The sequence below is a fragment of the Paraburkholderia suaedae genome (genome assembly GCF_040812055.1).
Lineage (GTDB): Bacteria > Pseudomonadota > Gammaproteobacteria > Burkholderiales > Burkholderiaceae > Paraburkholderia.
Window position 1 is genome coordinate 1 of record NZ_JBFOAH010000017.1, and the last position, 57021, is coordinate 57021.

Annotated in this window: 48 protein-coding genes (1 of these 48 only partly in view); 22 read left to right on the forward strand and 26 right to left on the reverse strand. The window is 64.8% G+C overall.

Going from position 1 to position 57021, the window contains the following annotated elements:
* Positions 1-436 precede the first annotated feature (436 nt).
* The 4 genes from ABQJ48_RS21875 to ABQJ48_RS21890 form a co-directional block, all read right to left on the reverse strand.
* Positions 437-1744, reverse strand: a complete 1308-nt coding sequence (locus ABQJ48_RS21875) for an MFS transporter (RefSeq protein WP_367840091.1) — start codon at positions 1742-1744, stop codon at positions 437-439.
* 582 nt (positions 1745-2326) lie between these two features.
* Positions 2327-2812, reverse strand: a complete 486-nt coding sequence (locus ABQJ48_RS21880; RefSeq protein ID WP_367840092.1) for a TonB family protein — start codon at positions 2810-2812, stop codon at positions 2327-2329.
* 366 nt (positions 2813-3178) lie between these two features.
* Positions 3179-4615, reverse strand: a complete 1437-nt coding sequence (gene argH / locus ABQJ48_RS21885) for an argininosuccinate lyase (RefSeq protein WP_367840093.1) — start codon at positions 4613-4615, stop codon at positions 3179-3181.
* 274 nt (positions 4616-4889) lie between these two features.
* Positions 4890-5702, reverse strand: coding sequence for a helix-turn-helix transcriptional regulator (locus ABQJ48_RS21890; RefSeq protein WP_367840094.1), 813 nt, complete (start codon positions 5700-5702; stop codon positions 4890-4892).
* A 165-nt stretch (positions 5703-5867) separates the two neighbouring features.
* Between ABQJ48_RS21890 and ABQJ48_RS21895 the strand changes: the two genes are divergently transcribed.
* Entirely contained in the window at positions 5868-6620 is a 753-nt protein-coding gene (locus ABQJ48_RS21895) for a class I SAM-dependent methyltransferase (RefSeq protein ID WP_367840095.1), read from the forward strand.
* A 144-nt stretch (positions 6621-6764) separates the two neighbouring features.
* Here ABQJ48_RS21895 and ppc read toward each other — a convergent pair whose 3' ends face one another.
* Positions 6765-9962 (reverse strand): phosphoenolpyruvate carboxylase, encoded by a 3198-nt coding sequence (gene ppc / locus ABQJ48_RS21900; RefSeq protein ID WP_367840096.1) that lies wholly within the window; start codon positions 9960-9962, stop codon positions 6765-6767.
* 412 nt (positions 9963-10374) lie between these two features.
* Between ppc and hemC the strand changes: the two genes are divergently transcribed.
* From hemC to ABQJ48_RS21915, 3 genes are read left to right on the forward strand one after another with little or no spacing between them, the layout of a single operon-like run.
* Positions 10375-11418 carry a hydroxymethylbilane synthase gene (gene hemC, locus ABQJ48_RS21905; protein ID WP_367840097.1) on the forward strand — a complete coding sequence of 348 codons (1044 nt, stop codon included), beginning with the start codon at positions 10375-10377 and terminating at the stop codon, positions 11416-11418.
* Entirely contained in the window at positions 11418-13436 is a 2019-nt protein-coding gene (gene hemDX / locus ABQJ48_RS21910) for a fused uroporphyrinogen-III synthase HemD/membrane protein HemX (RefSeq protein ID WP_367840098.1), read from the forward strand. The genes hemC and hemDX overlap by 1 nt, the downstream gene beginning before the upstream one ends.
* A gap of 2 nt (positions 13437-13438) precedes the next feature.
* On the forward strand, positions 13439-14629 hold the full coding sequence (locus ABQJ48_RS21915; protein WP_367840099.1) for a heme biosynthesis protein HemY: 1191 nt from the start codon (positions 13439-13441) through the stop codon (positions 14627-14629).
* Positions 14630-14745: 116 nt separating this feature from the next.
* Here ABQJ48_RS21915 and ABQJ48_RS21920 read toward each other — a convergent pair whose 3' ends face one another.
* The gene (locus tag ABQJ48_RS21920) at positions 14746-16062 is read right to left on the reverse strand and encodes a lipopolysaccharide biosynthesis protein (RefSeq protein ID WP_367840100.1); all 1317 of its coding nucleotides are present in this window, start codon (positions 16060-16062) and stop codon (positions 14746-14748) included.
* 703 nt (positions 16063-16765) lie between these two features.
* Between ABQJ48_RS21920 and ABQJ48_RS21925 the strand changes: the two genes are divergently transcribed.
* Entirely contained in the window at positions 16766-17773 is a 1008-nt protein-coding gene (locus ABQJ48_RS21925) for an FkbM family methyltransferase (protein WP_367840101.1), read from the forward strand.
* A gap of 200 nt (positions 17774-17973) precedes the next feature.
* Here the strand turns inward: ABQJ48_RS21925 and ABQJ48_RS21930 are convergent, their stop codons facing one another.
* From ABQJ48_RS21930 to ABQJ48_RS21940, 3 genes are all read right to left on the reverse strand, one after another.
* Positions 17974-19293, reverse strand: a complete 1320-nt coding sequence (locus ABQJ48_RS21930) for an MFS transporter (protein ID WP_367840102.1) — start codon at positions 19291-19293, stop codon at positions 17974-17976.
* A gap of 191 nt (positions 19294-19484) precedes the next feature.
* Entirely contained in the window at positions 19485-20243 is a 759-nt protein-coding gene (locus ABQJ48_RS21935) for an SDR family oxidoreductase (protein WP_367840103.1), read from the reverse strand.
* 63 nt (positions 20244-20306) lie between these two features.
* Complete coding sequence (locus ABQJ48_RS21940; protein WP_367840104.1) at positions 20307-21746, reverse strand: aldehyde dehydrogenase family protein; 1440 nt, start codon at positions 21744-21746, stop codon at positions 20307-20309.
* A 271-nt stretch (positions 21747-22017) separates the two neighbouring features.
* On the opposite strand from ABQJ48_RS21940, the gene ppa reads away from it, so the two are divergent.
* Positions 22018-22545, forward strand: a complete 528-nt coding sequence (ppa, locus tag ABQJ48_RS21945; RefSeq protein WP_367840105.1) for an inorganic diphosphatase — start codon at positions 22018-22020, stop codon at positions 22543-22545.
* 316 nt (positions 22546-22861) lie between these two features.
* Entirely contained in the window at positions 22862-24955 is a 2094-nt protein-coding gene (locus tag ABQJ48_RS21950) for an FUSC family protein (protein WP_367840106.1), read from the forward strand.
* 21 nt (positions 24956-24976) lie between these two features.
* Here the strand turns inward: ABQJ48_RS21950 and ABQJ48_RS21955 are convergent, their stop codons facing one another.
* Together ABQJ48_RS21955 and ABQJ48_RS21960 are read right to left on the reverse strand one after the other, a co-directional pair.
* On the reverse strand, positions 24977-25309 hold the full coding sequence (locus ABQJ48_RS21955; protein WP_367840107.1) for a GIY-YIG nuclease family protein: 333 nt from the start codon (positions 25307-25309) through the stop codon (positions 24977-24979).
* Positions 25310-25318: 9 nt separating this feature from the next.
* Complete coding sequence (locus tag ABQJ48_RS21960; RefSeq protein WP_367840108.1) at positions 25319-26488, reverse strand: GNAT family N-acetyltransferase; 1170 nt, start codon at positions 26486-26488, stop codon at positions 25319-25321.
* Between the two features lie 134 nt (positions 26489-26622).
* On the opposite strand from ABQJ48_RS21960, the gene ABQJ48_RS21965 reads away from it, so the two are divergent.
* Together ABQJ48_RS21965 and glnK are read left to right on the forward strand one after the other, a co-directional pair.
* Positions 26623-28311 carry an NAD+ synthase gene (locus ABQJ48_RS21965; RefSeq protein ID WP_367840109.1) on the forward strand — a complete coding sequence of 563 codons (1689 nt, stop codon included), beginning with the start codon at positions 26623-26625 and terminating at the stop codon, positions 28309-28311.
* 132 nt (positions 28312-28443) lie between these two features.
* Positions 28444-28782: a P-II family nitrogen regulator gene (gene glnK / locus ABQJ48_RS21970; protein WP_149671490.1), complete on the forward strand. Its 339-nt coding sequence runs from the start codon at positions 28444-28446 to the stop codon at positions 28780-28782.
* 250 nt (positions 28783-29032) lie between these two features.
* On the opposite strand, the gene ABQJ48_RS21975 is transcribed toward glnK, so the two are convergent.
* From ABQJ48_RS21975 to ABQJ48_RS21990, 4 genes are all read right to left on the reverse strand, one after another.
* Positions 29033-30184: a porin gene (locus ABQJ48_RS21975; protein ID WP_367840110.1), complete on the reverse strand. Its 1152-nt coding sequence runs from the start codon at positions 30182-30184 to the stop codon at positions 29033-29035.
* A 591-nt stretch (positions 30185-30775) separates the two neighbouring features.
* Positions 30776-31555 carry an ABC transporter ATP-binding protein gene (locus ABQJ48_RS21980; RefSeq protein ID WP_367840111.1) on the reverse strand — a complete coding sequence of 260 codons (780 nt, stop codon included), beginning with the start codon at positions 31553-31555 and terminating at the stop codon, positions 30776-30778.
* Positions 31556-31602: 47 nt separating this feature from the next.
* A complete protein-coding gene (locus ABQJ48_RS21985) occupies positions 31603-32316 on the reverse strand; it encodes an ABC transporter permease (protein ID WP_367840112.1) in 714 nt (237 codons plus the stop codon).
* Positions 32313-33002: an ABC transporter permease gene (locus ABQJ48_RS21990; RefSeq protein ID WP_367840113.1), complete on the reverse strand. Its 690-nt coding sequence runs from the start codon at positions 33000-33002 to the stop codon at positions 32313-32315. Before ABQJ48_RS21990 ends, ABQJ48_RS21985 begins: the two co-directional genes overlap by 4 nt.
* 884 nt (positions 33003-33886) lie before the next feature.
* On the opposite strand from ABQJ48_RS21990, the gene ABQJ48_RS21995 reads away from it, so the two are divergent.
* Complete coding sequence (locus ABQJ48_RS21995) at positions 33887-34597, forward strand: pirin family protein (RefSeq protein WP_367840114.1); 711 nt, start codon at positions 33887-33889, stop codon at positions 34595-34597.
* Between the two features lie 215 nt (positions 34598-34812).
* Here ABQJ48_RS21995 and ABQJ48_RS22000 read toward each other — a convergent pair whose 3' ends face one another.
* A complete protein-coding gene (locus tag ABQJ48_RS22000; protein ID WP_367840115.1) occupies positions 34813-35340 on the reverse strand; it encodes a Spy/CpxP family protein refolding chaperone in 528 nt (175 codons plus the stop codon).
* Between the two features lie 218 nt (positions 35341-35558).
* On the opposite strand from ABQJ48_RS22000, the gene ABQJ48_RS22005 reads away from it, so the two are divergent.
* Together ABQJ48_RS22005 and ABQJ48_RS22010 are read left to right on the forward strand one after the other, a co-directional pair.
* Positions 35559-36284, forward strand: coding sequence for a response regulator (locus ABQJ48_RS22005; protein WP_367840116.1), 726 nt, complete (start codon positions 35559-35561; stop codon positions 36282-36284).
* Positions 36268-37584 (forward strand): ATP-binding protein, encoded by a 1317-nt coding sequence (locus ABQJ48_RS22010; protein WP_367840117.1) that lies wholly within the window; start codon positions 36268-36270, stop codon positions 37582-37584. Before ABQJ48_RS22005 ends, ABQJ48_RS22010 begins: the two co-directional genes overlap by 17 nt.
* A gap of 68 nt (positions 37585-37652) precedes the next feature.
* On the opposite strand, the gene ABQJ48_RS22015 is transcribed toward ABQJ48_RS22010, so the two are convergent.
* Together ABQJ48_RS22015 and ABQJ48_RS22020 are read right to left on the reverse strand one after the other, a co-directional pair.
* Positions 37653-37919 carry a hypothetical protein gene (locus ABQJ48_RS22015; protein ID WP_367840118.1) on the reverse strand — a complete coding sequence of 89 codons (267 nt, stop codon included), beginning with the start codon at positions 37917-37919 and terminating at the stop codon, positions 37653-37655.
* Between the two features lie 194 nt (positions 37920-38113).
* On the reverse strand, positions 38114-39805 hold the full coding sequence (locus tag ABQJ48_RS22020; protein WP_367840119.1) for a sensor domain-containing diguanylate cyclase: 1692 nt from the start codon (positions 39803-39805) through the stop codon (positions 38114-38116).
* A gap of 723 nt (positions 39806-40528) precedes the next feature.
* Between ABQJ48_RS22020 and ABQJ48_RS22025 the strand changes: the two genes are divergently transcribed.
* The gene (locus ABQJ48_RS22025; RefSeq protein WP_367840120.1) at positions 40529-42280 is read left to right on the forward strand and encodes an ABC transporter permease; all 1752 of its coding nucleotides are present in this window, start codon (positions 40529-40531) and stop codon (positions 42278-42280) included.
* Positions 42281-42298: 18 nt separating this feature from the next.
* Positions 42299-43645: an ABC transporter ATP-binding protein gene (locus ABQJ48_RS22030; protein ID WP_367840121.1), complete on the forward strand. Its 1347-nt coding sequence runs from the start codon at positions 42299-42301 to the stop codon at positions 43643-43645.
* Positions 43646-43714: 69 nt separating this feature from the next.
* Here the strand turns inward: ABQJ48_RS22030 and ABQJ48_RS22035 are convergent, their stop codons facing one another.
* The 3 genes from ABQJ48_RS22035 to ABQJ48_RS22045 form a co-directional block, all read right to left on the reverse strand.
* On the reverse strand, positions 43715-44203 hold the full coding sequence (locus ABQJ48_RS22035) for a hypothetical protein (protein WP_367840249.1): 489 nt from the start codon (positions 44201-44203) through the stop codon (positions 43715-43717).
* A 77-nt stretch (positions 44204-44280) separates the two neighbouring features.
* Positions 44281-44853 carry a hypothetical protein gene (locus tag ABQJ48_RS22040; protein WP_367840250.1) on the reverse strand — a complete coding sequence of 191 codons (573 nt, stop codon included), beginning with the start codon at positions 44851-44853 and terminating at the stop codon, positions 44281-44283.
* A gap of 368 nt (positions 44854-45221) precedes the next feature.
* Entirely contained in the window at positions 45222-46280 is a 1059-nt protein-coding gene (locus tag ABQJ48_RS22045; RefSeq protein WP_367840122.1) for a sigma-54 interaction domain-containing protein, read from the reverse strand.
* Positions 46281-46636: 356 nt separating this feature from the next.
* Here ABQJ48_RS22045 and ABQJ48_RS22050 point away from each other — a divergent pair, with 356 nt between their 5' ends.
* From ABQJ48_RS22050 to otsA, 6 genes are all read left to right on the forward strand, one after another.
* The gene (locus ABQJ48_RS22050) at positions 46637-46954 is read left to right on the forward strand and encodes an ElaB/YgaM/YqjD family protein (RefSeq protein WP_367840123.1); all 318 of its coding nucleotides are present in this window, start codon (positions 46637-46639) and stop codon (positions 46952-46954) included.
* A 66-nt stretch (positions 46955-47020) separates the two neighbouring features.
* Positions 47021-47269 carry a hypothetical protein gene (locus ABQJ48_RS22055; RefSeq protein WP_367840124.1) on the forward strand — a complete coding sequence of 83 codons (249 nt, stop codon included), beginning with the start codon at positions 47021-47023 and terminating at the stop codon, positions 47267-47269.
* A 300-nt stretch (positions 47270-47569) separates the two neighbouring features.
* Positions 47570-48970, forward strand: coding sequence for a sigma-54-dependent transcriptional regulator (locus tag ABQJ48_RS22060; protein ID WP_367840125.1), 1401 nt, complete (start codon positions 47570-47572; stop codon positions 48968-48970).
* A 95-nt stretch (positions 48971-49065) separates the two neighbouring features.
* Positions 49066-49302: a hypothetical protein gene (locus ABQJ48_RS22065; protein WP_367840126.1), complete on the forward strand. Its 237-nt coding sequence runs from the start codon at positions 49066-49068 to the stop codon at positions 49300-49302.
* A 151-nt stretch (positions 49303-49453) separates the two neighbouring features.
* Positions 49454-49666, forward strand: a complete 213-nt coding sequence (locus ABQJ48_RS22070; protein ID WP_367840127.1) for a hypothetical protein — start codon at positions 49454-49456, stop codon at positions 49664-49666.
* Positions 49667-49926: 260 nt separating this feature from the next.
* Positions 49927-51360 (forward strand): alpha,alpha-trehalose-phosphate synthase (UDP-forming), encoded by a 1434-nt coding sequence (otsA, locus tag ABQJ48_RS22075; protein ID WP_367840128.1) that lies wholly within the window; start codon positions 49927-49929, stop codon positions 51358-51360.
* Positions 51361-51492: 132 nt separating this feature from the next.
* On the opposite strand, the gene ABQJ48_RS22080 is transcribed toward otsA, so the two are convergent.
* The 5 genes from ABQJ48_RS22080 to ABQJ48_RS22100 form a co-directional block, all read right to left on the reverse strand.
* Positions 51493-52938 carry an MFS transporter gene (locus ABQJ48_RS22080; RefSeq protein WP_367840129.1) on the reverse strand — a complete coding sequence of 482 codons (1446 nt, stop codon included), beginning with the start codon at positions 52936-52938 and terminating at the stop codon, positions 51493-51495.
* A gap of 183 nt (positions 52939-53121) precedes the next feature.
* The gene (locus ABQJ48_RS22085; RefSeq protein ID WP_367840130.1) at positions 53122-53625 is read right to left on the reverse strand and encodes a YbhB/YbcL family Raf kinase inhibitor-like protein; all 504 of its coding nucleotides are present in this window, start codon (positions 53623-53625) and stop codon (positions 53122-53124) included.
* A 170-nt stretch (positions 53626-53795) separates the two neighbouring features.
* Complete coding sequence (locus tag ABQJ48_RS22090) at positions 53796-54242, reverse strand: very short patch repair endonuclease (RefSeq protein WP_367840131.1); 447 nt, start codon at positions 54240-54242, stop codon at positions 53796-53798.
* A 59-nt stretch (positions 54243-54301) separates the two neighbouring features.
* Complete coding sequence (dcm, locus tag ABQJ48_RS22095; protein ID WP_367840132.1) at positions 54302-55591, reverse strand: DNA (cytosine-5-)-methyltransferase; 1290 nt, start codon at positions 55589-55591, stop codon at positions 54302-54304.
* A gap of 272 nt (positions 55592-55863) precedes the next feature.
* A complete protein-coding gene (locus ABQJ48_RS22100; protein ID WP_367840133.1) occupies positions 55864-56184 on the reverse strand; it encodes a hypothetical protein in 321 nt (106 codons plus the stop codon).
* 172 nt (positions 56185-56356) lie between these two features.
* On the opposite strand from ABQJ48_RS22100, the gene ABQJ48_RS22105 reads away from it, so the two are divergent.
* Positions 56357-56548 carry a CsbD family protein gene (locus ABQJ48_RS22105; protein ID WP_367840134.1) on the forward strand — a complete coding sequence of 64 codons (192 nt, stop codon included), beginning with the start codon at positions 56357-56359 and terminating at the stop codon, positions 56546-56548.
* A gap of 329 nt (positions 56549-56877) precedes the next feature.
* A protein-coding gene (locus tag ABQJ48_RS22110; protein ID WP_367840135.1) for a hypothetical protein crosses the window boundary here: on the forward strand, positions 56878-57021 show its 5' portion. Its footprint extends 78 nt past the window's final position; 144 of the gene's 222 nt are visible here — the first part of the coding sequence; the start codon lies at positions 56878-56880; its stop codon lies off the right edge, out of view.

Genomic DNA, 57021 nt, shown 5'->3' on the forward strand with positions numbered 1-57021 from the left:
CGCTCAGCACGAGTTCCCCTTTGGGCCGTCCACTCATCGTTGCCTCCGCGTTATCAAGTGCTACACAGAACACTTTAGTACGTGACGGGCATCGTTCAATGAATTTTTAACTCAGGACACTAGGGGATGAACGTAGGCATGCTGATTTCGCAGTATGTAGAGCGGTTTCCCGCTGAAGCAGCCACGGCACATAAACGGTGGCGCCGGGGCAGGGCGGCGCAAGCATGCGACGACGTTCAGCATCGGTCAGGGCAACGCTCAACCTCGAAGTTCGACCTCGATATTGCAACGTCGGGCTAGCCTCAGGGCTTAACGCCAGAGTTCAACCTCGCCGCTGAACGTCAGCTCTCGACGTAAGCCCAACCTCACCGATCGCCGCGCGCGTTCAACCCGCCGCCTGTTCGCGACATCATCGCGCCGCCGGCCCTCCCGTTCGTCACATCAAGCGCGCGTCACGCGTTTCGCGCATGCTCAGCACGCCGATCAGGCTCACCGCCGCAGCCACCGACACATACGCGCCGACCCACGGCAGCCCGCCATGCGCGGCGAGCACCTGGGCGATATACGGCGCCACCGATGCGCCGAGAATCCCGCCGAGGTTATACGACACGCCCGCGCCGGTATAGCGCACGTTGGTCGGGAACAGCTCCGGCAGCAGCGCGCCCATCGGTGCGAACGTCACGCCCATCAAAAACAGCTGGACCACGAGGAACAGCAGCACCAGCGGCGTTTCTCCGCTGCCGAGCAGCGGCGCCATCGTGAAGCCCGACAGGATCGCAGCGATGATGCCGACGACCAGCACCGGCTTGCGCCCGAAGCGGTCACTCGCGCGTGCCGACAGCGGCGTGGCGAGCGCCATGAACACCACCGCGATGCACAGCAGGCCGAGGAACGTCTGCCGCGGAATGTGCAGCACGGACACGCCGTATGACAGCGAGAACGTGGTTGCGTTGTAGAACAGCGTGTAGCAGACCACCATCGCGAGCGCGCCGAGCAGGGTGGGCAGCCAGTGTTGCGAGAACAGTGTGGCGATCGGCACCTTGACGCGTTCCTTGCGCTCGATCGCGGCCTGGAACGCCGGCGTTTCGGCGATTTTCAAACGCACGTACAACCCCAGCACGACCAGCACAGCGCTGACGATGAACGGCACGCGCCAGCCCCAGCTGCGGAACTGCTCGTCGCTCAACGACAGCGCCAGCGCGAAGAACAGCCCGTTGGACGCGAGAAACCCGATCGACGGCCCGAGTTGCGGGAACATGCCGAACCAGCCGCGCTTGCCGGCCGGCGCGTTTTCGGTGGCCAGCAGTGCCGCGCCGCCCCATTCGCCGCCCAGGCCGATGCCCTGGCCGAAGCGCAGCACGCACAGCAGGATCGGCGCGAGGCTGCCGATGGAGTCATAGCCCGGCACGAAGCCGATCAGTGTGGTCGACAGCCCCATCACCAGCAGCGACGCGACGAGCGTCGATTTGCGGCCGATCCGGTCGCCGAAGTGGCCGAACAGGAACGAGCCGATCGGCCGCGCGACGAACGCGATGCCGAACGTGACGAACGCCGACAAGGCCTGAGCCGTCGCCGAGCTATGCGGGAAAAACACCGGTCCGATGACGAGCGCCGCAGCGGTCGCATAGACGTAAAAATCGTAGAACTCGATCGCGGTGCCGATGAAGCTCGCGAAGATGATCCGCGCGCTGCTGTTTTGCCCGCTCTTATGGCGCTGAGCCGAGGAAATCGGCGATGTGGACATGCAGGGTCTCCATGTGTGGTAGGGCCGCCGTGCGTTGCAAGTCGATGACGCACGCCAAGGCAGCATTCTTGTTTACATTTCCGCTGCGCGCCATAGGCGGCCGATGAATCCACGCACAGCGCGGCGGTGTGAGAGCTTACAACGGAGCCGGCGGGGTTCGCGTGCGAACGCGGCCATGCCGGCGGATTGCCGAACGCGAATTGCCGGGCGAATCGCCCGGCGGGTTGCATGACGCATGTGGATCACGAGGGTGGCCGCAGTCGTGCGCCGCGCTGGCCGTTCCAGCGTGAGCCGTTGGGCGCGGCGCATCGCTTGTATCGCGCATCGAAGGGCGGCGCTCGCGGATGGCGCGATGGCGCTGCAATCGGCGTCGCGCCGTGCCGACGGGTAGACGGGCGGCGGGAGCCATGCCCGAAGCCTCCGGCAACGGAACCGGAAAATTATAGCGAGAGGGGCGCGCGCGGGTCTACCCGGCAGCAACGGCGAGGCAGCAACGGCGTAACGATGGCGGTGGCCGGTGAGTTCGTGACGAGGCCCTCGATTGCGGTCGCTGTGCAGTTATCCCCAGCAGGCGAGACGCCCTCAGTCGATCGTCTGCGCTTGCGGTGACGCGAGTTCGCGCAACTGGAATTTGCCGTCGTCGTTAAACAGCCAGTCTTCGAACAATTCGAGCTGGCCACGGCCATTGAGCAGTTTGCCAGGCGGCAGCGGCAGCGGCGCCGCGCGGTGCAGCGTGGCGAGCGCGGTGCTTTCGGCCTCGTCGTCGCCGTTGGTGCGATACACCGACGACTGCACTACATGCCCATTGCGATCCACCGTGAACGACACCACCACGAGTGAGCGCAGCATGGCCTGCGGTGTGCCGCGCAACACATACGACGGATTGCGTTCGACGATGCGCTTTGCGACCGCCTCGCGATACTGGTCGAGCGTCGCGCTGTTGACGGCGGCCGCCGGCGGGCTGACGACCGGCCCATGCGGCGGCAGTGTGATCGTGCAAGCGCTGAGCGCGACGGCCAATGCGGCGCTCAGCAGCGCGCGAGGCGTGCACGACGACGCTGCGGCCATGCGCGCAGCGAAGCGTCCGATGGGACGACGAAGGTGGCGCGTACGGGTGAGCATCGGGGGCGACAACCAGGGGAGAGCTTAACTTGATGGTAGTCAAAAAACGCCGCGATGCAATTGGCGTTCGCCCCGACTGCACTCGGGCGAGCGGCTGCAACAATGGCCGCAAACCTAGGCCGCGGGTAGGTCGCCGGCATGAACAGGCCTGTACTCGTATGGCCTCTTCCGGGAGGCATGTGGATGCGCCGTCTGCTCGCCGATAATCCTCAATAAAAAAAAGGCGGACCCGCTGACGAGTCCGCCTTCCTGCAGCTTTTGCAACGCACGGTGAGCGGCGCTCACCATGAGCCGCGCCGCGTGCTGCTGCTTCTACTGCTTTTGCTGCGCGTGAACTCCGCTTGCTGCGAGGTTCGCACGAGCCGCCTTCACCGCCGCGAGCACCTGCTGCGGCGCCGTGCCGCCCGCATGATTGCGGCTCGCCACCGAGCCTTCGAGCGTCAGATACGAGAACACGTCGTCGCCGATCAGATGGGCGACGTTCGGGAGCTCGTTGCGCATTTCTTCGAGCGTCAGGTCCGCCAGATCGCAGCCGCGATCCGAGCAGATGCGCACGGCCAGCGCGACCGCTTCGTGCGCGTCGCGAAACGGCAGCCCGCGCTTGACGAGGTAGTCGGCCAGATCGGTGGCCGTCGAGAAGCCTTGCAGCGCGGCTTCGCGCATCGCCTGCGGCTTGACCGAAATGCCGGCCACCATCTCAGCAAAGATGCGCAGCGTATCCGCCACCGTGTCGACCGTGTCGAACAGCGGTTCCTTGTCTTCCTGGTTGTCCTTGTTGTATGCGAGCGGCTGGCCCTTCATCAGCGTGAGCAGCGCGATCAGGTGGCCGTTCACGCGACCGGTCTTGCCGCGCGCGAGTTCGGGCACGTCCGGGTTCTTCTTCTGCGGCATGATCGACGAACCGGTGCAGAAGCGGTCGGCCAGATCGATGAAGCCGACGCGCGGGCTCATCCACAGCACGAGTTCTTCGGAGAAGCGCGAAACGTGCGTCATCACGAGCGCGGCAGCGGCCGTGAATTCAATCGCGAAATCACGGTCGGACACCGCATCGAGCGAGTTCGCGCAGATGCCTTCGAAGCCGAGCGTCTGCGCGACCGCCAGCCGGTCGATCGGATAGCTGGTGCCGGCGAGTGCCGCCGCGCCCAGCGGCAGACGGTTCACGCGCTTGCGGCAATCGACCATGCGCTCGGAGTCGCGCGAAAACATTTCGACGTAGGCGAGCAGGTGATGGCCGAACGTGACCGGCTGCGCGACTTGCAGATGCGTAAAGCCCGGCATGATGGTCGAGGCGTTCTTCTCCGCCATGTCCAGCAGCGCGGTGCGTAGCTCCGTCAGCAGGCCGCCGATCCGGTCGATCTCGCCGCGCAGCCACAAGCGAATGTCGGTCGCGACCTGGTCGTTGCGCGAGCGGCCGGTGTGCAGGCGCTTGCCGGCGTCGCCGATCAGCGCGGTCAGGCGCGCTTCGATGTTCAGGTGAACGTCCTCCAGATCGAGTTGCCACTCGAACTCGCCGCGCTCGATTTCACCCTTGATCTGCGCCATGCCGCGTTGGATCGCGGCGAGGTCGTCGGCAGCGATGATCTTCTGCGCGGCCAGCATCGACGCGTGCGCGAGCGACCCTTCGATATCCACGAGCGCCAGGCGCTTGTCGAAGAAAACCGACGACGTATAGCGTTTGACGAGCTCCGACATCGGCTCCGAGAAGCGAGCCGACCAGGCTTCGCCTTTTTTGTGCAGTTGGGACGTCATGGTGTTGGGGCAGTTGAACAAGCGGTGAAGAGGCTGACGGCGCGAATGCAAGTCACATGCAGTGCAAAGATGCCGCAGAAGCTAACAAAGACAGAGATTTTAACACTGGCGGCATCCGCTCAAGATGCCGCTCGTGAGGCGTCCTGGAGGCGAAAGGCGTACGGCGGTTGGCGTGCATGAGAACGAAGGGACGCTGTGTGTGTGCGAGGCGCACGGCCACGCGCCCTGACAGTTCGACCCGCGCGGCAGGATACGAGCGCCGCCGGCCCGTATGCTATTCGCGCACCAGCACGACCAGCTTCAGGTCCTCGCGATGCGCGGGCTTGAAGGTGATCTGATCGTAGACGACGCGGCCGTCGCGCGGATGATTGAACTCCCGCCGGCCGCCCTCACGGCCGCCGACGTCCTGCGAAGCCCAGAAGCGCGCAAACGCGTCGCTCGCGGCCATCAGCGAATCGATCAGCGCGCGGGTCGGCGCATCGCTCAGATGGCGGATCGAGTCGGCGCGAAATTCCGCGGCGAGGCGCCGCGCCCGCGTTTCCCAGTCGACGATCAGCGCGCGCGCCGCCGCTTCGGTGAACGTGTAGCGCAGCAGGTTGCGGTCGTGCGCGCCGTCCAGCCAGCCGACGAACAGATCGGCCGCGCACTCGTTCCACGCCAGCGCATTCCACTGCCGGTCGAGCACGTAGGCCGGCGCGCTCACGAGTTGCACGGTTGCCAGCAGCGTGGCGGGCGCGTCGGCCGCGGCCGGGTCCGGTTCGGCCGGGTCGCGCTGCGCGGCCAGCTCGAACAGATAGGCGCGCTCGGCGCGCGAGAGCTGCAGCGCGACCGCGATGCGCGCCAGCGCGTCGGCGGACGCGGAGACTGGCCGGCCCTGCTCGATCCACGTGTACCAGGTCGGGCTCACGCCGCACAGCTGCGCGACTTCCTCGCGCCGCAAGCCGGGCGTGCGGCGGCGCGGCCCCGGCGGCAAGCCGACCGCTTGCGGCGCGAGCCGTTCGCGGTGAGCGCGGATGAAATCGCCGAGCGCGCGGGCGGGGGTGGCGTCGAGCGGCGGCGGGTTATCGGCGGAAGACGGCGTGGTCATGCTGAGCGGGCGGCAGGCTGGTGGTGATTTGGGGTAGTAATAGCGATACCAGAATAATTGCTTAACTTGTACTGGTACACGGCGCGCCCTATTGTAGCGGCAGTAGCGGCCGGCACGTCACAAACGTTGCAGCGCTACCTCCTAACCCACAACCGGAGCCTTCCCATGAAGCATCACGATCAGGTCGCCGACGCCTTCGGCTCGACCGCCGCCGCGTATTTGACGAGTCCGACCCACGCAACCGGCGCCGATCTGCGGATGCTGGCGGAGTCGGTTGCGGCCACGCCGGACGCGACGGTGCTCGATCTGGGCTGCGGGGCGGGCCACGGGAGTTTCGCGGTTGCGCCGCATGCCAAAGAGGTGCTCGCCTACGACATCGCAGCGCCAATGCTTGCGACGGTCGACGGCGCCGCGCGCGAGCGCGGCCTCGCCAACATCCGCACGCAGCAGGGTGCGGCTGAAACGCTGCCGTTCGCCGACCATTCGTTCGACTGGGTGATCAGCCGGATGAGCGCGCACCACTGGCACGACGTGCCGCTCGCGCTGGCGCAGGTGCGGCGCGTGCTGAAGCCGGGTGGCAACGTGTTGTTCGTGGACATCGCGGGGAGCGACCATCCGTTGCTCGACACGCATATCCAGGCGGTCGAGTTGTTGCGCGATGGCTCGCACATCCGCGACTACCGCGCCGACGAATGGGTCGCGTTGTTCGCCGCGGCGGGCTTCAAAGCGTCGATTCGGGAACGCTGGCGCATCGACATCGAGTTCAGTTCGTGGATCGCGCGCATGCGCACACCCGAGCCGCGCGTGGTCGCGATCCGCTCGCTGTGGGACGAAGCGCCGGACGAAGTGCGGCAATATTTCTACGTGCAGGAAGACGGCTCGTTCAAGCTCGATGCGCTGATGATCGACGCGCACTGAGCACCCCGCAAATGCAACGGCGGGATGCCGAAACCGACATCCCGCCGCATCCACTCGCGTTGGCTGTCACTCTGAGCTCGACTTCGCGCGGCGCGCGATGAAGCGCGCCGTTTCACGCCGCAGCCCGCGCACTTAGCCCATCACTCAACCTGTATTGCGCAGCCCCGCCGCAATCCCGTTGATGCTCAAATGAATCCCGCGCCGCACGCGCGCGTTGCTGTCTCCCGCGCGATGACGCTTGAGCAGTTCCACCTGCAGGTGATTCAACGGATCGAGATACGGGAAGCGGTTCTTGATCGAGCGCGCGAGCAGCGGATTCTCCGCGAGCCGTTCGCTCTTGCCGGTGATTTCCGACAACACCTTCGAGGTGCGCTCCCACTCCGCGACGATCCGCTCGAACACGTGCTTGCGCAGCTTCTTGTCCGTCACCAGCGCGGCGTAGCGCGAGGCGACCGCGAGATCGGTCTTGGCCAGCACCATGTCCATGTTCGACAGCAGGTTCGCGAAGAACGGCCAGGTCTTGTGCATTTTCTTGAGCAGCGCGAGACGGCGCGCGCGTTCGGCGCCGCTCGGCGCGCTGTCGAGATGCGCGGCCACCGCACTGCCGAACCCATACCAGCCGGTCAGCAGCAAACGGCATTGGCCCCACGAAAAGCCCCACGGAATCGCGCGTAGATCTTCGATCTTGCGCTGCTTCGGGTCCTGCATTTTGCGCGAGGCCGGGCGGCTGCCGATGTTGAGTTCGGCGATCTCCGAGATTGGCGTCGACTCGAAGAAGTACTCCTTGAAGCCCGGCGTTTCGTAGACCAATGCCCGATACGAGGCCATCGCCGCGTCGGACAACTGTTGCATGGTCTCTTCGAACACCGGCAGTTGATCGGGCGCATTGCCGTGGGGCAGCAGCGACGCTTCGAGCGTCGCGGCCACCACCGTCTCGAGATTGCGCCGGCCAATGTCCGGATTGCCGAACTTGCTGGCGATCACTTCGCCTTGCTCGGTCAAACGGATCTGGCCTTCGACGGTGCCCGGCGGCTGCGACAGAATCGCCTGATAGGTCGGGCCGCCGCCGCGGCCGACCGTGCCCCCGCGGCCATGAAAGAGCCGCAGCGTCACGCCGTGTTCGTTGAACAGCGACACGAGCGCGAGTTCGGCGCGATACAGCTCCCAGTTGGACGTGAGGAAGCCGCCGTCCTTGTTGCTGTCCGAGTAGCCGAGCATCACTTCCTGCTCGTTGCCCTGATGTTCGATCAGCGTATCGACGCCCGGCAGCGCGATCAGATCGCGCATGATGTTCGACGCGTTGCGCAAGTCCGGGATCGTCTCGAACAGCGGGATCACCATCAGGCTCGCGCGGGCCGGGTCGTCGGCATCGCCCAGGCACCCGCGCAACAGGCCGGTTTCCTTCTGCAGCAGCATCACTTCGACCAGATCGCTGACGGTCTCGGTGTGCGAAATGATGTAGTTGCGCACCGCGCGCGCGCCGAACTGCTCGCGCGTGACCCGCGCCTCTTCGAGCACGCCGAGTTCGCTCTTGACAAGCTCGGAGTACTCGGCGTACGGCAGACGCAACATGCGCGGCTGCGACAGTTCCGCGAGCAGCACCTCGAGCTTCTCCGCCTCGGAAAGCGCCGCGTAGTCCTGCTCGACGCCCGCGCGTTTGAGCAGTTCGGCGACCACCGCTTCGTGGATGTCCGAGCTTTGGCGCAGATCGATGCTCGCCAGATGGAAGCCGAACACTTCGGCGGCCCGCGCAAGCGGCGACAGACGCGGTGCCGCGAGCGGCGCGCCGTGATGCTCGGCGAGCGAATCGATCAGCACGTGCAGGTCGCGCACGAATTCAGACGCGTCGTCGTAGGGCTTCGCGCGCACCGGCGCCGCGCCGCGGCCCGCGCTGCGCAGCGGTACGCTGCCTTCGCCCAGACGCACGCGCGCGCTCGCGGCGAGCCGCGTGTACATGCCGATCAGCGCGCGCCGGTAAGGCTCGTCGGTGCGATGCGGCGACTGGTCGGGCGAGGCGGCCGCGAGTTCCTTGAGCGCGTCGCTGGCGCCGGCCAGCAGATTGGATACCGACAACTCGGCGCCGAGCTTGTGCACCTGCTCCAGGTAGTGTTCGAAGATCACCGCGGCCTGGCGCGTAATCGCGTTTTCGAGCGTCTCGGCGGTGACGTTCGGATTGCCGTCGCGGTCGCCGCCGATCCAGCTGCCCATCTGGAAGAAGGCCGGCAGCCGCGCTTCGAGACCGTGCTCCTTCAGCGCCTCTTCGATATCGGCGTAGAGCGCCGGGATCTCTTCGAGGAAGGTGGTGCGGTAGTACGACAACGCGTTTTCGATTTCATCGGCCACGGACAGACGCGAGTCGCGCAGCATCCGCGTTTGCCACAGCGACGTGACGCGGGCGCGCAGCATCGTTTCGTTATGCGCGCGTTCGCGGTTGGTCAGTTGCTGGTCGCGCTCGGCGAGTAGCCGCGCGATGTCATGCTGTGCGTCGAGAATGCTTTTGCGCTGCACTTCGGTCGGGTGCGCGGTCAGCACCGGCACGATCAGCGCGTCGTTGAAGAACTGCTGCAACGTCGGCGTGGCCGCCGCGCCAGCTTCGACGAGCCGCTCCAGTGCATGCGCGATGGTGCCCGGTTGCGAAGTCGAGCCGGCCAGCGCGTGGATCCGGTGACGGCGGTTGCGGTGCCGGTCTTCGGCGATATTCGCCAGGTGGGAGAAGTAGCTGAACGCGCGCACCACGCTGACGGTCTGCTGCGGGCTCAGCGAGCGCAGCTTCTTGTCGAGCGTCTGCGCGGCCGCGTCGTCGTCTTCGCGGCGAAAGCGCACGGCGCTCTGACGGATTGTCTCGACGACGTCGAATACCGCGTCGCCTTCCTGCTCGCGCAGGACGTCGCCGAGCAGGCGGCCGAGGTAGCGGATGTCCAGGAAGAGCGGATGGTCCTTGTCCTCGCGCGTGCGGCCATTGGTCTTGGCCGCGGGCATGGGCGCATCGTCTACTCCAGCCTGCACATTGAGCGCCGTGACCGCCTGCGTCGCGGCAGCGCCGGTCGCCATCACCTCGATCTTCGCGGAGCCGGCCTTGGCCTGCTTATCGGCCTTTGGGGTCTTTGCTGTTTGCTCCGCCTTGACGGGCGCGGAGGTCTTCGCGGCTTTGGGGGCCTTGGCGGCCAGCGCCGTTTTGCCGGCGCGTTTGCCTGCTGTCGATGCGGCCTGGGCTGCTATGCCGGTGTTGGCGTCGGCAGGAGCGTCGGCGATGGTAGCCGAGGGCGTAGCGGCATGGGCCGCGCGAGCGTTGGGCGATGCAGTGTTGCGGCGGGCAGGGCGCGCCGATCCGGAAGACGTCACGATGGGTTTCCTCGGGCAAGCCAGGGTCTGTTAAGTGATGAACTGCTACTGCGGAACTGCACTATGAACTGCAACATGAACTGTACGAAACGATCTCGACCGCTGGCGTTACGCTGGAGATATGACCGCGTGCCCGCGCGACGCTTGCGAACCGGACGCGCGGCGACGCGACCCTGCGCATGCACGCGACGCACGGTGCGCCGCACTGCATCATCGCGCAAGCCGACGCGCGGTGCGCGAACGACCGTGCATGAACAGGCGGGACGGGGCGCGCGCGGGTTGTGCGCGGGTTGCGCAAAGCATGTCTCCTCCATCGATACCGCGCCGGCACGGCGCTCCGCTGCGGCTTGGGACCCAGGGGCGCGTGCTAACATTCATCGTTATTCCATCCCGTCAGTCGATCAGCAAGCTAATGAACTCCGAGACGTACTCCGCCCCACCCCACACGCTTGTGATCGCGTCGCGAGAAAGCCGCCTGGCCATGTGGCAAGCGGAGCATGTGCGATGTGCGCTGCACAAATTATATCCATCTTGTGACGTGAAAATCCTCGGAATGACGACCCGCGGTGATCAAATTCTCGATCGTACGTTATCGAAGGTGGGCGGCAAGGGCCTCTTCGTAAAAGAACTCGAAGCCGCGCTGGCCGATGGCCGCGCCGACCTCGCGGTGCACTCGCTCAAAGACGTGCCGATGGAATTGCCCGCCGGCTTTGCGCTTGCCACCGTGATGGAGCGCGAAGATCCGCGCGACGCGCTGGTGTCCAACCAGTACGACTCGCTCGCCGGGTTGCCGGCCGGGGCAGTAGTGGGCACCTCGAGCCTGCGCCGCGAAGCGATGCTGCGCATGCGTTATCCGCATCTCGACGTGCGGCCGTTGCGCGGCAATCTGGACACGCGTCTGTCGAAACTCGATCGCGGCGATTACGCGGCCATCATTCTCGCCGCCGCTGGTCTCAAGCGTTTGGGTCTGGGCGAGCGCATTCGCGCGCTGCTCGATCCGGAAGACAGCTTGCCCGCCGCCGGGCAAGGCGCGCTGGGCATCGAGATCCGCGCCGAGCGCGCGGACCTTGCCGCCTGGCTTGCGCCGCTGCATCACGAAGCTACGGCCGCCGCCGTCGAAGCGGAGCGCATGGTGTCGCGCGCGCTCGGCGGCAGTTGCGAAGTGCCGCTCGCCGCTTACGCGAACTGGCGTGATGGCGCGCTGCATCTGCGCGGCATCGTCGCCACACCCGACGGTCAGCGCGTGCTGAGCGCGCAAGCGTGCGCGCCCGCGCCCACCGTCGAACGCGCGCTCGCGCTCGGCCGGCAAGTGGCGAGCGCGCTGGAACAGCAAGGCGCGCTCGAGATCGTGCGCGCGCTCAGCACCGCGAGCGGTCGCGCCGCGGCACCGCACACAGATAACGCGGCAGACAGCGCGGCAGACAGCGCGGCAGACAGCGCGGCGACCGGCGACTGATGGCGGCCGATATCCGAGGCAACGCCGCTTCCTCCGCCGCCAAAGCGGCGTTCACCGTGGTGATTACGCGACCGGCCGGTCAGTCGAGCGAACTGATCCGGCAACTTCAAACCGCCGGCATCGCCCCACTCGAGTTCCCGCTGATCGACATCGCGCCCGTTGCCGACGACGCGCCGTTGCGCGCGGCGCTCGCTGCGCTCGAACGCTACGCGCTGGTCGTGTTCGTCTCGCCGAACGCGGTCGACCACGCATTCGCGCGCCACGACGGCATCTGGCCGCATGCGTTGCCGATCGGCGTGGTGGGGCCCGGCAGCGTGCAGGCGCTGGCGCGCCACGGCGTCGCGGCGCCGGCGCATCGCGTGATCAGCCCGACGTCCGGCACCGACCGCGAGGCCGCAAGCTTCGACTCCGAAAGCTTGTTCGCGGCGATCGACGCGTCGCTCGGCGCGGCGAGTCTCGAGGGCAAGCGCGTGCTGATCGTGCGCGGCGACGGCGGCCGCGAATGGCTCGCCGAGCGTCTGCGCGAAGTCGGCGCCGAAGTGGAAGTGCTCGCCGCCTATCGGCGCATCGTGCCCGAGCCGTCGATCGGCGGCTGGGCGCGCGTGCACGCGTTGCTCGCCGGCCTGCCCCACGCGTGGCTGCTGACCAGTTCCGAAGGCGTGCGTAATCTGCACGAGCTCGCACAGGAGCATCTGACCGCCGACGAAATCGTGCAGCTCAAGCACGCGCAGCTTGTCGCACCGCACCCGAGAATCGCGCAGACTGCGCGGGCATTGGGTTTTGATAGGATTACGGTGTCCGGCGCGGGCGACGAGCGCATAGTCCGCGCGCTGCTTGCCGCCATCCCGACCGTAGACCAACCGGTACCGTCCAACCCGGCTCATTCACCGGCTAAACCACGCATGACAGAAACGAACGCATCCACGAACGCTTCACCCCAGCCGGCCGCGGCCACCGTGTTGCCGCCGAATCCCCCCTTTACGCCGTACGAAGCGCAAAAGCGCGGCGGCGCGAGCGGACCGCTGCTGTGGTTGGTGGTCCTGATCATTGCCTGTGCGGCGGGCGTCGGCGGGTTTGCGCTCAATCGCAAAGTGGATCGCACCCAGCAGCAGCTCGTGCAGCGCCAGCAGGCCAACGACACCCAGACCAACGAACTGCGCATCAAGACCGAGCAGGCGCTGGCCACCGTGCATCAGGCGGATGCGCAGGTCGCGCAGCTGGAAGGCAAGCTTGCCGATGCGCAAGCCGCGCAGCAGGCGCTGCAACAGCAATACGCGGATCTCGCGCGCAATCGCGATGACTGGACCTTCGCCGAAGTGGCGCAGATGCTGTCGGCGGCGAGCCAGCAGTTGCAGCTCACCGGCAACACGCAGCTCGCGCTGTTCGCGCTGCAAAGCGCGGACACGCGCCTTGCAGCGTCGGACAGCCCGCAGGCGGTCGCGGTGCGCAAGGCCATCGCGCAGGACATCGACAAGCTGAAGGCCGCGCCTTCCACCGACCTCACCGGTCTCGCGATCAAGCTCGACGACGCGATCGATCATGTGGACAGCCTGCCGCTTGCCGGCGAGGCGCCAGTCCCGCACGCTACCCCGCACGCGGCCACGTGGGCGGACACGGCGAAGGTGGCCGCGGCCACCGGCAAGCCGCGCTGGGAAGTGTGGCTGCATCAAATGACCGCCGGCATCGCCGAGCAGTTGACGAGCCTCGTGCAGGTGCGTCGGATCGACAACGCCGACGCGATGCTGATCACGCCGGATCAAGGCTACTTCGTGCGTCAGAACCTCAAGCTGCGTCTGTTGTCCGCGCGCATCGCGCTGCTCTCGCGCAACCAGACTACGCTCAAGTCCGACCTCACCGCAGCGCAGTCCGCGCTCACGCGCTATTTCGACGACTCGTCCAGGCAGACCCAGACCGTGATCGATCTGCTCAAGCAGGTGTCCGCGGGTTCGGCCGCGGTCGAGCTGCCGAATCTCGACACCAGCCTGCAAGCCGTCAATCAATACCGGAGCCGAGGTTAATCATGGCGATCCGGGGACTCTTTTGGCTTGCGTTGCTGTTCGCCATCGCGGTGGTGCTGGCGGTGGTCGGGCGCTTCGACACGGGGCAGGTGCTGCTGATCTATCCGCCGTACCGCGTCGATGTCTCGTTGAATCTGTTCGTCGTTGCGATGGTGGTGCTCTTCATCGCGCTATATGCGCTGCTGCGCATCGTCCGCAATATCTGGCGCATGCCGCAGCGCGTGGCCGCTTACCGCGCGCGCGCGCGCGTCGCCAAGGCGCACGCCGCACTGCGTGAGGCGATCGGCAATCTGTATGCGGGGCGCTTCTCGCGCGCGGAAAAAGCCGCGAGGGATGCGCTTGCGAACGGCGACAACAAGGGCGCGGCCGGCCTGATCGCCGCCACCGCCGCGCATCGCATGCATGAATATGCGCGGCGCGATGAATGGCTCGCACAGATCGACGAAAACGACTGGCAGGACGCGCGTCTGATGGCCACCGCGGACATGCGCGCCGACGGCCGCGACGCCGACGGGGCGCTCACCGCGCTCACCGAAATGCAAGCACAGGGCGCGCGGCGCATTCACGCGCAGCAGATCATGTTGCGCGCGCAGCAGCAATTGAAGAACTGGGCGGAAGTGCTCAAGCTCGTCAAGACGCTGGAAAAGCGCGAGGCGATTCATCCGGCGGTGGCGGTGCGTCTGCGTCAGCTGGCGGCGGAGAACCTGTTGCGCGACCGGCGTCATAACGCCGATGCGCTGCTGGAACTGTGGAGTTCGCTGTCGGCGACCGAGCGTCATTCGCCGCGCCTGGCCGACCTCGCCGCGGAACTGCTGGTCGCGCTGAATCGGCCGCAGGAAGCGCGCAAGATCGTCGAGGAAGCGCTCGCGCACAACTGGGACGCGCGCTTGCTGCGCCGCTATCCGGACACGGCCGCGGGCGACGCGCTGCCGCTGATCCAGAAGGCGGAAGCGTGGCAGAAGGATCGTCCGGAAGACGCGGACCTGCTGTTCGCGCTGGGCCGCCTGTGCCTGCATCAGCAGCTGTGGGGCAAAGCGCAATCGTTCCTTGAACGCGCGCTCAAGCTTGCCGACAACGAGACGCTGCGGATTCGCTCGCATCGTGCGCTGGCCCGTTTGCACGAGCAACTGGGCGACGCGGAGAAGGCGAGCGAGCATTATCGCGAGAGCGCGTTGGCCATGAACGTGGTGTGAGGGTCGCGCTGCGTGGCTTCGACGCTGTTGTCGGTGTGAGCCACGTGGGCGGCGCTGCCTGGCGCAATGCCGTTCGCTTCCCACATAGCCCTGCATGCCCCCGTTGGGAAGCTAATTCACTCGTCCTTCGTAACATCCGGCTGCGATCGGGAACGGCATGCAGCCCGGACCATGGTCAGGGTACGCTCACCTCCCGGTATCAGGCTCACCATCTCCAGACGAATCACGAGCCCGATCAGCATGACCGACATGATCGTTTCGCCGATCACCCGGGCAACTGCGAGTCCAACGGCGCCGTACCGGGGAGCAAGGATCAGCGCCACCACCACATTGAACAAGCCCGAGCCGATGCCCACAGCGGCGAGCAGCCGATCCTTCTTGCGCGGCAAGAAGATGTAGCCGGCAACGAACTCGTTGAACGCGGCGAACGGAAACATCCACGCGAAAATCTGCAATATGTGAGCGCTGTGTTCGAACGAAGCGCCCAGAATCAAGGGCAGCACGAAAGGCGATAGCGTGAGAGCGCCGCAGAAAATCAGCAATCCATATCCCATCAGCAACGCAGCGCTGCGCCGGGTCGTTTCGTGCGCGCCGTCCATGTCGCCCTGCGCGAGCTGCCGGGTTATGGTGGGAATGAATACCTGCGCTGCCGGTCCCATGAGCCCGAGACCGAGCGTCGCGAAGCGTTCGGCCGCGCCGAAGTAGCCGACCTGATCGGGCGTAGACAACAACGTCAAAAGATACGTCGACGATGCGGTGAAAACCATCGACGCGGACGAGTAGAGGAACAGCATCGTTGAACTTCGCATGAGCGGAGCGATGCCTGTCCACAGGAGCCGCGGCCAGCCTAGCTGATGGATTGCAAGACCATATGAAATGGCCGAGGACGCTATGCCCGAGATCAGAAGGCTCGCAATGACCCAGACTGCGTCGTTGGGGCCTTTTACGATGCTCAACACCAGCACGAGGCTCAACGCAAAGCCGAACACCTCGATGACGATGGGGGTGCGAAATTGATGACGGCCCTGAAACAGCCACCCGAGGTTCATTCCGGAAACGATGCCCAGCAGCGTCGCCAGCACGCCAATCAAAGGCGTTTGCGACAGGACAGGCGAACACATCGTGGCGACCACGCCAATAGCTCCGCCCACGAGGCCATGCGCGATGCGGGCGCTCACGTGCAACGAGAAAATGTCGTTACATTCCGTCGTCGATTCGGCTTTTGATATGTCGCGCATGCCCACAGCGCTAAAGCCGTAGTTCACGAGCATCCATATCACGCTCATGAGCGACATCGACGCCAGTACCCGGCCGTACCCTTCCACACCGAGCACCCTGGCGTAAAACGGCACCACGATGATGAGGTACAGGTACCTCATCACGTAGCCGCCGTACACGAAGGCGACAGCCCGTATGCTCTTTCGTCTATCCATTCGGTTCTCCGCACCTGCGCTTTCGGCGTGTCACAGACCAGCGGCGGCAGCCGCGTTTGCCTTAAAGTTCACCACATCGGAAAGCCATAAGTCAGCTTAGCGAAAGATCTTTATTCGACACAGTGGGCCGCCGCCTCGCCGCGAATGCCTCGCAACGCTGCTTGCCTTCGGCGTCATGACGTCCTCCGGACAGGTTAGCACCGCAGGGCCGCAGCAGTTCTTTGGCGCGGTCGCCGGACATGTGGTACGACGCGAACGGCGTCGCAAAAGAATGTCTCGTGAACCCATTCGCAGATAGACCGGGCATCGGTGCGATGGTGCCGTTGTGCGGTGGAGCATAGCGCCTGAGTCGTCGGATCAGGTAGTCGACGGCCCAAATCGATACGTTAGTGGCCGTTACAGCCTGGAAAATTGCGGCGCTCGCCCGCCGGGTCGGGAACAGCTGCTGCGCCACCCCTAGTCCCGCGGGGGCTAGTTCTGATGAATATCGTCAAACGTTCGACGTTATCTGCCAACGCCTCCGCTAGAACGGCCAAAACTTTTAACGCCGGAAAATGAGGGACTAGCATCATCCTCATACCTTTGTGGCGCCGGGTTGAGTGAGACTTTCCCCAGCGCGCGCGCATGTGGCTGGAAAGCGATGAGCTCGCCCGAATTGGTGGAGCGAACCGTCATGCGCGAACCGTCTTGTCAAGGACCTCTCATGAAGAGCCTCATTTTTGCAGCGGCAGGCGTCGTGACTTCTGCGCTTCCACTGCGAGTCAGGCATGTTCTGGCGAAGTCGCTGCTCAATAATCCATCGCTCGTGAGCGAGCACGGATATGCCTACCTCTGCGGACTTGCGCGCCAGCTCAACATCGCGCAGATTTCCGCAACGGGGCAATACGGAACGATGATCAGTTGTTCTAACGACATGAGTATCCTTAAAGCCTATGCGCAGACCGGTCGTTGGGCGCCGGAACTGCTTGAACGCGTGAAGCTGTTCTTCCCGGATTCGGGCGGGACCTATCTGGACATCGGTGCGAACATCGGAATGACGGTCGTGCCCATTCTCGAGCACAACAGTGCGGTGAAGTGTTATGCCTTCGAGCCCGAACCGGCTAACTATCGGAACCTGCTGCTCAACATTTACGCGAACTGCCCGTCATCCGACGTGCACGTCTACCCGTTGGCTCTGCACGAGCGGGAAGGGATGCTGCCGTTCCAGATCGCCGACGGCAATCTGGGCGCTCATCGCCTGCATGTCGAAACGGACCTCCCCACCACACGCGAAGAGGGAAGCAGGAGAGTCGTGGAGGTGCGCTGCGTAAGACTGGACGATCTCGCGCTCGAGTTGCGCCCACCCGTGTTCGTCAAGATCGACACGGAGGGAGCCGAGCCATTTGTGGTTGCAGGCGGCATGCAAACACTTGCAAGAGCCGATGCCATCACTCTGGAGTGGTCGCCCTACAATATGGCCCGACTCGGTGCCGATCCTACCGTCGTGCTGAACTTTCTCGAAAGGCATTTCGAATATGGCCAGATCGAGCAGACGGATGCAAAGGCTGGCCAACCGGGCGAGAGCGGACTGATGAGAGACATCACGGCGCGCCTCGCCGACACAATCACGGAATGGCGAAACCGGCCGTTCTACGTGGACGTGGTAGCAACACGAAAGCAACACGCCGCTGCGGACGATCGCGGGGTCAAGGCGGCGCGCGTCGCTGCGTGAGCGGGCGTTGCTGATGACCTCGCGCGCGAAGCCAGGCGCGCCGACCAGAGCCGATCGGGTTCACCAGCGATCCGCGCTCGAACGCCGCGGCAGCGCTCGACCTCGCGCCATTCGGCGCAGCATTCAACGCGAACTCAGCCCGCACCAACGCGAAGCCCCAGCGACAGAGCACCGAAGGACTGCGCGTCGGCAAAACTACTTCACTTGTTGACCATGGTCGCCGGCACGCTGATCGCGAGCAAACCGCCCAGCACCATGAACGCCGCGAGCATGTACATCCCGGAATCGTTCGCTGCGGTCGCCTGCTTGAGCCAGCCCACCGCATAAGGGCTCAGAAAGCCTGCCAGATTGCCGATCGAATTGATCATCGCGATCCCGGCCGCCGCCCCCGTGCCGGCGAGAATCGCCGTCGGCAGACTCCAGAAGAGCGGCAGGGTGGTCAGGATGCCCATGGTCGCGAGCGTGAGCGACGCCATTGCCAGCACCGTGTTGTGCGCCCAGACGACCGACAGCACGAGCCCCACCGCCCCCGCGAAGGCCGGCAACGCGATATGCCAGCGGCGCTCGCGCTGACGGTCCGCGCTGCGGGCGACGAACACCATCGCCAGAACGGCCGCCGCGAACGGAATCGCGGACAGCAAGCCGATCATGAACGCATCGGTGACGCCGGTCGCCTTGATGATGGTCGGCAGCCAGAAGCTCACGCCATAGAGGCCCATCACGAACGAAAAGTACGTGAGGCTTAGCATCAGCACGCGGCCGCTCGTCAGCACCTGGCGGATCGGCATATCGTGCTTGGTCGCTTCTTCGGCGGACACCTGGCGCTCGAGCAACTGCTGCTCCTCCTTTGTCAGCCATTTGGCCTTCGAGATACGGTCGTCCAGCATCACGAACACGAGCACCCCGACGAGCACCGACGGAATCCCTTCCAGCAAAAACAGCCACTGCCAGCCATGCCAGCCGTTCACACCGTTGAAGCTCCTCAGGATATAGCCCGACACCGGCCCGCCGATCACGCCCGACAGCGCGATCGCCGTCATGAACCAGGTGGTCATGCGGCCGCGCCTGTGCGCCGGATACCAATAGGTGAGATACAGGATGATGCCCGGGAAGAAGCCCGCTTCCGCGAGACCGAGCAGAAAGCGCATCACGTAGAACATCGTCGGCGTGGTGACCAGCATGGTCAGCATCGAGATCACGCCCCACGACACCATGATCCGCGCGATCCACACGCGCGCGCCGACCTTGTGCAGAATCACGTTGCTGGGAATTTCGAAGATGAAATAGCCGAGGAAGAAAATGCCTGCGCCGAAGCCGTACACCGCATCGCTCAGGCCGAGGTCGCCGCTCATCTGCAGCTTCGCGAAACCGACGTTCACGCGGTCCAGATACGCGACCACGTAGCACAGCATCAGCAGTGGCGCGAGCCGCCAGCTGACTTTGTGGTAGGTGGCCTCTTCAAAGGTGGAAGGCGGCGCACCCGCGCCGGGATGGTGGAGCGGATCTGCGGGACTTGCCATGGTGTCTCCTCTTTTGTTGTGGAATCCGACCTGCTGCCGTCGACCGATTCTAGCCGTGCCGGCTTGTTTGCACGACGAATGAATACCGGGGGAAAACACTGACTGCGGCGCGCCGCGCCCGCGGGCCATGCTGACGGCCCCCCGTGAGCGGCCCCGACATGCGAGGGTCGCCGCGTCAGATCGATGCGCCGTTACACGCAGCGCCCGCCATCCACTTCCAGGCACACGCCGGTGATGAACTCCGCTTCGTCCGAGGCCAGATAGAGCGCGGCGTTGGCGATGTCCTGCGGAGTCGAGAAGCGCCCGAGCGGAATGCCGGCCAGAAAGCGCTGGCGGTTTTGCGGCGTGTCTTCCACGCCCATGAACTCGGAAAGCAGCGCCGTTTCGCCGATCACCGGATTCACGCAGTTCACGCGAATGCGGTCCGGGCCGAGTTCGACAGCAAGCGACTTGCTCGCGATAATCACCGCGCCTTTGCTGCCGTTGTACCAGACGAGCCCCGGACGCGGCCGCACGCCGGCCGTCGACGCGATGTTGACGAACGAGCCGCCGCCTTGCTCGCGGAAATACGGCACGAACTCCTGCACGCTCCAGTAGATGCTTTTGACGTTGACCGCATACACGCGGTCGAACTCCGCTTCGGTCACTTCCAGCACGGGCTTGTTGCGATGCGTGGTGCCCGCATTGTTGACGACGATCTGCACGCTGCCGAAGTCTTCCAGCGCGGCTTCGCGCAGCCTGCGCCAGTCCTCGCGCTGCGCGACGTTGCCGGCCACCGCGATCGCCTTGCCGCCGGCCAGCGCGATTTCGCTCGCGACGCGCTCGGCGGCCGCGCCGTTCAGATCGTTGACCACGACGTTTGCGCCTTCGCGCGCGTACGTTTTCGCGATGCCCTCACCAAAACCCGAGCCGCCGCCCGTGACGATGGCCGTTTTGCCTGTCAACCGCATGATGTGTGCGCTCCGTTGCTTGTAGTGGAATGTGCTGCATGACTGCATTTACCGTGGTGCCCGCTAGCCGTGCCGGATGGCGACGGTCTTGAGCACGGTGAAGCCATACAGCGCCTCGAAACCTTTTTCGCGCCCATGCCCCGAATGCTTGACGCCACCGAACGGCAATTCGACGCCGCCGCCCGCGCCGTAATTGTTGATGAATACCTGGCCGGAGCGCAGCCGCCGCGCGAGCCGCATCTGCCGCGCGCCGTCGCGCGTCCAGATGCCGGCCACGAGGCCGTACAGCGTGCCGTTGGCGAGCGCGAGCGCTTCATCTTCGTCGCCGAAGGGCATGGCGGCGAGCACCGGGCCGAACACTTCGTCGCGCGCGAGCCGGTGGCTCGCGGGCACATCGCGCAACAGCGTGGGCGCCTGATAGAAGCCGCTTTCCGGCGCGTCGGGAATGACTTCGCCGTGCGCGGCCATGGCGATGCCGTCGTGCTGCGCGTCCGAAAGAAAGTCCCACACGCGCTGCTGCTGCTTCGCGTTGATCAGCGGTCCGCAGTCGAGGTCCGCGTGGGAGGGGCCCACGCGCAGCGCATTGAACGCGCCGCTCAGCCGGTCGAGCAGGGGTTCGTAAATGGCCCGCTCGATCAGCACGCGGCTGCCCGCAGAGCAGGTTTGCCCGGCGTTCTGCACGATCGCCGAGACCAGCACCGGCAATGCCGCGTCGAGGTCTGCGTCGGCGAAGACGATTTGCGGCGACTTGCCGCCCAGCTCCAGGGTGACCGGCACATGGTTTTCTGCGGCCATCTGCGTGACCAGCTTGCCGGTCTCCGGCGACCCGGTAAACGAAATGTGGTCGATGCCGGGATGCCGCGCGAGCGCCGCGCCCGCTTCATGTCCGTAACCGGTGACGACGTTCAGCGCGCCAGGCGGCAAGCCCGCCTCGGCGGCCAGTTCGGCCACGCGCAGCACGGACAGGCACGCATCTTCGGCGGGCTTGACCACGCACGCATTGCCGGTCGCGAGGGCCGCGCCCACGCTGCGCCCGAAAATCTGCATCGGATAGTTCCACGGCACGATGTGGCCGGTCACGCCGTGCGGCTCGCGGATCGTGAGCACCGTGTAGCCGCTCTGATAAGGCAGCGTTTCCCCGTGCAGCTTGTCGGCCGCGCCGGCGTAGAACTCGAAGTAGCGCACAAGCGCGGCGGCGTCGGCGCGGGCCTGCTTGAGCGGCTTGCCGGTGTCACGCGCTTCGAGCCGCGCCAGTTCTTCCTGGCGCGCGGCGACCAGCATCGACAGCCGATACAGCACGCGGCCGCGCTCGGCCGCGCTCGCCGCGCCCCATGCGCCTTCGAATGCGCGGCGCGCGGCGTGCACGGCGGCTTCGATATCGGCCTCGGTGCCGCGCGCGAGGCGGGTGAACGGCTGGCCGTCCGATGGATCGAGCACGGCGATCGTGTCGCCGCCGGATGCAGCGGACCATTCGCCGCCAATGAAGTGTCGGGCTTCTTCCATGCATGCTCCTTGACGTTGCACGCCGCCGGGTCCGGCGACGCGGTGTTCACAAACGAGACGCACCATCGTGAGACGTCCGACGATTATCGCGCCGATAGCGCCGCGGACGCCATCGGCCGATTGGCTATAATGGCGCATTGCGCAACGTCCGGCCGCCAAGCCGCTCGAGGCAATCGCAAGGCAAGCTCGGGGCGACCGCGACGATGCATGCCGCCCGAGCTTGCGTGCCGCACGCCGTGCCCCGACTTCCCATCCTGACCAGAGAGCGCTCATGAGCTTCAATCACGTCCCCGCAGGCAAAGACCTTCCGCAAGATTTCAACGTCATCATCGAAATCCCGGCGCAAAGCGATCCGGTGAAGTACGAAGCCGACAAGGACCTGGGCCTGCTCGTCGTCGACCGGTTCATCAGCACCGGCATGCGCTACCCGGCCAACTACGGCTTCATTCCCCAAACCCTGTCGGGCGACGGCGACCCGGTCGACGTGCTGGTGATCACGCCGTTCCCGCTGCTGGCAGGCTCGGTGGTCCGCGCGCGCGCGCTCGGCATGCTGCAGATGACCGACGAGTCGGGCGTGGACGCGAAACTGATCGCCGTCGCGCACGACAAGGTCTGCCCGATGACCGCCGACCTCAAGTCGATCGACGACGTCCCGGCGTATCTGAAAGACCAGATCAAGCACTTCTTCGAGCAATACAAGGCGCTGGAAAAGGGCAAGTGGGTGAAGGTCGACGGTTGGGCGGGCCTCGAAGCCGCGCACAAGGAAATCACCGAAGGCGTCGCGAACTACAAGAAGTAAGGTAAGCGTGCGTCACGTCGCTGCCTGAAAAGCCGCCTGTTTGAACCGAACCGCGCGCGCCCGCAAGGGCCGCGCGGTTTTTCATTGGCGTTTCAATGAGCCACGCAGCGTCGCGCCGAAGGGGCCAGCCTGCGGAGTTGCGTGCGGATAGCCGCCGTGCATGACGCGGATGGCGTGAAGGCATTTTTAATATTACGCGTAAACCCTTATGATTTGCTGCCTGACGCGCCCGCCCTAGCGCGAGCTCAACCTGAGCGCGGACCTCGCGCCTCCATGCGCGTTTAATGCGCGCGTTTCCAGGAGCACCCCTGTCCCGATGCTGAGCCGCAAATCCCACCCCTCGTCATTGCGCTGGTCCAGCCGCTTCAATGCGGTCACCACTGCCATCTATCGCAAGCGGCCGGTCTGGATGGTGTCGTTCTCGGCGAGCGAGGCCAGCCTGTCGGAAGGCTTGCGGGCGGCGTGCGCATCCACGGCGATGCTGGCGGTGGGCAACCTGCTGCACGATCCGGTGTTCGCCTGGGCCGCAATCGGCGCGTTCTGGACCTGCCTCGCCGACGCCGCCGGCTCCAACCGCGCGCGCTTCGCATCGATGATGGGCTTCGCGTTGCTCTCGACGCTATTTGGCGGTCTCACCGCGTTGGCGTCCGGCGCGGGCACAGGCTTCGCGGCGCTGGCGCTGTTTGCGTTCACGACGCTCGGCGGCTTCGGCCGCATCTGGGGGGCGGCCACCGCGCAAGTGACGATTCTCGCGGCCACCGCGTGCGTGGTAATGGTCGACCGGCCGATGCACGATGCGCGCGCCGGCTTGGCGTTTCTCGGCGTCTACCTGAGCGGTTGCCTGTTCGCGGTCGCGCTGAGTCTCACCGTGTGGCGCATTCATCCGTTCGGGGCGAGCCGCGCGACCTTGCGCGCCGTCTATCTGCGGCTTGCCGACCTTGCGCTGGACAGCGCCCGTCTGCTCGAACAGCGCGCCGGCTCGCGCGATTGGGCCACGCACGCCGCACAATTTCGCGCGGATGCGCGCGCCGCGCTGGAGCGCTCGCGCGAGGCGGTGGCACGCGTGAGCGCATCGTGGACCGGCGGCCGCGAGACCTACGACACGCTGCTCGGCTTGCTGGCCGACGGCGAGGCGCTGTTCGCGTATCTGATCGCCGTGTCCGGCGCGAGCGAAAAAACACCGGGTGACGCACGGCGCGCGCAGCGCGCGGCGCGCCTGCTCCACGCGATCGGCGCGGTGCTGCGCGGCACCGGCGCTGCCGCTGGCGACGCGCGCTGGGAGCGCCTCGCGAATTTCCAGTCGCGCTTGCGGCGCCTCGCAGGGCGGCTCGAAAGCGCGTTGACGGAACCCGTGAAGCTCAAGTGCGACTTCGAACTGGTCGATTTCGCGCCTCGCTTTGCGCGGCCCGCGCCGTGGACCGACAGCGCGGCGCGTCGGGCGGCGCGCACCTGGGCGACCTTCAAGGCGAACCTGTCGACGCAATCGGTCGGCTTGCGCCACGCGGCGCGCGTCGGCGCGACGACCACGGCGGGCTTTCTGGTGATCCGCGCGCTGGGGCTGCCGTTCGGCTACTGGGCGACCATGGCGACGCTGCTCATCCTGCAGCCGTCGATTGCCGCGACGTGGCCGAGGAGTATCGAGCGAGCGGCGGGCAGCATCGTGGGGGGCGTACTGGCGGCGGCGATCGGCTACGCGATTCATACGCCGCTCGGCATTTCGCTCGCGGTCTTTCCGCTGGTGCTGGCGACCATGGCGCTGCGGCCCGTCAGCTACAGCCTTTTCGTACTGTTCCTGACGCCGACCTTCGTGCTGGTCGCCGACTTCGCGACGCCCGGCGCCAACGAATTCGCGTTCGCGCTCGCGCGGCTCGGCAACAACGTGCTCGGCTGTGTGCTCGCGCTGCTCGCTACCTTCTACCTATGGCCGACGCGCGAAAAGATCGACTACCGTGCCTATCTGAGCGACGCGGTGCGCGCGAACGTCGCGTATCTGCGCGCGTCGTTGGAGTCGCCGCGTCGCAGCCAGCGGGACATGGAGCGCTTGCGCCGCGCCGCCGGTCTTTCCAGCAATAACGCCGAGGAGGTGATCGGCCGGATACGCCTCGAAAAACTGGAGGACTCGATGGCCGATACCGTGACGCTCACTGTGCTCAGCCTGTTGCGCAGAATGGCGGGCACCGCGACGCAACTGCGCCTGAGCTCGCAGCGTCGCGAGAAGCACGACGAACTGGGCGCATGGGTGGAAACGATGAGCGCCGATATCGACGCGGCGTTGAATCGCAACCTGCGGCGGGTTCGGCACGAGCTCCCCGCGCGCGAGGGGCTGACGTCGCTCGAAGCCGACGCCGTGGGCGAGCTCGCGCGGACGCAGCGCTTCTTGAGCGAGACGATGCGCGAGGCGAGGGGATAGCGCGCGCGGGTGGCGGATTCGTTACGATGCCAGTCCGGAAGGCCCGTTCTCTTCTTGAGGCTGGTCGACCGCAAGCGGCTGCGCGACCGGCAACACCGAGTCGAGTGCGCGCAGTCCCGCCGCGAGCGCCCGCTTGTCGACCGCCGGCAAACGCTTGACCCAATACTCGGCACGCGACGCGCTGGCGCGGTCCGCCAGCTCGAATGACGCCAGTATCCGCACCGGTTTGCGCGAGCGCGTATAACGTGCGCCCGCGCCGCTCGCGTGTTTGTCGAAGCGCGCCTGCACGTCGACGGCGATGCCGGTATAGACGCTGCCGTCGGAGCATTCGAGCAGATAAAGAAACCACGCCATGACTGCGCTTTACCCTTTGAATGGATTATGGTCGCGCAGCTCGTCCACGTACGCGTGGATGCTGTTCTTTTCGTCGTCGAGAAAATGACCGACCGCATCGGCGAAGGCGGGGTGTGCGAGCCAATGCGCGGAACGCGTCACCGTGGGCAGGAAGCCGCGCGCCATCTTGTGCTCGCCCTGCGCGCCGCCTTCAAAGGCACCGAGCTTCTCCTCGATACAGAACTCGAGCGGCTGGTAGTACGCGGTTTCGAAGTGCAGACACGGCACGTGTTCCAATGCGCCCCAGTAGCGTCCGTACAAGGTGCCGCCGGTGTTCGCGTCGCGCTGATACACCACTAGCGAACTCGCGATCGGCCGGCCTTCGTATTCGGCGATCACGAGCAGCAGATTCTCCGGCATCGACGCACCGATCATCCTGAAGAAATCGAGGTTCAGATACGGACTCGAAAAGTGCTCGCGATAGGTTTGCCGATAGCACTTGCTGAAGAAGCGCCAGTCGGCGTCCCGGATGTCCTCGCCGCGGATTCTGCGCATCGTCACCCCGGCCTCGCGGACCTTGCGGCGTTCGGCGCGGATGTTCTTGCGTTTTTTCTGTTCGAGCGTGGAGAGGAAGTCGTCGAAGTCGCGATAGCCGTCGTTCAGCCAGTGAAACTGCACGCCTTCGCGCTGCATCATGCCCATCTCAGTCAGCGTGTCCGCTTCCGTTTCGGTGGGAAACAGCACGTGCAGCGACGACACGTCGGCCTGCTCGGCAAACGCCATCAGCGTGGCCGCGAGATGCCGCAACGCGTGTGCGTCCGCCGACAGCAAACGGTTGCCCTGCACCGGAGTAAAGGGCACGGCGCACAGCAGTTTTGGGTAGTACGGCAAGCCGTTGCGCTTGTAGGCATCGGCCCATGCCCAGTCGAATACATACTCGCCGTACGAGTGCCCCTTCAGATACACCGGCGCGGCCGCCACGAGCTTGCCCGTGCGCGGATCGGCCAGCGTGACGAATTGCGGCGCCCAGCCGGTAGCGGCGACCGCGCAACCGGTCGCATGCAGCGCGCTCAGAAACTCGTGCCGCAGAAACGGCGTGGGTTGGCTCTGCTGCGCGAGAAGCGCATTCCATTCGACGGCGTCCACCTCCGAGGGCGATGCCGGAATGCCCGTGCGATAATCGAAGCGTTCCTGTTTCAATCTGTGTGACCGTTACCCATGAGCGACGCGGCGCAGTGAGCGCCGCGTCGTTTGTTTGTCCGATCCGTCCGTTTCCGTCGAGCTATCCAGCCGCGGTACCCGCAAGCCGCTTCGGCTTGCCTGTCGATCCTGCCATGAAGACACGAATCGCTCTTGCTCAAATCAACGTCACTGTCGGCGACTTCGCCGGCAACGTCGCGAAGATCGTCGCGGCCGCCAGGACTGCGCACAACGACGGTGCGAAGCTGCTGATCGCACCCGAACTCGCGTTATCCGGCTATCCGCCCGAAGACCTGCTGCTGCGTCCCGCGTTCTATGCGGCGAGCGCGGCGGCGCTGGCCGACCTCGCCGCGCAACTGAAGCCGTTCACCGGCTTGCATGTGATCGTCGGCCATCCGCTACGCGACGCGGTGCACGGCCATGGTAATGCAAACGCGCCGATCGGGCGCGGCGTGCCGCCGGTCGATACGTTCAACGCGGCGTCGCTGCTCGTCGACGGTGCGGTGGCCGGCACCTATCGCAAGCAGGATCTGCCCAACACCGAAGTGTTCGACGAGAAGCGCTACTTCGCGGCCGACGCCCAGCCGTTCGTCTTCGAACTCGACGGCGTGAAGTACGGCGTCATGATCTGCGAGGACGCGTGGCATGCGTCGTCTGCGCAGATGGCGAAGGCGGCGGGCGCGCAAGTGCTGCTGGTTCCGAACGGATCGCCGTATCACCTGAACAAGGAAGCGATGCGCTTCGACATTCTGCGCGCGCGGATTCGCGAAACTGGTCTGCCGATGGTCTACGTGAACATGGTCGGCGCGCAGGACGAACTGGTGTTCGACGGCGGCTCGTTCGTACTCGACGCGCAAGGCCAACTGGTCGCGAAGATGGCCCAGTTCGAGGAAGCCACCGCGATCGTCCAGTTCGACGACGGCAAGCCGCTGCGTGGCGAGATCGCGCCGGAGCTGTCGCTGGAAGCGCAGGTGTACGCGGCGCTCGTGATGGGCGTGCGCGACTACATCGGCAAGAACGGTTTTCCCGGCGCGCTGATCGGCCTGTCCGGCGGCGTGGACTCGGCGCTCGTGCTGGCGGTGGCATGCGACGCGCTCGGCGCGGAGCGGGTGCGCGCGGTGATGATGCCGTCGCGCTACACCGCCGACATCTCCACCACCGACGCCGCCGAGATGGCGCGCCGCGTCGGTGTGCGCTACGACGAGATCGCGATCGCGCCGATGTTCGACGCGTTCCGCGGCGCGCTTGCGCAGGAGTTCGAAGGCCGCGCCGAAGACGCGACGGAAGAGAACATTCAGGCGCGCATTCGCGGCACGTTGCTGATGGCGCTGTCCAACAAGTTCGGCTCGATCGTGCTGACGACCGGCAACAAGAGCGAGATGGCGGTCGGCTATTGCACGCTTTACGGCGACATGGCCGGCGGCTTCGCGGTCATCAAGGACATTGCCAAGACGCTGGTCTACCGGCTGTGCCGCTACCGCAATCAGGCCACCACGTTCAGCAAGCAGGACGTGATTCCCGAGCGCATTCTGACGCGCGCGCCGTCGGCGGAGCTGCGCGAGAACCAGACCGACCAGGACAGCCTGCCGGAGTACGAAGTACTCGACGCGATCATGCGCATGTACATGGAAGAGGATCGTTCGCTCGCCGAAATCGTCGCCGCGGGCTATGGGGTCGACGACGTCAAGCGCGTCACGCGCCTCATCAAGATCAACGAGTACAAGCGCCGCCAGGCGCCGATCGGCATTCGCGTGACGCATCGCGCATTCGGCCGCGACTGGCGCTATCCGATTACGTCGCGCTACACCGAGCCAGTGGAGTGAAAGGCGGTTCCGCGGCTTCGTCGCAAGCTAGCGTGGAGCACGCGCCGGAATGCCGCAAGGAATCCCGCGCGGCGTAGAATAAAAATCATCTAATTTCCCTTTCACTCTTCCCATCACGAGACGAGGTTCGCCATGAAGCGCATCACCGCAGTCATCAAACCGTTCAAACTCGACGAAGTGCGCGAGGCGCTCGCTGAAGTCGGCCTCACCGGGCTGACCGTTACCGAGGTCAAGGGCTTCGGCCGGCAGAAAGGCCATACCGAGCTCTATCGTGGTGCAGAGTACGTGGTCGATTTTCTGCCGAAGGTGAAGATCGAAGTGGTGATCGCGGACAACCAGTGTGATCAGGTGATCGACGCGATCATCGGCGCGGCGCGCACGGGCAAGATTGGCGACGGCAAGATCTTTGTCGCCGACGTGGAGCGTGTGATCCGTATTCGCACCGGCGAAGAAAACGAAGCAGCGGTGTAACGCGCGCGAGCTGGCAACGTCGGGCGCGAGGGGTTGGCATTATTCCACCATCGCGCGTTGTCCGTGAATCGATCACGCACCGGTACGGTGCGCCGTGGCGAGACCCGTACCGCACTCAAAATAAAAAATGGTGCAATACCCTTGCGGGCATTGCACCGATACGCGCCTCTCGCAGCAGCGTGAAAAAGATTCTCTTGAAGAAAACTCGCGATGAGCCCCGAAGGAAGTCCCCCCGGGGCACCCCGTTCGCTTAGAACGAGTGTTGAATACCTGCGTACACGCCGGTTTGTGCGCGACCCGGAAGCGGGTTGTCCGTCGAAGCGGCCAAGCCCGGGTTGTTCGCGTTCAGTCCGAAGTTCGCATTCCGGCTGTTGCGCACCGACGCAACCTGGAGGTCGAACAGCGTGCGCTTGGAGATGTTGTACGAACCGCCGACCGTGTAGATCGTCGCATTACCCGCACCGTTGTTGCCGTTCACGTGGTAGACCGCTGCAATCAGCGCTGCAGCCGGCGTTGCTTGCCACGTCACACCGCCCCATTCGTGATCGAGGGTAGTCGGCTGACCCGGCAGCACGCCCGTAGCACCTGCCGACCGGACCGCCTGGTAAGCGCCCTGGATCTTGAACTGGCCGAGGAACACGTTGAACATGGCCGAGTATTCACGCGATGCCGAGAATACGCCGCCACCCGCATTGGCCGTATTGATGGTGCCGACTTGCGGGCCGTACAGTCCACCGTTAGCCGGGTTGCGGATTTCGTCGTACATGCCGCGGATCTGGAACAGGGAGGTCGTGTACGTGATCTGTGCGCCGGCTTCGCGACCTTGCGGGGTCGTGCCGTTGCCGTTCCAGCTCGTTGCGTTCGACAGCGCGTATTGACCGTAGAAGTCAAAGCCCGCGATCTTCGGCGACTGGTACGCGAAGTTGTTGCTCGACTGCGGCCAGTTGCGGCCACGCACCAGCGATGCCGACGACCAGTTCGACTGACCGAACGGGTCGAAGTCCCACACGCCGTTCGAGATGAAGAGCATGCGGCCCATCGTGAACGTACCGTACTGGTCGTTCGCGAGGCCGACCGTTGCCCAGCGATTGAAGAGACCGCCGCCGCCAGGGCCTGCACCCGTCATCGTGTTGAACGAGCCTTCCAACTGGAACAGGACCTTGTTGCCGCCACCGATGTCCTCGACGCCCTTCATCCCCCACAGGCTAGTGCCCCAGTCGCCGCTTTCGGCCCTGAAGCGGTTGTTGCTGGTGGTGGCCGCGCCGTTGACGTTCGCACCGCTCGGAACGCCCGACATGTATTCAAGACCCGCATCCAGGCGGCCGTACAGCGTGACGCTGCTTTGAGCGTGAGCGACAACCCCGGCCGACATCAACGCAGCGGCGAGCAAAGCTTTCTTCATCTTCTCCTCCATACCCTGTCAAAAAGTGAAACCCAGTACTGCGAATGGTGTTCGGACACAAGACATGCCGAACAGAAAGCGGTACCAGGGAGATTAGCGGGTGGATTGGGTCTCCTGCCGTGACGCGTAGCCTACGGGCTCTCTACTCGTCATGCCGATCCCTCGCCGACCGGTTCTCCTCTGTGCTTTGAAGTAAAACTACTTTTAATGAACTTTGTTTTGCTACTTTGGTTACTAATTTATCAAAAATACCATTCAAAGGTAGAAGAAATTAAGTCGTGCATAAGGGGGTGTCTCCAAATTGCAATAACAACGTGCGCAAGGGCCCGTCGCCGACCCTCGATAAAGCCCGCAAACCCTTGCCCAGAAAGGGAATCGCGGCGCGAAGCGGGCTCTCTCAAGGATTCCCACTATTGACGATTTTAAAGTGGCGAGGTAGGCCTGCCGCAAACCACGGAGCCCCGCCTGGAGCGGCTTTGGCGGACGCGAGCGCCGCTCTGCGCGAATGACAAGAACAAAAAAGGCGCCCGTAAGCGCCTTGTAATGTCAATTCGAATGAAGCCCAAATATTAGGTTTTCGGGCCGTGATTATTATTTGAGACTTCCGGAAAGAAACTGCTTCAGACGTTCGCTTTTCGGGTTCCGGAATACCTCGTCGGGATGGCCTTCTTCTTCGACGCGTCCCTGATGCAGGAACATCAGGTGGTTCGAAACGTTTCGCGCGAACGCCATCTCGTGCGTGACGACGATCATCGTGCGGCCCTCCTCTGCGAGGGTCTGCATCACCTTCAGCACTTCGCCGACCAGCTCGGGATCGAGCGCGGAGGTCGGTTCGTCGAACAGCATCACGTCGGGATGCATCGCCAGCGCGCGGGCAATGGCCACCCGCTGCTGCTGGCCACCCGACAGATGCGATGGATACTGCTTCTCGAGGCGCGGCGCGAGGCCGACCTTCTCCAGATATTCGCGCGCCCGCTCTTCGGCTTCCTTGCGCTTCAGACCGAGCACGTTGACCGGCGCCTCGATGATGTTCTCGAGCACGTTCATGTGCGACCAGAGGTTGAAGTGCTGGAACACCATCGACAGCCTGGTGCGCACGCGCTGCAACTGCTTCGGGTCCGACACGCGCAGCGCGCCGTTCTTGCCGCTGTGCGTGCGCACTTGCTCGCCGTCGACGAAGATGCGCCCGGCGTTCGGCTGTTCGAGGAAGTTGATGCAGCGGAGCATCGTGCTCTTGCCCGAGCCGGACGAGCCGATCACGCTGATCACGTCGCCGGCGTCGGCCTTCAGCGACACGCCTTTGAGCACTTCGTTGTCGCCGTACTGTTTGTGAAGCTCGTCGACGAAGAGCTTTTGCTTCTTGGTGGTCATCAGGGTCCTTGACGAGCTTGCTTGCCCACGGGCGCGACTGCGCCCCATTACTTGCCTTGCGGCCGCAGGTAAGCGAGCCAGCGGCGCTCGGCGCGGCGGAACAGCCACACCAGCGCGAAAGAAATGCACAGGTAGAGCAGCGCCGCGATACCGAACGCATTGAACGACTGATACGTCGCGGAGTTCACGTCGCGGGCGATCTTGAGGATGTCCGGCACGGTCGCGGTGAAGGCAACCGTGGTGGCGTGCAGCATCAGGATCACTTCGTTGCTGTAATAAGGCAGTGCGCGGCGCAGCGCCGAGGGCAAAATCACGCGCCGGTACAGCGTGAACGACGACATCCCGTACGCACGAGCCGCCTCGATCTCACCGTACGCGGTCGCCTTGATCGCGCCGGCGAATATCTCGGTGGTGTACGCGCAGGTGTTCAACGTGAATGCGAGCAACGTGCAATGCATGCCGTCGCGGAAGAACGCATTGGTCAGTTCGTTGTTGCGGATGATGTCGAGGCTGTACAGGCCGGTGTAGCAGAGCAGCAGCTGCACATAAAGCGGCGTGCCGCGGAAGATATAGGTGTACAGCCACACCGATCTGGCGAGCCACTTTTTCTTCGACACTCGCGCTACCGCGAGCGGAATCGACAGGCAGAAGCCGAGCCCGATCGATACCACCAGCAGCCACAGCGTGATCACGAGACCGGTGAAGCGGTAGCCGTCGGTGAACAGATAGTTGCGCCAGTATTCCTGGATGATCGCGATCATAGATCCGCCTTTCGTACGCCGGTCGAGTAGCGCTTTTCGAGGTACATCAGCACGAAGTTGGACACTGTGGTGATGACGAGATAGATCGCCCCTGCGAGCAGGGTGAAGAAGAAGAACCGCAAGGTGCCCTTGCCCGCATCCTGCGAAGCCTTGACGACATCCGCGAGGCCGATGATCGACACCAGCGCGGTGGCCTTGACCATCACCTGCCAGTTGTTGCCGATGCCCGGCAGCGCGAAGCGCATCATCTGCGGGAACATCACGCGTGAGAACACCTGCCAGCCCGTCATGCCGTAGGCCGCGCCCGCCTCGAGCTGGCCGCGCGGCACCGCGAGAAACGCGCCGCGAAAAGTCTCGGTGAAGTACGCGCCGTAAATGAAGCCGAGCACCGCCACGCCTGCCACGAACGGATCGATGTCGATCTGTTCCCAGCCGAGCATATCGGTCAGGTTGTTCAGCCAGATCTGGATGCTATAGAAGAGCAGCAGCATCAGCACCAGGTCGGGCACGCCGCGCACGAGCGTGGTGTACACCGTACCGATGCCGTACGAGATACGGTTCTTCGATAGTTTCGCCGCCGCGCCGAGCAGACCCAGCACGAAAGCGAACACCAGCGACAACACCGCAAGTTTGACGGTTTGCCAGGTGCCGTTGAGAAGCAGCGGGCCGTAGCCTTGAAGGAACATAGGGGGTCCTTGACGATGCGTCTGCGACGCACCGCGAAAGACGCGGCCAGCTCTGCACCGCGTTTGCCGCGAGCCGGGGCTCGCCGTGACCAGCGGCGCACAGCGCACCGCTGTGCAAATCATGACTGCATGGACGTTGCCGCCCTTGCAGCGCGCTTTTTGGGACTCTCGTCTCGAGACGGTGGTGACTCCACTGCGTCGAATATTGCCGACTGTATTACGAAGCCCCGGCAAAGCCCATGCGGGCGAGCCCCGAGCAGGCCACGCACAGTGCGAGTTTCTCCATGTTTCTCCCGGATCGGACTGATCGTCGCGGTTCGACCGGACGAGCGCCGGCTCATCGCCGAAGGTCGCTATTCTAGGCGGTCAAAATTGTCGCGCCGGGCCAGCTGCGCTGCGTCGGCCGGCCGATGGCCGGATCGACGCAGCGAACGAGCCTGACGCGAGACCGAGGTTTCAGCTTTGGGCGATACCGCTGCGATACCGCTATGCCGACGTCAGGCGGCCGGCGCGTCTGGCGCCCACGCGTGGTCAAAAAGCGCGGTATTTTACCCGAACCCTGCCACCACGCCAGTGCGCCGCCCTTGCCGACGATGAACCGGATGGCGCGGGCGTTGTGTGTGCGCGACGCCGGGGCGCGCTTTTCCTGGCTGGGTTCGAGCGCGCCGGTTGCCCGATCGCTGACTCGCTAACGGCGTTTCGCGGGCTTTTCCTCGCTTCGTTCCGGCTACAGGAGCGAGCGCAAAGCGCGCTTCACTGACGCGAGCGCCCGCTGCGACATTGCACGTGTTTATGGAACGATCCGGTGCGCCCATGCCGATTGTCTCGCGACCGCGCTGACCATACATTAGCTACATCGCTATCCATTCATCGGGAGTACCTTCATGATCGAGATTCGCCGTTCCGAAGAACGCGGCCACGCCAACCACGGCTGGCTCGACTCGTATCACAGCTTCTCGTTTGCCGACTACCGCGATCCGCAACACGTGCATTTCGGCCCGCTGCGCGTCATCAACGAAGACCGCATCGCCGGCGGCCAGGGCTTCGGCACACACGGCCATCGCGACATGGAGATCGTCACCTATATGCTCGAAGGCGCGCTGGCTCACCGCGACAGCATGGGCAACGGTTCGACCATCCGCCCCGGCGACGTGCAGCGCATGAGCGCGGGCACCGGCGTGCAGCATAGCGAGTTCAATGCGTCGCAGGACGAACCCGCGCATTTGCTGCAGATCTGGGTGATTCCGCAGCGGGCAGGCGAGCCGCCCAGCTATGAGGAAAAACGCTTCGATGCCGCCGAGAAGCGCGGCCGTCTGCGCGTGGTGGCCTCGCCGGACGGTCGCGACGGCTCGGTGACGATTCACGCGGACACGTCCATCTACGCGGGTTTGATCGACGGCGCGCAAAAGCTCACGTTTGCGTTGCCGAAGGGGCGGCTCGCATACGTGCACCTGGCGCGCGGCGCGCTGAGCGTGAACGGCGAGGCGCTCAAGGCGGGCGACGCCGCCAAATTGAGCGACACCGATACGGTGACGCTGGACCACGGTGAGAACGCCGAAGTGCTGCTGTTCGACCTCGGGCCACTGAACGCCTGATGGCCGGGATGTTCCGCCACGGCGATCGCAGTCGACAGTAATGGATGAGCGCACAACGGACAGATCGCGCTGATCCCGCGTCGCGTGGCCACCGCAACTCACTGCGCAGTCGATGCAAAAGCACAGAAACGCGAAAACGCCACGGAAAACCTCCCGTGGCGTTTTCACATCGACGAGGCGGCGCGCGCGGCCGCCTCAATGTCACCTCGTGCCGCTTACTGATCAACGGCCGGCGCCGACGCCGCGCCCTGATGATGTTCCCAGCGCTCGCGCATCTTCTCGTGACGCGATTCCATCTTCGCGAAGCGCTGCTTCAGCGCCGTGCTGACGGTGGTCTTCTGCTGATCGTTCAGGCCGTTGTAGAACTTCAGCCATGCGTCGGTGGTTTGCTGGCGCAACTGCGCGTCTTTCTGTTCGATTTGCTGATGCGCCGCGGCCATCGCGTTCAGATCCAGAATCGGCTGTTGCTGCGCGGCCTTGAACTGGTTCTTCATCTGCTCGTGATTGGCGCGCATTGCGTCGTGGCCTTGCTTCATCGTGTCGAGCGCGGCTTGCCACTGCTTTTCCTGGTCCGCGTTCAACTTCAACTCGTCGTGCAGTTGCGTCAGTTGCTTCATGAACTGGCCGTGCCAGCCGCCGGCACCGCCGTGCAGGGGAGGCTGGGCTGCATAAGCGGCGCCCGCGCCGATGGCGAGAGCGGAGGCGGCAACGGCGAGAACGCGTGACATTTTTTTGGTGGACATGTAAGACTCCTTGTAATGGAATAGCCGACGATGCAACCGGTCATCTGGACCGCCTGCGTCGGTAAGACACAGCGTAGAGAAGCCGCCCGGTTGCTGTGTTACGCGTCTGGACGCCGCCATTACTGCGCATTACGCGCGGCTTTCACGGTAACACCCGGTAACCCTTGAGGGACGTCGGTTAACGAACACGCTTGCTGCTGCGCGTTAAACTTCATTTCATGGCTACCCAAATCCTTGTTGTCGACGACGACGTCGAATTGCGCGATCTTCTGCGCGACTATCTGGCCCGTCAGGGCATTGAAGTTTCGGTGCTGCATGACGCGGGCTCGCTTGAACGCAGGCTTGAACGCGAGCGCCCCGACCTGATCGTGCTCGATCTGATGATGCCGGGTGTCGACGGACTCACCGCGCTGCGCAAGCTGCGCGCGTCCGGCGACGACATTCCCGTGATCATGCTCACCGCGCGTGCGGACGACGTCGACCGGATCGTCGGGCTCGAACTCGGCGCGGACGATTACCTCGGCAAGCCCTTCAATCCGCGCGAGTTGCTCGCGCGCGTGCAGGCGGTGCTGCGGCGGCGCCGCACGCTGCCGTCGGCGGCGGCGCCTGAGCAGCGCGAGCCGTTCAGCTTCGGCCGCTTCACGCTCGACTTCCAGTCGCGCGCGCTGCAGCTCGAAGGTAAGCCGCTCACGTTGTCCGGCAGCGAGTTCGCGTTGCTGAAGATCTTCGTCAATCATCCAATGCGCACGCTCACGCGCGAACGTCTGCTCGAACTGCTGCACGGTCCCGAATACGACGGCACCGACCGCGGCATCGACGTGCAGGTGTGGCGTTTGCGGCGCATCCTCGAAACCGACCCGTCCACGCCGCGCTTCATCCAGACCGTGCGCGGACGCGGCTACGTGTTCGTGCCCGACGGCGAGCAACATGCGCCGGCCCATTGATTCACTGTTCGGGCGGCTGGCGCTGCTAGTCGTCGCCGTGCTGATGCTGTCGCATTTCGCGTGGTACGCGCTGATGCGGCTCGAACGCAGCCAGTTGCAAACACGCTATGCCGTCGAGGAAGCGACCTTCCTCGTCGACGCGGTGCGCCAGCACGTTGCACGCACACCGGATCAGCCGTTGCCCTCGCGCGTGCGGCTCGTGGACCCGGCGAGCCCGGACGTACCGCCCGAGAATACGGACATGCCGCCGCCGCTCGCGCGCTTCCTGGAGGACGTGCGCGACCGGATGCCGGCCGGCACGCAGGTGCGGGTCGGCATGCCGGGCCGGCCACCCGCCCTGTGGGTGCGAGCACCGACCGATCGCAGCTGGATCGTGGTGCCGGTGCAGCCTCTGCGCACGCCGCGCTCGCTCGACCGCACGGTGCTGTGGCTCGTGATCATTTTCTCGTTCGCGGTGATGGCGGCCCTCTTCGCCGCGTGGGCGTTGCAGCAGCCATTGCGGTCGCTCGCGCAGGCGGTGTCGCGCTTCGGCCGCGGCCTGCCGGTGCCGCCGGTGCCGGAGCGCGGTCCGCGCGAGTTGCGGCAGTTGACCCACGGCTTTAACCAGATGGTTCAGGAAGTCGCGCGTACCGAGAACGACCGCGCCGTCATGCTGGCCGGCGTCGCGCACGATCTGAAAACGCCGCTTGCACGTTTGCGGCTGCGCGCCGAAATGATGGAAGAGGCGAAGATGCGCGACGGCGTGGTGCGCGACGTCGACTCAATGACGCATATCGTCGAGCAGTTTCTGGTGTTCGCGCACGACGGCGCCGATCGCAGCGAAGCCGTCCAGGTGGACGCGCAGTGCGAGCGCGTGGTGCGCACCTATCGCGCCGTGGCGGGCGGTGCGTCGACCGTGCAGACCGAACTCAACGCGGGGCCGGCGTTCCTGCTGCCCGCCGCCACGCTCGACCGCATTCTGTCGAACCTGCTCGACAATGCCCACGCATACGGCGCGCCGCCTATCACAGTCGCCACCGCGCGCACCGCGCAAGGCTTTACGCTGTCGGTGAGCGATAACGGCAAGGGCATCGCCGCGCAGGATTTGATCAACGCGAGCCGGCCTTTCGTGCGGCTCGATCCGGCGCGCGGCGGCAACGGCCACAGCGGGCTCGGGCTCGCCATCGTCGAGCGGCTGGTACGGCGGGCGGGCGGCGAATGGCAGATCGGCAACCACGGCGAACGGGGCTTGCGAGTGTTGATGAGCTTTTCGTTCGAGGTCTTGCCGAAGGTTGCGGCGGCCTCGGAGAGCGTCTGGTGACACTGACGGCGCGTCACGCCTTCACCGTCATATAAGGCGCCGCGCGAAATCCGGATGCAGGGCGGCAGCTAGTCAGAGAACAAGGTATTCAGCGCATTCGCCGCTTCGCTGTCCACCGTATTCCAGATCACCGTTTCGGCCTCGAAAATATAATGCGTCGTGTATTTGCCCAGACGCGCCAGGATCTCCTCCTGAATCAGTTCGGGCTCGACCGCCAGTTTCAGATACCACGCGGTAGACGACAGGCGCGTCTGGAACGCGCCATACTCAGCCAGCAACTGGTCGAATGCCTCGGCATCCTGATCGCGACAGACAATGACCAGATTCCCCTTCATGCGTATCTCCCGTTAGCGCGGTAGCATCGACCTCAGTATCAGGTTCGATCATACCTGCTTCGTGGCGGGAATCCCGCGGCGTGCACTGGCGTTGATCTGGTTGCCCGCGCATCGAAGGCGGCCGTTTTTGAAGTTGCCGGCGTCGCGGCCCAGCGCAGGCATAAGGACGGCCGCTTACGCCGCGCCTATTCCGTTCACCAGGCGTTCGCCACAGTGCGCGCCGGCGGCGCGGTGTCATCGGGCGGCAGCGCTTCCGTGCGGTCGCGGCCTCCGCTCTTGGCCGCATACAGCGCGGTGTCGGCGCGGCTCATGATCCGCTCGGGCAAATCGTCGGGCGACAGCTGGGTGATGCCGATGCTTACGCTCAGATTGACCGAAGCCGGCAACTTCGCTGAAGGCACCGCTTTGAGCCGCAGGCGCAAGCGTTCGACCACTTCGCGGCCGCCGGCCAGATCGGTGGCGGGCAGCAGCAAGCCGAACTCTTCGCCGCCGAGCCGGCCGATCGCGTCCGCACCGCGCAGTTCCGCGCGACACGTGTCGACGAAGTGTTCGAGCGCACGGTCGCCCGCGGCATGGCCGAAGCGGTCGTTGATCTGCTTGAAGTGATCGAGGTCCGCGATCGCCATGCACAGCGGCTCGCGGTTTGCATGCGCGCGTTCGATCTCGTGGCGCAGCAGGTCGAGGAAGTAGCGTCGCGACAGCGCGCCGGTCAGCGCATCGTGGCGCGCCTCGGCTGAGAGCAGCGTATTGGCCGACTGCAACTGCTCGGCGAGATCGCGCGTAGCGCGATGATGGCGCCGCTCGCGCACATACGACACGGTGATCACCCACGCCAGCGCGACCGTGCCGGCCAGTGTCAGAAACACCAGCATATGATCGCGCTTGTGATTGCGCAGTAACTCCGGCCAGGCCGTGAGCGGATCGACCAGATGCGCCGACAGCCCCGAATTGAGGCCGACGCGTTCCTCGTACAGGGACGGCGCCGGCTGCCCGTTCATGCCGAACAGCTGGCCGGCCACGGCCGATGGCAGCCACGGCGCCTGCTCGCGCACTTCCGTGCTGACGCGAATCCGCATGTCAGGGAACGTGTCACGGTGATAGACGGTCATGCGCTCGGCGGGCCGCATCTGCGCGACGCGCGACTGCGGCAGCGCGTGGCCTTCGAGCTCGCTGTTGTGCGCCATGATGATGATGCCGTTGTCGTCGGCGACGAAGGTACCCGCGTGGGCCACCCAGTGACGCAGCCGCGCGATCCCCACCTTGGCGACCACCGCGCCGACCAGCAGCCCGTCCGCATACGCCGGCGCGGCGATGAAGATGCCCGGCTCGCCACTCAGGCGGCCCACACCGTAGGCCTCCGAGAACGCGCCGAGCAGCGCATTGGTCAGATAGCCGCGTGCGCGCATGTCGACGCCTATCGACGAATGCTCCGCCGCGTACGGATTGGTACCCGAGTCGCTCGATGCAACGCAGACGCCGTTCGTATTGACGAGCCAGATCTGGTCGAGCCCGGAGAAGCCTTGGGCATCGTGCAGGAAGCTGCTCACCGCCGCCATTTGCGGGTCTTTCATCAACGCGGCGCGCACCGCGTGTTCCGCCGCTTCGCCGTTCGCGGCATAATTCTGCGACCGCAACAGCGCCCGCTGGACTACGTCCATATCGGCCATGGTTGCCGGGATGGCGCGCGACATGGCGAGGTCGCTGGCGATCACTTCCGCCATATTGTCCACGATCGACGAGGACATTTGACGCTGAGCGCGCAGCGCCGCGTCCAGCTCTTGCTGTACCATCCGGTCCGCGACCATGCCCGCCACGAACCAGCAAACCAGTACGATCAGCAAAAAGCTGATCGGTCCGGTTGCCCGGCGCAAGGTTGTCCTGTTCATCGACCCTCTGATCCGTCTGGCTGTGACATGCAACTAGCTCATTCGTGGCAGCGCACACGCGCCGTGCCGACCGTTTATAAGCGGCTGACGATGTGCCGCCGCTGTGCTCCGGGATAAAGCGCTCACCAACATGCACGAAACATGCGCGTCATTCCCCGATTTTAACCGGCATGGGGCCAGACGCCACCGTTATTGCGGTAATGCCAACTGCATGTGCCGAGCCCATCCGGTTGTTAACGGCAAGCTAGCCTGATTCTTGATAGCTGTACGGGTTTTCCGGGCGGTTATCCACGCTCGCGGCCGTTGCCGCGCTTACCGGTGATGTGGCACACGCGCCACGCTGCGCGGCTCGCATGGTCGTGCGCCGATGTCGGCGCGGACCGGTTGGTCGGAGCGCGCCGCCCATCGTTGCGATTTATCGCGAAAGGTTGTGCCTGAAACATAGGATGGTGTAGTGTCGTGCCGTCCAAAACGAGGAAAGCTCGCCAGCCTTCGGGCGGCGCCCGCGGCGACAGCACTCCGGCGTGATGGTGGTGGTCCCGGACGGCTCGTCCACGGCCATTTCCGTTGCCGGGCCACGCGTCTCCAATGCTAACGATTTACCGCGCACACGCGTTTTGCCATGCCTGATTTCCGCTTTCCGGACCGAGCTTCAGACCGCCGCGGCGAAGCCGCGGCCTCCTTCGAGCAAAGCCGCATCGGCGCCCGAGGGGAGGGTAGCTGATGGATTTCAATTTCAACCTGAAGCGCACCGCCAATGCGTCGGCATGGCGGGTGCTGCCCAATCGCTGGGACTTCGTGGCGTTTCCGCTGATCATCTGCCTGATCGCGATGGCGGCGATCGGCTTTCACGAGACGCTCGCGCCCATGTCGACGCTAAGGACCCAGGCGATCTCGCTCGATCCGGCGAACCTGCCTGAATACGCGATGCGCACGACGTTGCGCATGCTCGCGGCGATGGTTGCGTCGCTAATCTTTACCCTGGCTTACGGTACGCTCGCGGCCAAGAGCCGGCGCGCCGGGCTCGTGCTGGTGCCGATCCTCGACATTCTGCAGTCGGTGCCGGTGCTCGGCTACATTTCGTTTACCGTCACGTTCTTTCTCGCGCTGTTTCCCGGCCGTGTGCTCGGCGCCGAACTGGCGGCGATCTTCGCGATCTTCACGAGCCAGGCGTGGAACATGACGTTCAGCTTCTATCAGTCGCTGCGCACGGTGCCGCGCGATCTCGACGAAGTGTCGCGCGGTTTTCATCTGACTTCGTGGCAGCGTTTCTGGAAGCTCGAAGTGCCGTTCTCGATGCCCGGCCTCATCTGGAACATGATGATGTCGATGTCGGGCGGCTGGTTCTTCGTGGTCGCCTCGGAAGCGATCACCGTCGGCAACAAGACGATCACGCTGCCGGGCATCGGCGCGTATCTGGCGCAGGCAATCTCGGACAAGAACCTGCACGCGATCGGCTGGGTGATCCTTGCGATGACGGTGGTGATCCTCGCGTACGATCAGTTGCTGTTCCGGCCACTCGTCGCATGGGCAGACAAGTTCCGCATGGAAACCACCAGTTCCGGCGACGCACCCGAGTCCTGGCTGCTCGATCTGATTCGCCGCACGCGGCTGATTCACCGGCTGCTGGTGCCGATCGGCTGGATGTTCGCGAGGGCGGCGCGCGTGAGCTTCCAGTTGCCTGCTTTCAGCGCCCCGCGCTTCCCGATACCGCAGAGCCAGAAGAGCTCGAAGCTCGGCGACCTGCTGTGGGCCGCGCTGGTGCTGGTCGCGACGGTCTACGTGGTGTACCGCGTGTTTCTGTACGTGCGCACCGGTGTGACACTCGAGGAGGTCGGCCACGTGCTGGTGCTTGGGCTCATCACGCTGTTGCGCGTGGTGTTGCTGATTGCGATCGCGTCGGTGATCTGGGTGCCGGTCGGCGTGCTGATCGGCCTGCGGCCGGCGCTCGCGGAAAAGATCCAGCCGCTCGCGCAGTTCCTCGCCGCGTTCCCGGCGAACCTGCTGTTCCCGGTGTTCGTGATCGCGATCGTGCGCTTTCATCTCAACCCGGATATCTGGCTCTCGCCGCTGATCGTGCTCGGCACGCAGTGGTATATCCTTTTCAACGTGATCGCCGGCGCGAGTTCCTACCCGAACGACTACCGCGAGGCGGCCAAGAATTTTCACATCCGCGGCTGGCAATGGTGGCGCCAGGCGATGCTGCCCGGCATCTTCCCCTATTACGTGACAGGCGCGATCACCGCGTCGGGCGGCGCGTGGAACGCGAGTATCGTGGCCGAGTTCGTCCAGTGGGGCGATACCAGGGTAAAGGCGCACGGCCTGGGCGCGTATATCGCGCAGACCACCGCGGCGGGCGACTACCCGAAGATCATCGTGGGCATTGCCGTAATGTCCCTGTTCGTCACCTTGTTCAACCGGCTGCTGTGGCGTCCGATGTATGCGTACGCCGAAGCCAAGCTCCGGCTCGACTGAGAAATGAAGGCATAAGCGATGCAAACTCCTAAAGCTGCTCTGACCGCCGCGCCGATCCAGACGCCGCCAAAGCCGCCCCGCCTCGGCGAAGAGATCCTGCGTGTCAAGGACGTGTGCCGAGGTTTCAACAAGTCGCAGGGCGAGCTGCTCGTCCTCGACGACGTGAACCTGTCGTTGCGCGAAGGCGAGATCGTCGGTTTGTTGGGCCGCTCGGGCTCGGGCAAGTCGACGCTGTTGCGCATCATCGCCGGTCTGATCGAGCCGACCGACGGCGAAGTCACGTATATGAGCAAGCCGCTCGACGGCCCTGCGAGGGGCGTCGCGATGGTGTTCCAGACCTTCGCGCTGTTTCCATGGCTGACCGTGCTGCAGAACGTGGAAGCGGGACTCGAAGCGCAAGGCGTCGGCACGAACGAACGGCGCACCCGCGCGCTCGCCGCGATCGATCTGATCGGTCTGGACGGTTTCGAAAACGCCTATCCGCGCGAGCTCTCGGGCGGCATGCGTCAGCGTGTCGGCTTTGCGCGCGCGCTGGTGGTCGACCCCACGCTCTTGCTGATGGACGAGCCTTTCTCGGCGCTCGACGTGCTGACGGCCGAAACCTTGCGTACCGACCTGCTCGATCTATGGACGCAAGGCCGCATGCCGATCAAGGCGGTGCTGATCGTCACGCACAACATCGAGGAAGCGGTGTTCATGTGCGACCGGATCCTGGTGCTGTCGTCCAATCCGGGCCGTGTGATCGCCGAGATCAAGGTGCCGTTCAAGCATCCGCGCAACCGGCTGGACCCGGCGTTCCGGCGCCTCGTCGACGACATCTACGCGAAGATGACCGCGCGTCAGACCGACGAAAAGACCAGGAAGGGACTGGTGCTGCACAGCTGGCTACCGCATGTGTCGACCAACCTGATGGCGGGTCTCATCGAGACGCTGGCTGCCGCGCCGTACCACGGCCGCGCGGACATGCCGGAAATCGCCCGCTCGCTGCATCTGGAGGTGGACGACCTGTTTCCGGTGGCCGAAGTGCTGCAGCACCTCGGTTTCGCCGACGTGCGCGAAGGCGATATTTTCCTCACGCCACCGGCGCGCGTGTTCGCCGAATTCGGTACGCAGGAGCGCAAGATGATGTTCGCCGAGCATCTGCTGCGGCACGTGCCGCTCGCTGCGCGGATCAAGAGGGTGTTGAACGAGCGGCCGGGGCATCGCGCGCCGCGCGTGCGCTTCGAACAGGAACTGGAAGATTTTCTGTCGGACAGCGCGGCGGAAGAGACGCTCGACGCGGTCATCAACTGGGGCCGTTATGGCGAGATTTTCTCGTATAACGACCAGACCGAAATCTTCAGTCTGGAAGACGTCGAGTCTTGAACGCGACCGGGGCTGATTGGCCCGTTGACGGTCCAGACGACAGGCGGCAGGCGCAAACCTGCCGCTTTTTTATTGCAGATTGCCCCAGCGCTCGACAGCAGGTTCCGCGGACGCCCACTTCCAGCCCTTGTCCTGCTGGCACGCGCTCGCCGTGAACCAGGCTGTAGGTGCGTTCGGGCCGTCGCCATCCTGCACCGAGAACACGAATTCCTTGCACAGCGCCAGCGCCGAACCGAACGCGCGCGTCACGCGCACTTCACCATGGCCGTTCTCGATGGGCAGGGTGTGCTTGACCGACCAGGGGCGGGTCTCGCCGACCGGCATCGCGCCCGCCAACGCGGCGATCAGATCCTGCTGGTCCTTGTGCATGCTGCGCATGTAGCGGCCGACGGCTTCGTCGGTCGCGGCCTGCACGGCAATGCCGACGCCGATCGCGACGGCCGGGTTCGAGGTCACGAGCCCGGACGCCACGCCCGCCGCCGCGCCGCTTGCGGCGCCGATCGACGAACAGCCGCTCGCGAGCAGGCTCGCGCCGACGCACAGCGCGCCGGCCGCCATCAGCCGTAGACGGTCGCCCGAAGCTCGCGCGACACATCGCCGAGCCGCCGCGCGCGGGACGCGAAACCAAAGCGTGTTCATTGCAGCGCGCCCCAACGTTCGGTGGCGGGTTCGGCGGACGCCCATTTCCAGTTATCGCCGTCACGGCAAACCGACGCGACGTAAAAAGCGCTGCTTGCCGGGACGTTGCTGGTGGCGTTCCGGTCGACGGAGAATACGATTTCCTTGCAGTCGAGCACGCCTGTGCTGATCGCGCGGCTGACGGTCACGCGGCCGTGCTGGTCTTCTTCGATGGGGAACGAGTGCGTTATGCTCCACGGCGCGACGGCACCGACGCCGAGCGGGCCGGCTGCTTTAGCGATGCTGTCCTGCGTATTCCTGTGGATCACGCGTTCCGAGTACTGCACGCCGGCGCGGGCTGCGGCTACCGCGCCCAGGCCGATGCCCGTGGCGACCGCCGCATTGCTGGTCACCGAGTTCGCGATGCCCGCGCCTGCGATACCGGCGCCGGTCACGGCGGCTTCGGAATAAAGCGAACTACAGCCGCTCAATGCCGACGCAGCCACGAGAGCAATTGCGACGAGCGCCGTTGCGCGTCCCGCAGATGCACGTCCATACCTGGCCGGTTCTTGTGTCCGGATGCCCCACATCCTGTTCTTTTTCATTTCCCTGTCTCTGCTGATGCCGGTGCGGTCAATCATGCAAGCACCGAGCCTGCGATAAGCGCCACGTCTTCGAATACGCTGCGGCATTTTGCAGGATGCTTTTTGTAATTGGCAGCGTAAAAATGCAAAAAATTGCAAAACCTAGTGCGCGGCAGAGGGTTTTCTGTTTAACGGCGCGCGAAGTTTGCCTGGCAATGCCAAGTAATTCTCTGCACAAGGCGCGAACCAGTCTGACCCGAGCGCGTCTCACCGCGGAGCGCTGGAAATAGAGAAAGTGGAACGAGGAATGTGCTCACGCGAAGACTTCGCGTGAGCGTGACGTGAAATCGATCGCGCGTCTGCGCGCGCTGCGCCTATTGCTCTGCTTTTTCTTCCGCGCCTTCGTCGCCGTATGCGCTCAAGCGGTTGTACAGTGTTTTCAGACTCACGCCCAGCGCCTTGGCTGCGCGCCGCTTGTCACCGCCGCAATACTTGAGGGTGCCGAGAATGATCTGCTTTTGCGCATCGGCGAGTGGCGTGCCGATCCAGACGCTCATCGCGTCGCCTTGCGTGACCGCTTTCTTGACCCGCGATGCGAGATGCGGATGCGGCAACTCGACAGTCTTCTCCGCGAGAATGAACGCCCGGTACACCGCGTTCTTCAGCTCGCGCACATTGCCCGGCCACGACCAGGTGCGCAGCGTTTCGAGCGACCGTTTGCTGAAGCTCTTGCTCGTGCCTTCCTGCTGATTCAGTTGCGCGAGGAAGTGTTGCGCGAGCAGTTCGCGGTCGTTCTCCCGCTCGCGCAACGGCGGCGCGCGCAACGGAAAAACCGCGAGCCGGTACATCAAGTCTTCGCGCAGACCATTTTCCTTCACGGCCACCGCGGGATCGCGATTGGTCGCGGCGATCACGCGCACGTCGCCGCTGATCAGCTCGTTGCCGCCCACGCGATAGAAGGTGCCCGTTTCAAGCGCCCGCAGCAGCTTGACCTGACGCACGGGCGCCATTTCCGTGATTTCGTCGAGGAACAGGGTGCCGCCGTTCGCATGTTCAAAGTAGCCGACGCGGCCTTGCACCGCGCCCGTGAAGCTGCCTTTTTCATGGCCGAACAGTTCCGCTTCGATCAGTTCGTCGGGAATCGCGCCGCAGTTCACGGCGACGAAGGCGGCGTCCTTGCGGCTGCTTTGATCGTGAATCGTGCGCGCGATCAGCTCCTTGCCGGTGCCCGATTCGCCGATGATCAGCGCGGTCGCGTCAGTGCTGGCGACCCGCTCGATCTGCTCGTACAGATCCAGCATCACGGGCGACGAGCCGTACAGCAGCCCATAGGATTTGAGTCCCGCGATGCCGTCCGCGACGCGCTGCTTCGCCTGAGCCGAAGCGGTGCCGCCGGCCGAGACGGTGGGCGAGTCCACAGCGATTGACGCCATATGCAGGAAGTCCTGTGCAGATGAAAGTGTTGTTGCGGCGCGCAGGCCGTGGGAGCGATATTGGCCTATGCGGCAATATCCCACAAATGTAGATTTAACCACTTCGGTGCTGTGTCCGGCAATCGAAGTGACAAGCGGCGAGACGCGCGGGCGCGGAATCGGTCGAAAGTGCCTTGCGTCGCGCCTGGACTGGGCGCGTGGAGCGAATTTACCGGGCACGGGCTTTGCGCGAGCAGCCCGACACGCATGCGCTTTTGGAGCGGTCCGCATCGGCAAGTGGCCCGGACCGAATCGAAAGCGGCGCCAACCCGGCACCGGGATACCCGCGAACGGGGCACCCGCGTGAGGAGCGAATGATGACTGACACGACGCAACAACTCGGACTGGGCGGCCAGAAGATCATTGAGGATCTGCGGGTGCTGCTCAGAGATTCGCAGGAAATCCTGCGGCTCGCCGCCAACGTGCCCGGCGAGGGCGTCGACGCGCTGCGCGGCAAGTTGGGCGCGCACGTCGAAAGCCTGCAAGCGGCGCTCGGCGACGCACAGCAAGACGCGCAGCGGCGCTACCGGGCGGCCACGATCGGCACCGAGCGCTATGTGCGGCACAACCCGTGGCGTTCGATCGCGATCGCCGCGGGCGCCGGTTTTGTGCTCGGTGTGCTCGCCGCCCGCTGACACCCACCCGCGCCGTAGGCGCGCACGCCGGTACCCATTCCGCTTCACGACCATAAGGAGTTCACAATGGCACGACCCATTGGCATGTTCAGCGTCTTGATGGCCCTCGGCGGCTTTCTGGCGGTCCGCTACGTGCAGAGCAGGCGGGGGACGCGTTTTTCCACCGGAGGCAGAGAATTAAGCCGCTGGGAGGGCGAGGGCGGCGCCGTTGCCGCGCCGGCCGGCTCGCCAGGCGCCGCTAGCGTGTCGCCGGGCGGCAACGGCTCGGCCCATTCGAACGGCGACGAGCGTCCGTGGCCCTTTCCGCGCAGTTAAAGCGCCTGAGCCCCGGCTGCCCGCCGATCTATCGCTTTCGGGCGCCGCGTCGTCTCGATTGTTAATTTTATATCCGGATCGCCGTATAATAGACAAATATACAACAATGATGCGGCAATGGGCGGTCAATGCTTGGCCATTGTTGCGTTATTGTGCGTAGTGACGGCGGATCGCGCCTGCGGGCAATGAGATGCGCGCCTCGCGAGGCGCGCCGCATCCACTGCGCCGCGCGGCCCCGTTCGCTTTTGTGCATGCGCGTTCGCATGTTTTCCACCCACGCTTGCAAGCTTTCGAGACGCGATGCCACATGTACTGATTGTCGACGACGATGCCGGTACCCGCGAGGCGCTTTCCGCCATCATCGGGGAAGACGGGCTCACTACCGCCACCGCGGGCGATTTGCGCGAAGCGCGCATTCAACTGGTCCGGCAAATGCCGGACGTCGTCTTTACCGACCTGAAGCTGCCCGATGGCAGCGGGGTCGACCTTTTCGAAGATCTCGATCCGCGTTCCGGCGTGGAAGTGATCGTGATCACGGGCCACGCCACAGTGGAATCGGCGGTCAACGCGCTGAAGATGGGCGCCACCGACTATCTCGTGAAGCCGATCAACATGCAGCGCGTGAAGGCGATCCTGTCACGCCTGCCGCGCGCCGGCGACCTCAAGGCGGAAATCGGCACGTTGCGCGGCGAGTTGCGCCGCATGGGCCGCTTCGGCCTGATGCTCGGCAATTCGCCCGCCATGCAGGAGGTGTACGACCAGATCGGCCGCGTCGCGCCCACGGCGGCCTCGGTGATGCTGGTCGGCGAGTCCGGCACCGGCAAGGAAGTCGCTGCGCAGACGCTGCACCAACTGAGCTTGCGCCGCAAGCACGCGTTCCTCGCGGTGAATTGTGGTGCGATCTCGCCGAACCTGATCGAATCGGAAATGTTCGGCCACGAACGCGGCTCGTTCACCGGTGCCGACCGCCAGCACAAGGGCTACTTCGAACGTGCCAACGGCGGCACGCTGTTTCTCGACGAAATCACCGAAATGCCGATCGAGTTGCAGGTGAAACTGCTGCGCGTGCTGGAAACCGGCATGTTCATGCGGGTCGGCACCACCAAGGAAATCGAAACGGACGTGCGCCTCATCGCGGCCACTAACCGCGACCCGCAGCAGGCGGTTCTGGAAGGCAAGCTGCGGCTCGATCTGTACCATCGGCTGAACGTGTTCCCGATTAGCCTGCCGCCGCTGCGTGACCGCGGCAAGGACGTTGAACTGCTCGCGCAGGCGTTTCTCGACGAACTCAACGAGCGGCACAGCACCCGCAAGCACTTCCCGGCCGCCGTGAAGGATATGCTGATGTCATATCCCTGGCCGGGCAACGTGCGAGAGCTGAAGAACTACGTGCAGCGCGCGCACATCATGTCCGGCACGGATTCGGACAGCACCGCGACGGTGCCGTTGCAGATCACCTTGTCGAAGCCCGCCGCCGGGACGGCCATCACGATTGCGTTTGGCACGTCGCTCGCCGAGGCGGACCGTCAACTGATTCTGGCCACGCTCGAGCAATGCGGCGGCGTCAAGACGCGCGCTGCCGAGATCCTGGGCATCAGTCTGAAGACGCTGTACAACCGCCTCGTGGAGTACGGCAACGACGCACGCGAAGACAGCGACGCGGCGGACGAGTCGCGCGCGCTGGGCGACGCGGACGTTTGACACGGGCCGCGCGCGCCCGAAGGGAGCGCGTCAACGAAAGGGTAAGGGTATGGACCTTGCTGCGATCGGATGAAACGCATACGAGGACAACCGACATGCCGCATCACGCCGCTGCTCCCGACCTCCCGCTTTCACGGCACGCGCATCGTCCGGAGCCGATCGAGCCGCCCACGCCGACGCCGAACCCGGCGGAGCCCGATACGGTTCCCGGTCCGACTCCAGAGCCAATCGAACCGGTCGAACCGGTTTCTCCGCCGATCGGCGATCCGCCGCCACAGCCTACCCAAGCGCCCCAGGCAGGCGAGGGCCAACTTCGGCGAATGCAAGTCTGACCATGCGACGTGCGGTGTGAGGGTCTTGCAATGCAGCGATTTGTGTACTTGTTACAAACCCGGCGCATCTTTTACCGGCAGTTACTTTGTCGGGTCACGACCCTGTATTGATGCCGCGCTCAGCGGCAGGCTTCCTCTGAAGGCATCGATCATGAGACATCCTGCACTTCGGCGTTCCGCGCGGCATGCGAAGCGCGACGCCCGACCCGCCAGCAACACGCCCGAGCCGGCGGAGTCTGCCGACCCGGCCGCGCAAAATCGGGTGGCCCCCGACGCCCCGCCGGACGGTGAGCACAACCAGGGCGGCGTGCGCCGGGAAGGCTTGGACTACCAACGCGATCTCGGTTCCGAACAGGACGCCTGAATTTTTCGCGAAGTCCGGCCGACGCGCGGGGCCGCTGTTAGCGCCTATTCTCCCTAGGCGCAGTTTGATAGTATAAATTCCTTCCGACCGCGCGTTTTTTGCGGATTCGTTCCCGCCTGTCACATTTGCATACATTTTTATTTCACGCATCTGGCAAAAAGGCACGCGACTTGCGTGGCTTTCCTTTGGTACATAGGTTCGCAGGCCCATGCAGCGAAGCAATCAAGTGCAGCGAAGCAACTGAACTAGGTGGAGACCCAATGAGCAGATTGATCGTGGTATCGAATCGTGTCGCACCGATCCAGGAAGGACGTCCCGCAGCGGGCGGCCTCGCAATCGGCGTGCTGGACGCACTGAAGGAAACCGGCGGAGTCTGGTTCGGCTGGAGTGGCGAAACGGTGAGCGAGCCGTCCGCACCGGTCATCGAGAAGCAGGGCAACGTCACGTATGCGACGGTGGGCCTCACCAAGCGCGACTACGACCAGTACTACCGCGGCTTTTCGAACGCGACGCTGTGGCCGACATTTCACTATCGGAACGACCTCTCGCGCTACGACCGTCAGGAGTACGCGGGCTATCAGCGTGTCAACGCGACGCTCGCCAAGCAGCTGAAAGAACTGCTGAAACCCGACGACATTATCTGGGTGCACGATTACCACCTGCTGCCGTTCGCGCGCTGCCTGCGCGAAATCGGCGTGAAAAATCCGATTGGTTTTTTTCTGCATATCCCGTTTCCGGTGTCGGAAGTGCTGCGCACCATTCCGCCGCACGACGAACTCGTCAAGGCAATGTGCAGCTACGACGTGATCGGCTTTCAAACCGAGGCGGATCGCCAGTCCTTCGTCGACTATATCGAGCGCGGCCAGCATGGCACGTCGAGCGAAGACGGGATGGTGCACGCGTTCAACCGCTTCCTCAAAGTCGGCGCATATCCGATCGGCATCTATCCGGATGCGATTGCCAAGGCCGCCGAGCAGTTCACCGACCGCAAGCCCGTGCGCAGCCTGCGTGACGGGATGCGCGGGCGCAAGCTGATCATGAGCGTCGACCGGCTCGACTATTCGAAGGGGCTGGTGGAGCGCTTCCAGGCGTTCGAGCGCTTGCTGCTGAATGCGCCGGGATGGCACGGACGCGTTTCGCTCGTGCAGATCGCACCGCCTACCCGCGCGGACGTGCAGACGTATCAGCGGATTCGGCAGACGCTGGAAGGCGAGGCCGGCCGTATCAACGGTCGGTTCGCGCAGCTCGACTGGACGCCGATCCAATACCTGAACCGCAAGTACGAACGCAATCTGCTGATGGCGCTCTTCCGTCAATCGCAGGTGGGTTACGTGACGCCGCTGCGCGACGGCATGAATCTCGTCGCGAAGGAGTACGTCGCGTCACAGGATCCGACCGATCCCGGCGTGCTGGTGCTCTCGCAATTCGCCGGCGCCGCCGAGCAATTGCCGGGCGCGCTGGTCGTCAACCCGTTCGATCTGTCGCAGATGGCCGAAGCACTGGAGCGCGCGCTGTCGATGCCGCTCGCCGAGCGTCAGGCGCGTCATGCCGACATGATGGCGCCGATGCGCGAGAACAACCTGTCCGTGTGGCGCGACACCTTCCTCGCCGATCTGCGCAATATCGCGACGGCCTCTTCGGTGACGGCCAAAGCGGTAAAGCTCGCTGACGTGACGGCTTCGTCGTCGTCCTAGCCGGACCGGCGCCCGTCGCGCTGTTGCGACAGGCGCGCCTGCCGTCACGTCTGCGCCGCCTCGAACAGATGCCGAAGGGCATGGATCGCACGATACGATCCATGCCCTCAGTCTTTTCGCGCGACGATTGTCTCAGGCAGCTTGCGCCGTTACCCGCTGCATGACTCGCATGGTGCTCACCACCGCCGCAACCGCCGAAAATCCGGCCGCGACGTACAGCGAAACGATCGGCCCATTCTGCGGCGCAACGCCGAAAATCAGCGCGACCAGCGCCGCGCCGAGCGTCTGCCCGGTCAGGCGCGCGGTGCCGAGCATGCCGCTCGCGCCGCCGCTCCGGTCGCGCGGCGCGGCGGCCAGCATGGTTCGGTTGTTCGGCGACTGGAAGATGCCGAAGCCCGCCCCGCACAAGGCCATGCGCCACGCGATCTGCGTCGTATCCGGATGTGCGCCGAGCGTGGCGAGCAGCAACAGCCCGGCCGTCAGCGCCGCGAGTCCGACGCCGCCCAGCCACCCCGCCGACACCTTGTCCGACAGCACACCGGAGATCGGCGCCGCGATGACGATGATCGCCGGCCACGGCGTCATCAGCAGACCGGTCTGGACTTGCGACATGCCCAGCATGTCCTGCAGCAGAAACGGCAGCGACACGAAGGCCAGCATCTGCGCGCAGAACGAGCACACCGACGTGCCGATCGACAGCGCGAACACCGGAATTCTCAGCAAATCGATGGGCAGCAGCGGCGCGGGCTGCGTCAACTGGCGGCGCACCAGGAAGTAGCCGACCACGAGCGCGCCGAGCGCCTCTAGCGCGACATAGCCGGGCCGCTCGCCGTGCCCGAGGCCGTCGACCGCGAAAATCAGCAGGCCGAACACCACCGCGTTCATCAGCGCGCTCAGGTAGTCGTAGGGCGACTCGTGGCCCGGGTTCATCGGCAGCGCCTTGAAGCCGCCGATGATCGCCGCAATGCCGATCGGCACATTGATCGCGAACAGCCACGGCCACGATGCGACGGAGAGCACGCCGGCGGCCACCGTGGGCCCGACCGCCGAGGACATCGCGACCACCATCGCGTTGATCGCGACGCCGCGCCCGAGCTGCGTGGGCGGGTAGATCATGCGCACCAGCGCGGTATTGACGCTCATGATGCCGGCCGCGCCGAAGCCCTGGATCATGCGGGCGAGCGCGAGAGTCGGCAGCGAGGTGGACAGCGCGCAGCCGAGAGAGGCCACCGTGAACAGGACCAGCCCGCTCAGATAGACGCGCCGGTAGCCGATCCGGTCGCCGAGCGAGGCGAGCGGCAGCAGCGAGATGGTGACTGCCAGCTGATACGCGTTGACGACCCAGATCGAGCCGGCCGCGCTCGCCTGCAGGTTGCGCGCGATGGTAGGCAAAGCCACGTTGGCAATCGCGCTGTCGAGCACTGCCAGCGTCAGTCCGAGCGCGATGACCAGCATCGCCCAGTAGCGCTGCGGAATCGGCAGGCCTTGTTCGGCTGAGTGCTCGAACGACGCGTCGGGAGCGGCTGTGGCCGGGTCGGCCGGCGGGGGGCGGTCGTTGCGCGAGGGTTTTGCGTGCATCGCTTGTTTGATTTGTAGTGGGACGGTGCGACGCCCGGGTGATGAGACGGCTCACGCGCGCCGCCAGCCGTCGCCGAATAAGACCGCGCCCGGAGTCGTCCAACCGTCGAACCGGCCAACTGGTGAACCGGGCCAACCGGCCTGCCGGCGCGGAACCCGAGCGCGGGCCGCGCCCGCGCTCGTCTATTTCAGTTCGTACAACCCCGTGTGGGTCGTCGAGTCGATTTCGTTCATATGCGTCATGAAGCGCGCGACCGCGTTCGTGGTCTCCGCGTTGATGGGCAGATGCGGCACGCTGAGCGCATGCAGCCGGAAGATGTAGCGATGCGTCCGGTCCCCGCGCGGCGGCGCGGCGCCGCCGAAGCCTAGCGTGCCGTAGTCGTTGCGCACCTGCAGCGCGCCTTGCGGCAGCAGCGAGCCGTCCGCCTTGCCGGCGTTGCGCGGCAGGGAACGGGCCTCGGCCGGGATGTTCACCACCACCCAGTGCCAGAAGCCGCTGCCGGTCGGCGCGTCGGGATCATGTACGGTCAGCGCGAAACTCTGCGTGTCGGGCGGCGGCGCGTCCCACTGCAACGCGGGCGAGATGTTTTCGCCATCCACGCCGAACGCCTTGTCGTTATATTCGTGGGCTTTCGGCATGAAGCCGAAATTGGGGAAGTCGTCGGACCAGAGACGGAAATCAGCCATGATGTGCCTCCCTTGTTGATTGGTTCTCGGATCGCGGAGCGTCGGATTTCGCTACCGACCCTGCGGCTGCGCGCATGGCGGTACGCAAAGAGACTTCGGGCTTAGCTCGTCGAGTGTATCACCAGCGGCTGCCGGATTCGTTGGGCGCCGGGTACGGCTGTGAGCGCCTTTCAGCCGCGTTCCTCGAAGCTCGGCGCGTCGCTCTTCAGCCATTCCATCAGCCGCTGCAACACGCCGCCGATGTCGCGATTGCCGCCTCGCAATGCGCATTCCCACACCACGGCCACGCGCCATCCGCCGGCGAGCAGCGCGTCACGGACTTTGTCGTCGTTGCTGCGATTGCGGCCGATCTTCTCGCGCCAGAAGTCGGGCCGGGTTTGCGGCCATTTGAAAAGATGGCAGTCGTGGCCATGCCAGAAACAGCCGTGCACCAGCACCACCGCACGATATCGCGGCAACACGATGTCCGGGCGTCCAGGCAGACCGCGCGCGTTTAGCCGGAAGCGAAAGCCCTGCCGATGCAGCAGGCTGCGGATCAAGACCTCCGGTTTGGTATTGCGCCCGCGGATGCCGGACATCATCCGGCTGCGCGTCGCGCTATCGACGATATCGACCATGTGTCAGTGCCCGAATGCGCGGCGCTCGGGACGCCGGGCGTTGAACCAGCCGGCCTCGTTCACGCGTACAGCGACAGCGCTTGGTTCGAACCATCGCAGTTGTCCCCGGCGAGCAAAGCCTGCAGATGCGGGAGCATGATGCGCGCCACTTCGCGCATCACCGGCATGACCACGCTGTTGCCGAACTGGCGGTAGGCCTGCGTATCGCTGACCGGAATCCTGAACGTGTCGGGAAAGCCCATTAGCCTTGCGCATTCGCGCGGCGTCAGGCGGCGCGGGCGCAGCGCTTCGCCCTGATAAACGAGAATTTCGGAGCCGTCCTTGTGATAGCGCGCCGACAGCGTGCGGGTGACACTGTCCCGATGCGCGATGCCGAAGCCGAAGCCGTTGCCCGCGGCGCGATGTTTGGCCGCGTAGTTTTGCAGATAGGCCCACAGCTTCGGTGTGAGCGTGTACTTCGGCTGCACGCGGTGTGCCGCGTGGTCGAAGAAGCGGTCGTGATCCCACGGCAGCACCGGCTCGCTGCCGTCCGTGCGATGCAGGATCGAGCCGAGCCGCGGGCCCTGTTCGGGCAGCCGCAGATGGTCCCACGAGAACGCCGTCTTGCCGCGAAATCCGACGATGATGATGCGCTCCCGATGCTGCGGCGTGAAATGCTGGCCATCGACGACGCGGTAATGCACCTCGTAGCCGAGTTCGTCCCGCAAGGTTTGCAGGATCACGTCGAAGGTGCGGCCCTTGTCGTGGGACAGCAGATTCTTCACGTTCTCCAGCAGGAAGGCGGCGGGGCGCTTGGCCGCGATGATTCGCGCGACGTCGAAAAAGAGCGTGCCTTGCGTCGTGCATTCGAAACCGTGCGGCCGGCCCAGCGCGTTTTTCTTGCTGACGCCGGCGATCGAAAACGGCTGGCACGGGAAGCCGCCGAGCAGCACATCGTGACTCGGCACCTCTTCAGCGGGGAACGAGACGATGTCGCCGATCAGCGTGTGTTCGCCGTCCCCGCGATGGTTTTCGCGATACGTTTTTACGGAGAAATCGTTCCACTCGCTCGTGAATACGCAGTTGCCGCCGTGTGCTTCAAAGCCCAGGCGGATCCCGCCGATGCCGGCGAAAAGATCGATGAAGCGGAACTGCGGCTGGGCGGCGTCGGTCGCCGCAACGCCCGTCGTCCGTGGGTGTTGCTGCAGCAAATCGCGCAAGGCGGGCTCCAGCATGGCCGGGCACGGCGTTTCGCCTTTTTCCCAGCGACGCACCGTCTTGATGTCCTTGCCGACATGCGCGGCGATTTCGCGTTGAGTGAAGCGGGCGCGCGCCTGGCGGAGCAGATGGAGCGGTGCGGCGAGGGTCACGGACGTCCTTGCTGGGAATTTTTGCGGACATTATGACCCGAGGTCGTCCCGTTTTCCTATTTTCGCAACGCACGGCGGCCAAATTTGCGGCCGCGCTCCAGGCGTCGGCGGCGGCGAACGCTGTTTGTCACAGGGCAATGCGCGACCTGTCGGCATCACGCGACTTCTGACCGTGGCGACATGTGTTCGAGGCCGCGATGCGGTTCGCGGCCCCGTTTATCGACGCAATCCCAGGCGGGCAGGCCAACCGTCATTCGCACCGACGCGGCAGGTCAGAGCGCGCGGCTCGCACTGGCCGGGTCCGGCGGGGCAAACGGCGCGCCGGCGCTCGCGTCCGGTTCGTCCAATGCCGGCGCGGTTTCGAACTGGTGGAGTTGCAGCAGCAGGCTGTCGACCATGCACAACTGCGCATGGGACAGGTGGCCGCTGTCGAGCACCTGATGCAGACGCTTGCGCCAGTACGCGGGCGGCAAAATGGGGCCGGCAAGGTCGCCGCGTAAGGACACGCTCATTACCCGCGCAATATGCGCGATGTCGCGGTCATGCAGCGTGGCTTGGGATGATCCCGAAAGCGTGGTCGGTGTAGGGTCCATGACTCCTCCATGGCTCTTTTACGGCACATTTCCGCGAGACTTTAGACGAATGATCGATATTTTTCGACGGCTCGCCTCAGCGCGTCGCGTGGCGGACCTCTCCCGGGCATAGCCGTTGCTCACTATTGGGACTGGCGCAATGTCGCGCCGGCATTCATAAGCGGAGCCAAACATGAACAAGGACCAGGCGAAGGGCGTCGGCGAACAGGTAAAAGGCAAGGTGAACGAGGCCATTGGCAAGGCGACCAATAATCCGGCGAGAGAAGCCAAGGGCGACCTGCAGCAAGGCGCGGGCAAGGTGCAGAAGGCCTATGGCGATGCCAAGGAAGATGCGAAGGACACCGCCAAGCGCAAGACGCCATAAGGCGGGTTGTGGGGGCTGCTGCCAGGCTTGCTGTTTGCCTGGCGGCGCAAGGAGGCGCTTCGGCGCCTCTTTGTGTTTTGCGGTTTTCGTTTTGTTATTTTTGCCGCTCACCGCTCACCGCTCACCGCTCACCGCTCACCGCTCACCGCTCACCGCTCGCCGCTCGCCGCTCGCCGCGCGATGCTGCGTTAGGCGATTGCGCCGTTTACCGCGTACCGGGGCTGGTTCACGGTGTGCGCCTGGGAGTAACCCGCGATCGCGGTTGTGAGCCATTCCGCGTGCGGAGTGTCGCCTTTAGACTGGGTGCATAGCACACGGAGGCGGCGCCGATGACACCCCAAAAAATCCTTTCGATGTTCGAACGGCAGTACCTGGAAGGCAAGCTACCCGCCGACCTCGAGCCAACCTGCGCGAGCTTTGCCGCGTGGCTGGCGACCGCCTGGGAGCTGCTCGACGGCGAGCAGAGGACCCTG

What these genes read in the sequence shown, in the direction of transcription:
- ABQJ48_RS21875 (WP_367840091.1), bottom strand. Translation starts at nt 1,744, where the DNA reads ATGTCCACATCGCCGATTTCCTCGGCTCAGCGCCATAAGAGCGGGCAA.
- ABQJ48_RS21880 (WP_367840092.1), bottom strand. Translation starts at nt 2,812, where the DNA reads ATGGCCGCAGCGTCGTCGTGCACGCCTCGCGCGCTGCTGAGCGCCGCA.
- argH (WP_367840093.1), bottom strand. Translation starts at nt 4,615, where the DNA reads ATGACGTCCCAACTGCACAAAAAAGGCGAAGCCTGGTCGGCTCGCTTC.
- ABQJ48_RS21890 (WP_367840094.1), bottom strand. Translation starts at nt 5,702, where the DNA reads ATGACCACGCCGTCTTCCGCCGATAACCCGCCGCCGCTCGACGCCACC.
- ABQJ48_RS21895 (WP_367840095.1), top strand. Translation starts at nt 5,868, where the DNA reads ATGAAGCATCACGATCAGGTCGCCGACGCCTTCGGCTCGACCGCCGCC.
- hemC (WP_367840097.1), top strand. Translation starts at nt 10,375, where the DNA reads ATGAACTCCGAGACGTACTCCGCCCCACCCCACACGCTTGTGATCGCG.
- hemDX (WP_367840098.1), top strand. Translation starts at nt 11,418, where the DNA reads ATGGCGGCCGATATCCGAGGCAACGCCGCTTCCTCCGCCGCCAAAGCG.
- ABQJ48_RS21915 (WP_367840099.1), top strand. Translation starts at nt 13,439, where the DNA reads ATGGCGATCCGGGGACTCTTTTGGCTTGCGTTGCTGTTCGCCATCGCG.
- ABQJ48_RS21920 (WP_367840100.1), bottom strand. Translation starts at nt 16,062, where the DNA reads ATGGATAGACGAAAGAGCATACGGGCTGTCGCCTTCGTGTACGGCGGC.
- ABQJ48_RS21925 (WP_367840101.1), top strand. Translation starts at nt 16,766, where the DNA reads ATGAAGAGCCTCATTTTTGCAGCGGCAGGCGTCGTGACTTCTGCGCTT.
- ABQJ48_RS21930 (WP_367840102.1), bottom strand. Translation starts at nt 19,293, where the DNA reads ATGGCAAGTCCCGCAGATCCGCTCCACCATCCCGGCGCGGGTGCGCCG.
- ABQJ48_RS21935 (WP_367840103.1), bottom strand. Translation starts at nt 20,243, where the DNA reads ATGCGGTTGACAGGCAAAACGGCCATCGTCACGGGCGGCGGCTCGGGT.
- ABQJ48_RS21940 (WP_367840104.1), bottom strand. Translation starts at nt 21,746, where the DNA reads ATGGAAGAAGCCCGACACTTCATTGGCGGCGAATGGTCCGCTGCATCC.
- ppa (WP_367840105.1), top strand. Translation starts at nt 22,018, where the DNA reads ATGAGCTTCAATCACGTCCCCGCAGGCAAAGACCTTCCGCAAGATTTC.
- ABQJ48_RS21950 (WP_367840106.1), top strand. Translation starts at nt 22,862, where the DNA reads ATGCTGAGCCGCAAATCCCACCCCTCGTCATTGCGCTGGTCCAGCCGC.
- ABQJ48_RS21955 (WP_367840107.1), bottom strand. Translation starts at nt 25,309, where the DNA reads ATGGCGTGGTTTCTTTATCTGCTCGAATGCTCCGACGGCAGCGTCTAT.
- ABQJ48_RS21965 (WP_367840109.1), top strand. Translation starts at nt 26,623, where the DNA reads ATGAAGACACGAATCGCTCTTGCTCAAATCAACGTCACTGTCGGCGAC.
- glnK (WP_149671490.1), top strand. Translation starts at nt 28,444, where the DNA reads ATGAAGCGCATCACCGCAGTCATCAAACCGTTCAAACTCGACGAAGTG.
- ABQJ48_RS21975 (WP_367840110.1), bottom strand. Translation starts at nt 30,184, where the DNA reads ATGAAGAAAGCTTTGCTCGCCGCTGCGTTGATGTCGGCCGGGGTTGTC.
- ABQJ48_RS21980 (WP_367840111.1), bottom strand. Translation starts at nt 31,555, where the DNA reads ATGACCACCAAGAAGCAAAAGCTCTTCGTCGACGAGCTTCACAAACAG.
- ABQJ48_RS21985 (WP_367840112.1), bottom strand. Translation starts at nt 32,316, where the DNA reads ATGATCGCGATCATCCAGGAATACTGGCGCAACTATCTGTTCACCGAC.
- ABQJ48_RS21990 (WP_367840113.1), bottom strand. Translation starts at nt 33,002, where the DNA reads ATGTTCCTTCAAGGCTACGGCCCGCTGCTTCTCAACGGCACCTGGCAA.
- ABQJ48_RS21995 (WP_367840114.1), top strand. Translation starts at nt 33,887, where the DNA reads ATGATCGAGATTCGCCGTTCCGAAGAACGCGGCCACGCCAACCACGGC.
- ABQJ48_RS22000 (WP_367840115.1), bottom strand. Translation starts at nt 35,340, where the DNA reads ATGTCCACCAAAAAAATGTCACGCGTTCTCGCCGTTGCCGCCTCCGCT.
- ABQJ48_RS22005 (WP_367840116.1), top strand. Translation starts at nt 35,559, where the DNA reads ATGGCTACCCAAATCCTTGTTGTCGACGACGACGTCGAATTGCGCGAT.
- ABQJ48_RS22010 (WP_367840117.1), top strand. Translation starts at nt 36,268, where the DNA reads ATGCGCCGGCCCATTGATTCACTGTTCGGGCGGCTGGCGCTGCTAGTC.
- ABQJ48_RS22015 (WP_367840118.1), bottom strand. Translation starts at nt 37,919, where the DNA reads ATGAAGGGGAATCTGGTCATTGTCTGTCGCGATCAGGATGCCGAGGCA.
- ABQJ48_RS22020 (WP_367840119.1), bottom strand. Translation starts at nt 39,805, where the DNA reads ATGAACAGGACAACCTTGCGCCGGGCAACCGGACCGATCAGCTTTTTG.
- ABQJ48_RS22025 (WP_367840120.1), top strand. Translation starts at nt 40,529, where the DNA reads ATGGATTTCAATTTCAACCTGAAGCGCACCGCCAATGCGTCGGCATGG.
- ABQJ48_RS22030 (WP_367840121.1), top strand. Translation starts at nt 42,299, where the DNA reads ATGCAAACTCCTAAAGCTGCTCTGACCGCCGCGCCGATCCAGACGCCG.
- ABQJ48_RS22035 (WP_367840249.1), bottom strand. Translation starts at nt 44,203, where the DNA reads ATGGCGGCCGGCGCGCTGTGCGTCGGCGCGAGCCTGCTCGCGAGCGGC.
- ABQJ48_RS22040 (WP_367840250.1), bottom strand. Translation starts at nt 44,853, where the DNA reads ATGTGGGGCATCCGGACACAAGAACCGGCCAGGTATGGACGTGCATCT.
- ABQJ48_RS22045 (WP_367840122.1), bottom strand. Translation starts at nt 46,280, where the DNA reads ATGGCGTCAATCGCTGTGGACTCGCCCACCGTCTCGGCCGGCGGCACC.
- ABQJ48_RS22050 (WP_367840123.1), top strand. Translation starts at nt 46,637, where the DNA reads ATGACTGACACGACGCAACAACTCGGACTGGGCGGCCAGAAGATCATT.
- ABQJ48_RS22055 (WP_367840124.1), top strand. Translation starts at nt 47,021, where the DNA reads ATGGCACGACCCATTGGCATGTTCAGCGTCTTGATGGCCCTCGGCGGC.
- ABQJ48_RS22060 (WP_367840125.1), top strand. Translation starts at nt 47,570, where the DNA reads ATGCCACATGTACTGATTGTCGACGACGATGCCGGTACCCGCGAGGCG.
- ABQJ48_RS22065 (WP_367840126.1), top strand. Translation starts at nt 49,066, where the DNA reads ATGCCGCATCACGCCGCTGCTCCCGACCTCCCGCTTTCACGGCACGCG.
- ABQJ48_RS22070 (WP_367840127.1), top strand. Translation starts at nt 49,454, where the DNA reads ATGAGACATCCTGCACTTCGGCGTTCCGCGCGGCATGCGAAGCGCGAC.
- otsA (WP_367840128.1), top strand. Translation starts at nt 49,927, where the DNA reads ATGAGCAGATTGATCGTGGTATCGAATCGTGTCGCACCGATCCAGGAA.
- ABQJ48_RS22080 (WP_367840129.1), bottom strand. Translation starts at nt 52,938, where the DNA reads ATGCACGCAAAACCCTCGCGCAACGACCGCCCCCCGCCGGCCGACCCG.
- ABQJ48_RS22085 (WP_367840130.1), bottom strand. Translation starts at nt 53,625, where the DNA reads ATGGCTGATTTCCGTCTCTGGTCCGACGACTTCCCCAATTTCGGCTTC.
- ABQJ48_RS22090 (WP_367840131.1), bottom strand. Translation starts at nt 54,242, where the DNA reads ATGGTCGATATCGTCGATAGCGCGACGCGCAGCCGGATGATGTCCGGC.
- ABQJ48_RS22100 (WP_367840133.1), bottom strand. Translation starts at nt 56,184, where the DNA reads ATGGACCCTACACCGACCACGCTTTCGGGATCATCCCAAGCCACGCTG.
- ABQJ48_RS22105 (WP_367840134.1), top strand. Translation starts at nt 56,357, where the DNA reads ATGAACAAGGACCAGGCGAAGGGCGTCGGCGAACAGGTAAAAGGCAAG.